Source organism: Caulobacter sp. AVps18 (assembly GCF_058681425.1).
Window position 1 is genome coordinate 283,273 of the sequence record NZ_CM178737.1, and the last position, 57,237, is coordinate 340,509.

At 66.9% G+C, this 57,237-nt stretch carries 50 protein-coding genes and 2 pseudogenes (2 of these 52 cut by a window edge); 29 read left to right on the plus strand and 23 right to left on the minus strand.

Annotated features, from left to right (window positions below; translation table 11 throughout):
* On the minus strand, positions 1-1,829 hold the 5' portion of the coding sequence (locus ACW179_RS01270) for a long-chain-fatty-acid--CoA ligase (protein WP_492062165.1). Its footprint begins 1,165 nt before the window's first position; only the first 1,829 of its 2,994 coding nucleotides appear in the window; its start codon is at positions 1,827-1,829; the stop codon falls past the left edge of the window.
* Between the two features lie 291 nt (positions 1,830-2,120).
* On the opposite strand from ACW179_RS01270, the gene ACW179_RS01275 reads away from it, so the two are divergent.
* Entirely contained in the window at positions 2,121-3,839 is a 1,719-nt protein-coding gene (locus ACW179_RS01275; RefSeq protein WP_492062166.1) for an ATP-binding protein, read from the plus strand.
* On the opposite strand, the gene ACW179_RS01280 is transcribed toward ACW179_RS01275, so the two are convergent.
* Positions 3,772-4,173 (minus strand): AAA family ATPase, encoded by a 402-nt coding sequence (locus ACW179_RS01280; RefSeq protein ID WP_492062168.1) that lies wholly within the window; start codon positions 4,171-4,173, stop codon positions 3,772-3,774. The two genes, ACW179_RS01275 and ACW179_RS01280, sit on opposite strands and share 68 nt — an antisense overlap.
* A 200-nt stretch (positions 4,174-4,373) precedes the next feature.
* On the opposite strand from ACW179_RS01280, the gene ACW179_RS01285 reads away from it, so the two are divergent.
* The 4 genes from ACW179_RS01285 to ACW179_RS01300 all read left to right on the plus strand — a co-directional run bounded on the left by ACW179_RS01285 (position 4,374) and on the right by ACW179_RS01300 (position 9,298).
* The gene (locus tag ACW179_RS01285; RefSeq protein ID WP_492062170.1) at positions 4,374-4,979 is read left to right on the plus strand and encodes a PadR family transcriptional regulator; all 606 of its coding nucleotides are present in this window, start codon (positions 4,374-4,376) and stop codon (positions 4,977-4,979) included.
* Between the two features lie 60 nt (positions 4,980-5,039).
* Positions 5,040-5,735, plus strand: a complete 696-nt coding sequence (locus tag ACW179_RS01290; protein ID WP_492062172.1) for a siderophore-interacting protein — start codon at positions 5,040-5,042, stop codon at positions 5,733-5,735.
* 228 nt (positions 5,736-5,963) lie between these two features.
* On the plus strand, positions 5,964-8,009 hold the full coding sequence (locus tag ACW179_RS01295) for a phytase (protein WP_492062174.1): 2,046 nt from the start codon (positions 5,964-5,966) through the stop codon (positions 8,007-8,009).
* A 299-nt stretch (positions 8,010-8,308) separates the two neighbouring features.
* A complete protein-coding gene (locus ACW179_RS01300) occupies positions 8,309-9,298 on the plus strand; it encodes an acyltransferase family protein (RefSeq protein ID WP_492062176.1) in 990 nt (329 codons plus the stop codon).
* Here ACW179_RS01300 and ACW179_RS01305 read toward each other — a convergent pair.
* Together ACW179_RS01305 and ACW179_RS01310 are read right to left on the minus strand one after the other, a co-directional pair.
* Positions 9,295-10,854, minus strand: a complete 1,560-nt coding sequence (locus ACW179_RS01305; protein WP_492062178.1) for an alpha-N-arabinofuranosidase — start codon at positions 10,852-10,854, stop codon at positions 9,295-9,297. The two genes, ACW179_RS01300 and ACW179_RS01305, sit on opposite strands and share 4 nt — an antisense overlap.
* A 59-nt stretch (positions 10,855-10,913) precedes the next feature.
* Positions 10,914-12,716, minus strand: a complete 1,803-nt coding sequence (locus tag ACW179_RS01310; protein WP_492062181.1) for an IlvD/Edd family dehydratase — start codon at positions 12,714-12,716, stop codon at positions 10,914-10,916.
* A gap of 266 nt (positions 12,717-12,982) precedes the next feature.
* Between ACW179_RS01310 and ACW179_RS01315 the strand changes: the two genes are divergently transcribed.
* Positions 12,983-14,353, plus strand: a complete 1,371-nt coding sequence (locus tag ACW179_RS01315; protein ID WP_492062183.1) for a glycoside hydrolase family 27 protein — start codon at positions 12,983-12,985, stop codon at positions 14,351-14,353.
* 25 nt (positions 14,354-14,378) lie between these two features.
* On the opposite strand, the gene ACW179_RS01320 is transcribed toward ACW179_RS01315, so the two are convergent.
* Positions 14,379-15,143 (minus strand): FadR/GntR family transcriptional regulator, encoded by a 765-nt coding sequence (locus ACW179_RS01320; RefSeq protein WP_492062185.1) that lies wholly within the window; start codon positions 15,141-15,143, stop codon positions 14,379-14,381.
* Positions 15,144-15,306: 163 nt separating this feature from the next.
* On the opposite strand from ACW179_RS01320, the gene araD1 reads away from it, so the two are divergent.
* Both araD1 and ACW179_RS01330 read left to right on the plus strand, forming a co-directional pair.
* Positions 15,307-16,317 (plus strand): AraD1 family protein, encoded by a 1,011-nt coding sequence (gene araD1 / locus ACW179_RS01325; protein ID WP_492062187.1) that lies wholly within the window; start codon positions 15,307-15,309, stop codon positions 16,315-16,317.
* Between the two features lie 107 nt (positions 16,318-16,424).
* The gene (locus tag ACW179_RS01330) at positions 16,425-17,951 is read left to right on the plus strand and encodes an aldehyde dehydrogenase (NADP(+)) (RefSeq protein ID WP_492062188.1); all 1,527 of its coding nucleotides are present in this window, start codon (positions 16,425-16,427) and stop codon (positions 17,949-17,951) included.
* Between the two features lie 165 nt (positions 17,952-18,116).
* Here the strand turns inward: ACW179_RS01330 and ACW179_RS01335 are convergent, their stop codons facing one another.
* Positions 18,117-19,391 carry a DUF3422 domain-containing protein gene (locus ACW179_RS01335; RefSeq protein ID WP_492062190.1) on the minus strand — a complete coding sequence of 425 codons (1,275 nt, stop codon included), beginning with the start codon at positions 19,389-19,391 and terminating at the stop codon, positions 18,117-18,119.
* Positions 19,392-19,609: 218 nt separating this feature from the next.
* On the opposite strand from ACW179_RS01335, the gene ACW179_RS01340 reads away from it, so the two are divergent.
* The gene (locus tag ACW179_RS01340; protein ID WP_492062192.1) at positions 19,610-20,761 is read left to right on the plus strand and encodes an aldose epimerase family protein; all 1,152 of its coding nucleotides are present in this window, start codon (positions 19,610-19,612) and stop codon (positions 20,759-20,761) included.
* Between the two features lie 180 nt (positions 20,762-20,941).
* Here the strand turns inward: ACW179_RS01340 and ACW179_RS01345 are convergent.
* Positions 20,942-21,019 (minus strand): annotated as a pseudogene (locus tag ACW179_RS01345) (hypothetical protein); the annotation flags it as partial.
* Positions 21,020-21,029: 10 nt separating this feature from the next.
* Between ACW179_RS01345 and ACW179_RS01350 the strand changes: the two are divergent.
* From ACW179_RS01350 to ACW179_RS01370, 5 genes and pseudogenes are all read left to right on the plus strand, one after another.
* On the plus strand, positions 21,030-21,224 hold the full coding sequence (locus tag ACW179_RS01350; protein WP_492062194.1) for a pesticin C-terminus-like muramidase: 195 nt from the start codon (positions 21,030-21,032) through the stop codon (positions 21,222-21,224).
* Positions 21,225-21,298: 74 nt separating this feature from the next.
* Positions 21,299-21,700, plus strand: coding sequence for a lysozyme inhibitor LprI family protein (locus ACW179_RS01355; RefSeq protein ID WP_492062195.1), 402 nt, complete (start codon positions 21,299-21,301; stop codon positions 21,698-21,700).
* A gap of 433 nt (positions 21,701-22,133) precedes the next feature.
* A complete protein-coding gene (locus ACW179_RS01360) occupies positions 22,134-22,700 on the plus strand; it encodes a hypothetical protein (RefSeq protein ID WP_492062197.1) in 567 nt (188 codons plus the stop codon).
* Positions 22,701-23,018: 318 nt separating this feature from the next.
* Positions 23,019-23,082, plus strand: a pseudogene (locus tag ACW179_RS01365) (hypothetical protein); the annotation flags it as partial.
* Positions 23,083-23,150: 68 nt separating this feature from the next.
* Entirely contained in the window at positions 23,151-23,492 is a 342-nt protein-coding gene (locus tag ACW179_RS01370; protein WP_492062199.1) for an endonuclease domain-containing protein, read from the plus strand.
* Positions 23,493-24,125: 633 nt separating this feature from the next.
* Here the strand turns inward: ACW179_RS01370 and ACW179_RS01375 are convergent.
* The 4 genes from ACW179_RS01375 to ACW179_RS01390 are packed head-to-tail and all read right to left on the minus strand — an operon-like array spanning position 24,126 to position 28,664.
* A complete protein-coding gene (locus ACW179_RS01375; RefSeq protein WP_492062201.1) occupies positions 24,126-25,502 on the minus strand; it encodes a DUF6880 family protein in 1,377 nt (458 codons plus the stop codon).
* 35 nt (positions 25,503-25,537) lie between these two features.
* Positions 25,538-26,938, minus strand: coding sequence for a zinc-binding metallopeptidase family protein (locus ACW179_RS01380; protein ID WP_492062203.1), 1,401 nt, complete (start codon positions 26,936-26,938; stop codon positions 25,538-25,540).
* 2 nt (positions 26,939-26,940) lie between these two features.
* On the minus strand, positions 26,941-27,603 hold the full coding sequence (locus ACW179_RS01385; RefSeq protein WP_492062205.1) for a cysteine hydrolase family protein: 663 nt from the start codon (positions 27,601-27,603) through the stop codon (positions 26,941-26,943).
* Positions 27,600-28,664 (minus strand): LLM class flavin-dependent oxidoreductase, encoded by a 1,065-nt coding sequence (locus tag ACW179_RS01390; protein ID WP_492062206.1) that lies wholly within the window; start codon positions 28,662-28,664, stop codon positions 27,600-27,602. The genes ACW179_RS01385 and ACW179_RS01390 overlap by 4 nt, the downstream gene beginning before the upstream one ends.
* A gap of 518 nt (positions 28,665-29,182) precedes the next feature.
* Here ACW179_RS01390 and ACW179_RS01395 point away from each other — a divergent pair.
* The 5 genes from ACW179_RS01395 (at position 29,183) to ACW179_RS01415 (ending at position 34,142) form a co-directional block, all read left to right on the plus strand.
* Positions 29,183-29,362, plus strand: a complete 180-nt coding sequence (locus ACW179_RS01395; RefSeq protein WP_492062208.1) for a hypothetical protein — start codon at positions 29,183-29,185, stop codon at positions 29,360-29,362.
* 73 nt (positions 29,363-29,435) lie between these two features.
* Positions 29,436-29,645: a hypothetical protein gene (locus ACW179_RS01400; RefSeq protein ID WP_492062210.1), complete on the plus strand. Its 210-nt coding sequence runs from the start codon at positions 29,436-29,438 to the stop codon at positions 29,643-29,645.
* Between the two features lie 132 nt (positions 29,646-29,777).
* Positions 29,778-31,472 (plus strand): hypothetical protein, encoded by a 1,695-nt coding sequence (locus ACW179_RS01405; RefSeq protein ID WP_492062212.1) that lies wholly within the window; start codon positions 29,778-29,780, stop codon positions 31,470-31,472.
* Positions 31,473-31,757: 285 nt separating this feature from the next.
* A complete protein-coding gene (locus ACW179_RS01410) occupies positions 31,758-32,963 on the plus strand; it encodes a saccharopine dehydrogenase family protein (RefSeq protein WP_492062214.1) in 1,206 nt (401 codons plus the stop codon).
* Positions 32,964-32,969: 6 nt separating this feature from the next.
* Complete coding sequence (locus tag ACW179_RS01415) at positions 32,970-34,142, plus strand: carboxynorspermidine decarboxylase (protein ID WP_492062216.1); 1,173 nt, start codon at positions 32,970-32,972, stop codon at positions 34,140-34,142.
* A 31-nt stretch (positions 34,143-34,173) separates the two neighbouring features.
* Here the strand turns inward: ACW179_RS01415 and ACW179_RS01420 are convergent, their stop codons facing one another.
* From ACW179_RS01420 to ACW179_RS01455, 8 genes are all read right to left on the minus strand, one after another.
* A complete protein-coding gene (locus tag ACW179_RS01420; RefSeq protein WP_492062218.1) occupies positions 34,174-34,743 on the minus strand; it encodes a phosphatase PAP2 family protein in 570 nt (189 codons plus the stop codon).
* Entirely contained in the window at positions 34,740-35,741 is a 1,002-nt protein-coding gene (locus ACW179_RS01425; RefSeq protein ID WP_492062220.1) for a GHMP family kinase ATP-binding protein, read from the minus strand. The genes ACW179_RS01420 and ACW179_RS01425 overlap by 4 nt, the downstream gene beginning before the upstream one ends.
* A gap of 7 nt (positions 35,742-35,748) precedes the next feature.
* On the minus strand, positions 35,749-36,369 hold the full coding sequence (locus tag ACW179_RS01430) for an SIS domain-containing protein (protein WP_492062222.1): 621 nt from the start codon (positions 36,367-36,369) through the stop codon (positions 35,749-35,751).
* A gap of 10 nt (positions 36,370-36,379) precedes the next feature.
* Entirely contained in the window at positions 36,380-36,934 is a 555-nt protein-coding gene (locus ACW179_RS01435) for a D-glycero-alpha-D-manno-heptose-1,7-bisphosphate 7-phosphatase (protein ID WP_492062224.1), read from the minus strand.
* Between the two features lie 9 nt (positions 36,935-36,943).
* Positions 36,944-37,690 (minus strand): transaldolase, encoded by a 747-nt coding sequence (locus ACW179_RS01440; protein ID WP_492062226.1) that lies wholly within the window; start codon positions 37,688-37,690, stop codon positions 36,944-36,946.
* A 96-nt stretch (positions 37,691-37,786) separates the two neighbouring features.
* Positions 37,787-38,749, minus strand: a complete 963-nt coding sequence (locus ACW179_RS01445; protein ID WP_492062228.1) for a glycosyltransferase family 2 protein — start codon at positions 38,747-38,749, stop codon at positions 37,787-37,789.
* Complete coding sequence (locus tag ACW179_RS01450; protein WP_492062230.1) at positions 38,746-39,720, minus strand: glycosyltransferase family 2 protein; 975 nt, start codon at positions 39,718-39,720, stop codon at positions 38,746-38,748. Before ACW179_RS01450 ends, ACW179_RS01445 begins: the two co-directional genes overlap by 4 nt.
* Complete coding sequence (locus ACW179_RS01455) at positions 39,717-40,322, minus strand: sugar transferase (RefSeq protein ID WP_492062232.1); 606 nt, start codon at positions 40,320-40,322, stop codon at positions 39,717-39,719. The genes ACW179_RS01450 and ACW179_RS01455 overlap by 4 nt, the downstream gene beginning before the upstream one ends.
* A 106-nt stretch (positions 40,323-40,428) precedes the next feature.
* Between ACW179_RS01455 and ACW179_RS01460 the strand changes: the two genes are divergently transcribed.
* Positions 40,429-41,226 (plus strand): WecB/TagA/CpsF family glycosyltransferase, encoded by a 798-nt coding sequence (locus tag ACW179_RS01460; RefSeq protein WP_492062234.1) that lies wholly within the window; start codon positions 40,429-40,431, stop codon positions 41,224-41,226.
* Positions 41,219-42,664: an O-antigen ligase family protein gene (locus ACW179_RS01465; protein WP_492062236.1), complete on the plus strand. Its 1,446-nt coding sequence runs from the start codon at positions 41,219-41,221 to the stop codon at positions 42,662-42,664. Before ACW179_RS01460 ends, ACW179_RS01465 begins: the two co-directional genes overlap by 8 nt.
* Here the strand turns inward: ACW179_RS01465 and ACW179_RS01470 are convergent.
* Positions 42,600-43,850 carry a lipopolysaccharide biosynthesis protein gene (locus ACW179_RS01470; RefSeq protein WP_492062238.1) on the minus strand — a complete coding sequence of 417 codons (1,251 nt, stop codon included), beginning with the start codon at positions 43,848-43,850 and terminating at the stop codon, positions 42,600-42,602. The two genes, ACW179_RS01465 and ACW179_RS01470, sit on opposite strands and share 65 nt — an antisense overlap.
* A 141-nt stretch (positions 43,851-43,991) precedes the next feature.
* On the minus strand, positions 43,992-44,738 hold the full coding sequence (locus ACW179_RS01475) for a polysaccharide biosynthesis/export family protein (protein ID WP_492062240.1): 747 nt from the start codon (positions 44,736-44,738) through the stop codon (positions 43,992-43,994).
* Positions 44,739-45,015: 277 nt separating this feature from the next.
* On the opposite strand from ACW179_RS01475, the gene ACW179_RS01480 reads away from it, so the two are divergent.
* Both ACW179_RS01480 and ACW179_RS01485 read left to right on the plus strand, forming a co-directional pair.
* A complete protein-coding gene (locus ACW179_RS01480; protein ID WP_492062242.1) occupies positions 45,016-47,124 on the plus strand; it encodes a GumC family protein in 2,109 nt (702 codons plus the stop codon).
* 7 nt (positions 47,125-47,131) lie between these two features.
* Entirely contained in the window at positions 47,132-48,253 is a 1,122-nt protein-coding gene (locus ACW179_RS01485; protein ID WP_492062243.1) for an endo-1,4-beta-xylanase, read from the plus strand.
* Between the two features lie 3 nt (positions 48,254-48,256).
* Here ACW179_RS01485 and ACW179_RS01490 read toward each other — a convergent pair whose 3' ends face one another.
* Complete coding sequence (locus tag ACW179_RS01490; protein ID WP_492062245.1) at positions 48,257-49,996, minus strand: alpha/beta hydrolase; 1,740 nt, start codon at positions 49,994-49,996, stop codon at positions 48,257-48,259.
* Positions 49,977-51,167 (minus strand): acyl-CoA dehydrogenase family protein, encoded by a 1,191-nt coding sequence (locus tag ACW179_RS01495; RefSeq protein WP_492062247.1) that lies wholly within the window; start codon positions 51,165-51,167, stop codon positions 49,977-49,979. Before ACW179_RS01495 ends, ACW179_RS01490 begins: the two co-directional genes overlap by 20 nt.
* A gap of 289 nt (positions 51,168-51,456) precedes the next feature.
* Here ACW179_RS01495 and ACW179_RS01500 point away from each other — a divergent pair, with 289 nt between their 5' ends.
* The 6 genes in view from ACW179_RS01500 to ACW179_RS01525 are tightly spaced (at most 57 nt apart) and all read left to right on the plus strand, a layout consistent with a single transcriptional unit that may run on beyond the window.
* Positions 51,457-51,702: an acyl carrier protein gene (locus tag ACW179_RS01500; protein ID WP_492062249.1), complete on the plus strand. Its 246-nt coding sequence runs from the start codon at positions 51,457-51,459 to the stop codon at positions 51,700-51,702.
* A 21-nt stretch (positions 51,703-51,723) separates the two neighbouring features.
* Positions 51,724-52,653, plus strand: coding sequence for an amino acid--[acyl-carrier-protein] ligase (locus ACW179_RS01505; RefSeq protein WP_492062251.1), 930 nt, complete (start codon positions 51,724-51,726; stop codon positions 52,651-52,653).
* Positions 52,650-53,603: a DUF1839 family protein gene (locus tag ACW179_RS01510; RefSeq protein ID WP_492062253.1), complete on the plus strand. Its 954-nt coding sequence runs from the start codon at positions 52,650-52,652 to the stop codon at positions 53,601-53,603. The genes ACW179_RS01505 and ACW179_RS01510 overlap by 4 nt, the downstream gene beginning before the upstream one ends.
* 2 nt (positions 53,604-53,605) lie before the next feature.
* A complete protein-coding gene (locus ACW179_RS01515; protein WP_492062254.1) occupies positions 53,606-56,068 on the plus strand; it encodes a glycoside hydrolase family 2 protein in 2,463 nt (820 codons plus the stop codon).
* A gap of 57 nt (positions 56,069-56,125) precedes the next feature.
* Positions 56,126-57,055: an alpha/beta hydrolase fold domain-containing protein gene (locus tag ACW179_RS01520; protein WP_492062256.1), complete on the plus strand. Its 930-nt coding sequence runs from the start codon at positions 56,126-56,128 to the stop codon at positions 57,053-57,055.
* A 49-nt stretch (positions 57,056-57,104) separates the two neighbouring features.
* Positions 57,105-57,237: the 5' end (the start) of a Rieske 2Fe-2S domain-containing protein gene (locus tag ACW179_RS01525; RefSeq protein ID WP_492062258.1), read on the plus strand. Its footprint extends 986 nt past the window's final position; only the first 133 of its 1,119 coding nucleotides appear in the window; its start codon is at positions 57,105-57,107; its stop codon lies off the right edge, out of view.

The following is a 57,237-nucleotide window of genomic DNA, read 5'->3' on the forward strand; positions in this document are numbered from 1 at the left end:
ACCAGGGCCGGGACGGTGGCCGTTTCGACCGTCCCGGCCTCAGGCTCCCCCGAGGCAGAGGTCTCCACAAGATCGATGTCCTGCAGATCTGCCGGCGTCGGCTCTGGTTCAGGCGCATACAGGCGGACGACCTGCGAACCATCGGCGGCCGCCAGGGTTGCGGCGGCGGTCGTAACGGCGACTGCGGTCGGCAGCACATAGTCCTTCAGCCGCGCCCGGATCAGCTTCTTGTCGATCTTGCCGGTCGCGCCCAGCGGGATGTCGTCCACAAAGACCACGTCGTCAGGCATCCACCACTTGGCAATCTTGCCTTGCAGGAAGTCGAGGAACTCTTCCTTGGTCGCCGTCTCGCCGTCCTTGAGCTTGACCAGCAGGATCGGGCGCTCGTCCCACTTGGGATGCGGCACGCCGATCACGGCGGCCAGGGCGGCCTTGGGATGGCCGGCGGCAATATTCTCGATCTCGATCGTGCTGATCCACTCGCCGCCGGACTTCACCACGTCCTTGGCGCGATCGGTGATCTGCATGAAGCCGTGGTCGTCGATGGTGGCCACGTCGCCGGTGTCGAAGAAGCCCTCGTCATCCAGGATCTTGCCGCCCGCGCCCCGGAAGTACTCCCCGGCAATGGTCGGGCCGCGGACCTTCAGATTGCCAAAGCTCTTGCCGTCGTGAGGCAGGCGCGCGCCGGCGTCGTCGGTGATCTTGAGTTCCACACCCAACGGGGGGCGGCCCTGCTTGAGGCGGTAGGCCATCTGCTGATCATAGGGCAGCTTCGCCAGATCATCGGTCATCACCGACAGCGTGCCCACTGGCGAGGTCTCGGTCATGCCCCAGGCGTGGACCACCTCGACGTCATAGTCTTCCTGGAAGGCGCGGATGATGTGTTCGGGACAGGCGGCACCGCCGATCACCACCTTGCGCAGCACAGGCAGCTTCAGGTCGTTGTCGCGCAGGTGCTGCAACAGCATCTGCCAGACCGTGGGCACAGCGGCCGAGAAGGTGACGCCTTCGCTGTCTAGCAGTTCATAGATCGAGGCACCGTCCATCTTCGCGCCCGGCATGACGATCTTGGCCCCGGTGGCCGGTGCCGAAAAGGCGATGCCCCAGGCGTTGGCGTGGAACATCGGCACCACCGGCAGGATCACGTCGCGCTGCGACATGCCCATCACATCGGGCTGCAGGGTGATCAGGGTGTGCAGCACGTTGGAGCGATGCGAATACATCACCCCCTTGGGGTCGCCCGTCGTGCCCGAGGTATAGCAAAGCCCGGCCGCCGTGCCCTCGTCGAACCCGCCCCAGGCACAGTCGCTCGACTGGGCCTCGACCAGGGTCTCGTAGCAATGCACGCCCTTGAAGTGCGGAGCGTCGCCGGCCGGAGCGAAGCCAGGCATGTTCGCGCCGTCGGTGAAGACGACCACGTGCTCGATGCTGGAAACGCGAGGCAGGATCGCCGCGACGATGGGCAGAAAGGTCAGGTCGGTGAACAGCACGCGGTCGCCCGCATGGTCGGCGATCCAGGCGATCTGCTCGGGAAACAGACGCGGGTTCAGGGTGTGGCAGACCGCGCCAATGCCCATGACGCCGTACCAGGCCTCCATGTGGCGACCGGTGTTCCAGGCCAGGGTCGCGACGCGGTCGCCCGGCTTGACGCCCAGCGACAACAGGGCGTTGGACACCTGCTTGGCCCGCCGGTGGATGGCGCCATAGGTGGTTCGCACGATCGGGCCCTCGACCGAGCGGCTGACGATTTCGCGGCTACTATGCCACTGGGCGGCGTGGTCGAGGATCTTGTCGACCGTCAACGCCCCGTGCTGCATCAGACCTTGCATCGAACCGGCTCTCCCGAAGGCTTATCTTTGTTAAGGTGAGGCTAACGGGCGGCGCCTTCGCGCGCAACACGGCGCGCGCAAGGGGCGAACCGGCGCGCGCTGGAACGCCAGCGTGGGGTTGTGTCTTCGGGCACTACTCGCGCCTGTGCCGTTCCGCCGCAGCCTGGCATTGGACAGTTTGTTTCCGATTCACGCTATGCTGAGCCGTCAGACGACTTCCCGTCTGGCCGGGAAATCGCCTTGAGCTGGTTGAAATCTCCCTGGGCCGACGCGCGGCTTGATGAAGTAGCGATGGACACCCATCGCCTGCTGCCCTCGCGCATTGCCTCGGCGGTGCTGGTCGCTCTGGTGATCGGCAGCGCCCTGGGCATGCCCCTGGCCCTGACCTGGCTGGCCTCGCTGATGGCCGCAGAGGGTCTGGCGAGAATCGTGACCCGCCAGTTCTCATCCGAACGCGCCGGCGCACACGGCCACCGCGCGGCCTTTGTCCTGGCCGCCCTGCCCATCAACATCATCTGGGCCTGGCTGGCAGCGATGCTGTGGCTGGACACCGCCGCCGACCTGAAACTGGCCGCCATTGCGATCTGGGCAGGCCAGATCGTCTATACGCAAAACTTCAGGCATCAGCCCTGGACCCTGGTCGCGGTCAACGCCGCAGCGCCCCTGGCCAGCCTGATCGTGTTTCCGTTCTTCTTCTATGACGAGATTGGTATCGGCCCCAACACCACGCGCCTGGGTCTGGTGATCCTGGTCCTGACCACCGTCAACGCCATGATCCTGAACCGCGCGGCCGCACGGCGCATGGACCAACTGACCAGCGGCCTGCGCGAAGAGCGCGAGCGGGCCTTGGAAGCCGCCCGCGCCAAGTCGACCTTCATCGCTGTGACAAGCCACGAGCTTCGCACCCCGATGAACGGCCTGCTGGGCATGGCCTATGCCCTGTCGCGCTCCAATCTCGACGAGGCCCAGCGCGAGCAGGTGCGGCTGATGATCAAGTCGGGCGACACCCTGATGCAGCTTCTCAATGACGTTCTGGACCTGTCTCGCATCGAGGCCGGCAAGGTCGAGCTGACCCCGGCACCCTTCGATCTCCACGAGTCCCTGCACGAGGTGATCGACGCCTGGCGCGACGTCGCCGTGGTCAAGAACCTGAACCTGAGCCTTGAGATCGCCCCAGGCACGCCCGCCTGGATCGAGGGAGACGCCCTGCGCGTGCGTCAGGTGCTGAACAACCTGGTATCCAACGCGCTGAAATTCACCACCCAGGGCGGGGTGACGCTCTCCCTGAGCGCCTCGGCCCTGCGGACCGACGGCCGTCGTGAAATCTGCCTTAGCGTCACCGATACTGGCCCCGGCGTGCCCCAGGACGCCGCCGACCGGGTGTTCGAAAGCTTCACCCAGGCCGACGACACCGTTTCGCGCCGGCATGGCGGGGCGGGCCTTGGCCTGACCATCTCGAGGGCCCTGGCCCGCCAGATGGGCGGCGACCTGACCCTGGCGGCCAGCAACCATGGTGCCTGTTTCATCTTCAGCCTGTTGGCGAGGCCCACCCTGCCCCAGGCACAGTCCCAGGCCGAACCTGCGCCACAGGACGGCGGCATGGAAACCATCCGCGTACTGATGGCTGAGGACAATCCGATCAACCAGTTGGTCGTTCAGGCCATGCTGGAGGCAACCGGTCTGTCCCTGACCGTGGTCGACAACGGCAAGGCAGCACTGGCCGCCATGCAGGATGGCGGCTTTGACTGCGTGCTGATGGACATCAACATGCCGGTCATGGACGGCATTACCGCGCTGGAAGCGATCCGCTCGGGCGCCGCTGGCGACCCGGCCATTCCCATCATCGCCCTGACCGCTTCTGCCCTGTCGGGCGACCGCGAGCGGTTCCTGGAAATGGGCTTCGACGATCACCTGGGGAAACCGGTCAAGCCTGCCGCCCTGATCACCGCCATTGCCCGCGCCATAGGGCCAGACTCCCCGGGATCGGACGCCCTGCACGACGCAGCCTGAACCGTTCCAGAGCCGAACGGACAGGGCTTTCCGCCAAGACCGCAAGCCCTCGGCTCGCCGACCACCGTCCTGGAAGAGCCTGATCCAGCTGCTCGAACCGCTGGGCGGGCGTTTCCAGCCCCGAGCCCGCGAGGGCCTGGTCCAGCAGTTGGGTCACGGCGTGGAAGGTCGTATCCGCAAACAGCCGCGCGCCACTGCAGGCAATCCACAGGTGGCGCTCGCCCTTGATGTGGTCGCGAAACTCCTCCGCCAGCCGGGACTTGCCGATCCCCGGCTCGCCGCTGAACTGCCGGGCGGTCTCCAACCCGTCTTCGGGGTCCAGGGCTCGCGCCATCGCCCCGGCATCAACCAGGCTGCACGACAGGAACGTCAGAGGGCGAAGCTCGCTCTGGGGCCGGGGCTATCGCCGCCCCGCCGCCCCCATCCCGCCCATCGCCCCAACCGCACCCGCTGCAGAATTTTCGCCGGGCCCTCTTGATTCGATACGATTTCGATATATCTATCATTTCGATATAACGAAACAGGATCTAAAACATGTACGGAAGACAACATCACCGAGGCCGCGACTGCGGCGTTCACAGCCGTGAGCCCTTTGGCTTTGACGGACATCGCAATCGCTCAGAGGACGACCGGGGCGAGCGCGGCCATCACGGCCGGGGCCCGGGCGGACGCGGCGGACGGATGGGCCGGTTCTTCGACCATGGCGACCTTCGCCTGGTGGTTCTGAAGCTGATCGCCGACAAGCCCAGCCACGGCTATGAGCTGATCAAGGACATCGAAACGGCGGCCGGCGGCGCCTATGCCCCCTCGCCCGGCGTCATCTATCCGACCCTGACCCTGCTGGAAGAGCTGGGCTACGCCACCCAGGCCGAGAGCTCGGGCGCCAAGAAGCTGTTTGCCGCCACGCCCGAAGGCCTGGACTATCTGACCGCCAACGCTGCGGCCGTGACCGCGATCTTCGCCCGCATGGAAAGCTCGGCGGCCGGCAGTCAGGCGTTCTCGCCGCAACTGCTGCGGGCCCGGGAAAACCTGAAGACCGCCCTGCGGCTAAAGCTGTCGGCCGGCGCCCTGACCCCTGAGCAGGTGACCGCCATCGCCCAGGCCATGGACGCCGCCGCTCTCGCCATCGAACAGGCCTGAGGCGCGACCATGACCCTTCACCAGATCCAGCGCGTCCGTCATGAGACGCGCAGGCGGTCCTTGACCGTCACGACCCTGGAGCGCCTGACCCCGCGCTTGCTGCGGATTCAGTTGTCTTCGCCGGAATTGCACGACTTCGTCAGCCTCGGCGCCGATGATCACGTCAAGCTGTTCTTCCAGACCGAAGGCGGCGAAACCGCGATGCGCGACTTCACGCCCCGCGCCTACGACGCCGCCAAGGGCCTGCTGACCCTCGAGTTTGCCCTGCATGACGCAGGTCCGGCCACCCAGTGGGCCGCGTCAGCGGCGGTGGGCGACACACTGGAGATCGGCGGCCCGCGCAGCTCGACCATCATGCCCGACGATTTCGACTGGCTGCTGCTGGTCGGCGACGAGACGGCCCTGCCGGCCATGGCGCGCCGGGTCGAGGAACTGGTGCCTGGTTTGCCGGTGGCCACCTACGCCATCGTCGCGGCGCAGGACGAAGTCATGCGCTTCAGTTCGCCCGCCGACCTGACCCAGACCTGGATCGTGCGCGACGGCGCGGGCGACGACACCGCTCAGCTTCGCGCCGCCCTGGACGGCTTCACCCCGCCGGCCGGCGACGGCTTCGTCTGGATCGCCGCCGAAGCCATCGTGGCCCGCGAACTGCGCCGCTACATGGCCGAGGATCGCGGACATCCGCTTAAATGGATGCGCGCCGCCGGCTACTGGGCGCACGGCAAGGCCGATGGCGGCGGCAAGATCGAGGACTGAGCGCCCATGGCCTTAAACGCCCAGACAGCGGCCCGGCGCGAGGACGGCGCCGGGCGGCGGCCGGGCAAGCTTGCCCGGAACCCTCTGGGGCCAGGGCCGGGTCAGAAGTGTCACAAGACCGTCTTGAAGGTCGCGTAGTCGTCGCCGCGATATCGTTCCTCCTCGAACGGCATCCTGGACGGCCCCCGGCGACGCCAGAGAACGCAGACCCGCAGCCGCAGGCATACGATGCTCAACCGCAATCAACGACTCGCCGCCGCCAGCACTCTGGCCCTGCTGCTTTCGACGCCGGCCCTGGCCCAGGGCCCGGCAACGCTCCCCGCCGTCGCCCCGATCGGCGCTACGGTGCCCACCGCGCAAGGCGGAGCCAATGCGGCGGCCCTGCTCTACAATCGCCAGGACCCTGCCCGCAGCATCATCGCCGCGACCGGCGAACTGGGCGGGCTTGAGTTTCATGACCTGACCGGCGCGCGCAAAGGGGCGCTGCCCGGCGGCGAAACCTATGGCGTCGATGTCCGCGAGGAGGACGGTCGCACGGTGCTGGCGGTGCTGGATCGCCGCGACGGCCGTATCCGCCTTTCGTCCTACGACTTCGCCGCCGGCCAGGCCAACGCCATCGACGCGCGGCCGCTGATGCTGGGCTATGCCGGCGAAGGCCTGTGCCTGCACAAGAGCCCGCGCGACGGCTCGCTCTATGCTTTCGCCCTGGGCGGCGAGGGCCAACTGGACCAGTGGCTGCTGTATCCCACCGCTGACGGCAAGCTGGACGGCCGCCTGGTGCGCCGCCTGCATCTGTCTTCGGAAGCCAAGTACTGCGTCGCCGACGACGCATCCGGCGCGCTCTATGTGGCCCAGGAAGCGGTCGGCGTCTGGCGCTATGACGCCGACCCGGAAGCCGAAGCGGTTCCCACCCTGATCGACGCCGCACGTCTTGGCCGCATCGCCGGCGAGACCGGAGGCCTGGCTGTGCTGAACGGCGGCGCGCAGGGCAACTACCTGATCGCCTCCAACACCGGGGCCGGCGACTACAACGTTTATGACCGCAACGCAGACGACAGGTTCCTGGGCGCCTTCCGCATCCAGGCCGGCGGCGCGGATGCGATCGAGAGCCCTTCGGGTCTGTACGGCATCCGCGCGCCGGTCGGGACGGGCCTGCCCGCCGGGGCCCTTCTGGTCACCGACGACCGCAAGGTCGGCGCCAACACCCGGCTGCTGTCGTGGAAAGACGTCGCTCAGGCCCTGAAGGTCTCGCCCGGCCAGGAGGCCCCGACCGTCACGCCGAGCAAGCTGGCCCTTGTCCAACCGACCATGGAGACCCCGCCCGTCGGCAACGGCGGCGACGCGGCCGATGATCCGGCCTTCTTCATCCACCCGACCGACCCGACGAAGAACGCCATCATTGCCACCGACAAGAAGGGCGGCCTGCTGGTCTATGACCTGACGGGCAAGCTGCTGCAGTCCCTGCCCGACGGCAAGATGAACAATGTCGATCTGCGCGGCGGCTTCAAGCTGGGCGGCAAGACCGTCACCCTCGTCGCGGCCAGCGACCGCACCCGCAAGGCCATCGCCCTCTACACCATCGATCCCGACACCCGCCTTCTGACCAGCGTCGCCGATGGCGTGCAGGCTACCGGCCTCTCCGACCCTTACGGCCTATGCATGTACCGCAACAGGAAGGGCGCGACCTTCGTGTTCATCAGCGACCCCGACGGCGGCGTGCGCCAGTGGAAGCTGGTCGCCACCCCGGCCAGCAAGGTGCGGGCCGAACAGGTTCGCGACCTGAAGTTCGACACCCAGACCGAAGGCTGCGTCGCCGACGACGAGACCGGCGCGCTCTATATCGCCGAGGAAGACACCACCCTCTGGAAGCTGGGCGCCGAACCCTCGACCGGAACCGCCCGAAAGGTCGTCACCCGGGTGATCGACAACCCCGCCCTGAAGGACGATCTGGAAGGCGTGGGCCTCTACGCCCAGCCGGGTGGCAAGGGCTATCTGGTGGTCTCCAGCCAGGGCAACAACAGCTATGCCCTGTTCCGCCGCGAGGGCGACAACGCCTATGTCGGCAGTTTCGCGGTGATCGCCGACGGCGCGACCGGCATCGACGGCGTGTCTGAGACCGACGGCCTTGAGGTGACCAGCGCCTCACTCGGCGCGGGCCTGGAGGCCGGCGCCTTCATCGCCCAGGACGGCCGCAATGTTTCGCCGCCCGAAAACCAGAACTTCAAGCTCGTGCCCTGGTCGGTCATCGCGGCGAAGCTGGGCCTGGGAAACTAGCCACTCGCCTCCTACCGACGGCCGTTGATCCTGACCTCAGAGGGTCCAAATCTGAAAATACCCCATCACCCCGGGACTTGTTCCCGGGGCCCATGGGTCAGCTTCATCGTGAGAGCTCTATTCGGTGCCGCGCCTACGGTGGAACAATGGGCCCCGGGAACAAGTCCCGGGGTGACGGGGGTATAGAGCGCAAGGAGTCGGGCTCAGCGGCACTCGCCTCCAAAGACATGAACGCTTGATCGCAGTCGCCAAATCCTGAAACCCTGCCCCGCCGCTCGAGAGCGGTGTACGGGGGTTTCTTGGCCAAGGCGCGGTTCGAGGCGATGGACGCGGTAAGGGGCGGCGCGGCTATGGCCGTGGTCGTTTACCACCTTGCCGCCTATGCCTATCCGGCCGCACCCCTGTCGGGCGGCTATCTCGCGGTGGACCTGTTCTTCGTGCTGAGCGGCTTTGTGCTCTCGCACGCCTACGGGCAGCGGCTGGAAAACGGCCTGTCGACGCTGCAATTCATGAGGCTGCGCCTCGTGCGCCTGTGGCCGGCCTATCTGATCGGCGTCCTGGCCGGGATCGCCTTCGCCCTGGCCCACGCCCCGATGGCGGAGGTGGGCCTGGCCGCACTCTGCGCCGTGCTGTTCATTCCCCTGCCGCTCGATCTGAGCGAAGGCCGGTCGCTGTTCCCGCTGAACCTGCCCGCCTGGTCGCTGTTCTTCGAGCTGGGCGCCAACCTGGCGTTCGTTCTGTTCTATCGGTTCCTGACCTGGCGCACCCTGCTGGCCCTGCTGCTGGTGTCTGCGGTCGGGCTGGTGGTCGTGGCCATCCGTGCCGAGGGACTTCACGCCGGCTGGGCGCCCGACAATTTCGTGGGCGGCGGTCCGCGCGCCATCTATGGATTCTTCTCCGGTGTGCTGATCCAGCGCCGATGGCCCGAGGGGCTGAAACTGGGTCCTGCTCCTGTCCTTCTGGCCCTGGCCTGCCTGCTGGTGCCGGTCGCCATTCCCTTGCGCGCAGCCTTCGACGTGGCCGTGGTGACGGTCGTCTTTCCGCTCTGCGCCGCTGCGTTGGCCGGTGCCACCCTGTCGTCCCGCGCCGGCAAGGTGGCGACGGCATTGGGCGTGATCAGCTATCCACTCTACGCCGTCCACATGCCTTTCGTGCCGTGGGTGCGCTATCAGCCGCTGGTCGGGCTGATCCTGCTGCTGGTCGCCAGCTATCTGATCGGGCGCTTCTACGAGCCGCCGGTCCGGGCGTTTCTGGCCCGGCGGCTCGTCGGCAAGGTCGCTACAACCTAACGCAGGTCCAGCACCGCCACGGCCTTGGCCGGCAGGACAGCGGTCAGGACGCCGTCCTTGATCGTCGCGCCCTTGAAGGCGACGGGCTTGACCACGTTGGGCGCGGCAAAGGTGTTGTGCGAGGCCATGGTCGGGGCGGTCAGCACCCGTCCTTCCACGCTCTTGCCCGCTACGCCCGACAGCTTGATCCGCACCGTCGCGGACTTGTTGGGATCCAGATTGACCAGGGCCACATGCACCATGCCTGCCGCATCGCGCCCGGCCGAGGCGGTGACGGCCGGCACGCTGGCGGTTCCCAGGGCATAGGCCGGGCTCTCCACCTCGACCGGCAGGGACGTGGCCCCCTGGAAGGGCTTGTAAAGATCATAGACCCAGTAGGTCGGCGTCAGGATCATCTTGTCGCCGTCGGTCAGGATCATGGCCTGCAGCACATTGACCATCTGGGCGATGGCCGTCAGCCGCACCCGATCAGCGTGCTTGTGGAAGATGTTCAGGGTCGCGGCGGCCACAACCGCGTCGCGCATCGTGTTCTGCTGATAGAGGAAGCCGCCGTTGGTGCCGGGCTCGACATCGTGCCAGATGCCCCACTCATCGACATAGAGACCGACGCGCTTTTGCGGATCGTATTTGTCCATGATGGCGCTGTGCTTGGTGACCAGCTCGTCCATGCGCAGGGCCTGCACCATGGTGTTTGCCCAGGCCTGCTCGTCAAACTGCGTAGCCGATCCCTTCTTGCCCCAGTCGCCGGTCGGGATGACGTAGTAGTGCAGGCTGAGCGCATCCATGTGTTTGGCGGCCCCCGCCATCAGGGTCTCGGTCCACTTGTAGTCATCTGCGCCCGGGCCACCGGCGATCTTCACCGTCTTTGTCCCGGCGGGCACCCGCACGAAGGCGGCGAAGTTGCGATAGAGGTTGGTGTAATGCTCGGCGGTCATTTCGCCGCCGCAGCCCCAGTTCTCGTTGCCGACGCCGAAATAGGGCAGCGTCCACGGGTCCTTGCGGCCGTTGCTGCGGCGCAGGTTGGCGATGGTCGAGTTGGTGGGCGAGGTCAGATACTCGACCCACTCGGCCATTTCCTGCGGGGTGCCATTGCCGACATTGCCGGCCACATAGGCCTTGGCGCCGATCAGCTCGGCAAAGTCCATGAATTCGTGGGTGCCGAAGGCGTTGGTCTCCTCGACCCCGCCCCAGGTCACATTGACCTTCACGGGCCGCTTGTCGCGCGGGCCGATCCCCTCGCGCCAGTGATAGTCGTCGGCGAAGCAGCCGCCCGGCCAGCGGACCAACGGAACCTTGAGAGCCTTCAGCGCCGCGACCACGTCGTTGCGATAGCCCTTGGTGTTGGGAATCTTGCTGTCTTCCCCGACCCAAACGCCCTCATAGACGCCTCGACCCAGATGCTCGGCGAACTGGCCATAGACCTCCGGCGCGATCACGGGACCCGGCTGGTCGGCGCGCAGGGTAGCCGTGACGCTGGTCTGGGCCAGGGCGGGGGCGACGGTCAGAACGGTCGCGGCCAGGCCGGACAGCAGGGCAAGCTTAAGCGGCTTCAACATCACGAAGGTCCCTCCCAGAACCGCGCCATTCCTCGGCATTTTGTGTCGTAAAACAGGCCTTAGTGGTTGTCGCGCGGCAGGCCCTTGGTCTGGGCGATACGCTGATACTTCACGGCCGGCTCCAGCACCGCCCCGGTCTCCAGCTGGCCGACGAAGGCCCGCTGGATCTCCTGCCAGGGCGTCTGGCTTTCGGGATAGGCATAGCCGCCGGCGGCTTCGAGCGCAGCGCGGCGGGCCACGATCTCTTCGGGCGTCACCAGCACATCCACCCGCGACTTGCGCAGGTCGACACGCACCCGGTCGCCCGACTTCAGCAGGGCCAGCCCGCCGCCTGCTGCGGCTTCGGGCGAGGCGTTGAGGATCGAGGGCGAACCCGAGGTGCCCGACTGGCGGCCATCGCCGATGCAGGGCAAGGCGGTGATGCCCCGCTTCAGCAGATAGTCCGGCGCCCGCATGTTCACGACCTCGGCCGCGCCGGGATAGCCGATCGGCCCGGCACCGCGCATGAACAGAACGCTGCGCTCGGTGATGCCGACCGCCGGATCGTCGATGCGGGCGTGATAGTCTTCCGGTCCGTCGAACACCACGGCCGCGCCCTCGAAGGCGTCGGGATCTTCCGGGTCTGACAGATAGCGGTCGCGGAACTCGGGCGTGATCACGCTGGTCTTCATGATCGCCGAGGTGAACAGGTTGCCGCGCATCACCACAAAGCCGGCGCGCGAGACCAGCGGCTTGTCGAACGGGCGGATCACCGCTTCGTCCTCGATGGCGACGCCGCCGCAGGCCTGGCCGATCGTCTGACCTGAAACCGTCAGGGCGTCCTCGCGGATCAGGCCCTGGGTCATCAGCTGGTTGACCACCGCCGGCACGCCGCCGGCATGGTAATAGTCCTCGCCCAGATATTCACCGGCCGGCTGCAGGTTGACCAGCAGGGGCACCTCTTCGCCATAGGTCTGCCAGTCATCGACGCTCAGCTCGACGCCGACATGGCGCGCCAGGGCGTTGAGATGGATGGGCGCATTGGTCGAGCCGCCGATGGCCGAGTTGACGACGATGGCGTTGAGGAAGGAGTCGCGGGTGAGAATGTCCGAAGGCTTGATGTCCTGATCGACCAGCTCGACAATCCGCAGGCCGGTCTCATAGGCGTTCTGCTGGCGATCGCGATACGGCGCGGGAATGGCGGCCGAGCCGGTCAGCGACATGCCCAGCGCCTCGGTCAGCGAGTTCATGGTCGTGGCCGTGCCCATCGTGTTGCAATAGCCGGTCGAGGGTGCCGAGCTGGCCACCAGCTTGATGAAGCCTGCGCGGTCGATCTCGCCGGCCGCCAGCATCTCGCGGGCTTTCCAGACGATGGTGCCCGAGCCGGTACGCTCGCCCTTGTGCCAGCCGTTCAGCATCGGCCCCACGGACAGGGCGATGGCCGGGATGTTGACGGTCGCGGCCGCCATCAGGCAGGCGGGCGTGGTCTTGTCGCAGCCGATGGTCAGCACCACGCCGTCGATGGGATAGCCGTAGAGGATCTCGACCAGACCCAGATAGGAAAGGTTGCGGTCCAGGCCCGCCGTGGGCCGCTTGCCGGTTTCCTGGATCGGGTGGACCGGAAACTCCAGCGCGATGCCGCCGGCCGTGCGGATGCCCTCGCGGATGCGCTCGGCCAGCACCAGGTGGTGGCGATTGCAGGGCGACAGGTCGCTGCCGGTCTGGGCGATGCCGATGATCGGTTTGCCCGATTGCAGCTCTTCAAGCGACAGGCCGAAGTTCAGATAGCGCTCCAGATAGAGCGCGGTCATGTCGGCATTGTCCGGATTGTCGAACCAGGCGCGCGAGCGAAGGGCACGGGACGGAGCGGCTGGGGAACTCATGGCAGTCCTTAGGTCGGCGATGGGGCTTGGGGTCGGCGACAGCGAGAAAACGCAGCAACGATAATGACGACTGATCCGCCCTTCGGGCGGAACGATCACATCCTGCTTGCTTCACTCCGGTTTATTTGTCTGACTATACTGACAAATTAGGGGCGTCAACGTGGAGCGACGCGCCGCCACCTGTTCGGCGAGCCGTGCTTTCGAATTGAACCTACACAAGAAACACCTTTCGGCAGTTGTCCGAGGAAAGGTCGCGAGAGATGTCCATGAGTTCACAGAACCGGCACACAATGACGGACTTTGGCGTGCTTCGTCGAGCTTTTCTGGCCTTTTCGGTCGCCGCATCCGCCTTGCCGGGCCTGGCACGGGCGGCCGATCCCCTCGCCTTCCGCCGCCTGGCCCCCACGCCGCCGATGGGCTGGAACAGCTGGGACAGCTTCGGCACGACCCTGACCGAGGACCAGGCGATCGACAACGCCGAGGTGATGGCCAAGGTACTGCTGCCGCACGGCTACGACGTCCTGACGGTGGACATACAATGGTATGAGCCCGGAGCGGTCGGCTTCAACTATCGAAACGACGCCCAGCTCACGCTCGACCCGTGGGGGCGACTTCTGCCGGCCGTCAACCGCTTCCCGTCCTCGGCGAACGGGGCGGGATTCAAGCCGCTGGGCGACCGTTTGCACGCCCTGGGCCTGAAGTTCGGCATCCACCTGATGCGCGGCGTGCCCCGTCAGGCGGCTGACCAGAACCTGCCGGTCCTGGGAACTGACGTCAGCTGCGGCGACATCGCCGACCGGACCAGCCTCTGCCCCTGGAACCCGGACATGTACGGCGTGGACATGAACAAGCCCGGCGCCCAAGCCTATTACGACAGTGTCTTCAAGCTGTTGGCCACCTGGGGCGTCGACTACGTCAAGGTCGACGACATCAGCCGCCCCTATCACGACCATTCGCCGGAGATCGAAGCGGTCCGCAAGGCCATCGACGCCTGCGGCCGACCGATCGTGCTGAGCCTGTCTCCGGGCGAGACGCCGCTGGATGCCGCCGCCCACGTCCAGCGCCACGCCAATCTCTGGCGGATCAGCGACGACTTCTGGGACGAATGGCCGCTGCTGCAGGAGCAGTTCGGCCGTCTGGAGCGCTGGAAACCCTACCGTATTCCCGGCTGCTGGCCCGACGCCGACATGTTGCCCCTGGGCGTGCTGGCGCTGGGCCGACGCACGACGCGGTTTACCCCCGACGAGCAGCGCACCATGATGACCCTGTGGTCGATCGCCCGCTCCCCCCTGATCATGGGCGGCGACTTGCGCAAACTCGATCCGGCGACGCAGGCCCTGCTGACCAATGACGAGGTCCTGGCTGTGAACCAGCGCAGCACGGGCAACAAACCGCTGTTCAACACAGGCGGCCTGGTAGCGTGGGGCGCGGAGGTCGCAGGGTCACGGGCGCGCTACCTGGCCCTTTTCAACACCACCGACGCACCGGCGACGGTGGGCGCGGACCTGGCGGCGCTGGGCCTGAATGGCGGCGTTGCGGTACGGGACCTGTGGGCCCGCAAGGCCGACGGCGTCGCGAACGGTCGGCTGGAACGGACCCTGCCGGCGCACGGCGCGGGGCTGTACCGGCTGGGGTAAGCACGTTCGCTCGGGCAGCGCGCGGTCAGGCCTCCGGGTTGATTGCCGCGCGCGTGTCCTCCAGCGCCAGCCCCACCAACCGCTCCATCGCCAGCCGCGCCTGATCCGACCGGCCGGCGGCGATAGCGTCAAACACCTTCCAGTGGTCGGGCATGGGATCGCGCGGTAGCTCGCGCTTGCGCTGTTTGAAGATCGTGGTCCAGCGCACCGCCGCCCCGATACTGCTGCTCAGCGAGAACAGCGCCGCATTGTCGGTCGCCTCCAGCACAGTGTCGTGGAAATCGCGGTCAGCGGCCTGGCCCTGCTCTGTAGCCAGGGTGTGCTGCTGCATCCGGATCAGGGCCTGGCGCATATGTTCCAGTTGCGCCTCGTCGCGCCGTTCGGCGGCCAGGGCGGCCGCAGCGGGCTCGACGATCATCCGCAGTTCGAAAAGGCCTTTCAGGAAGGCCTCGCTGGGTTCGGCGTCGAAGAACCAGGCCAGCACCTCGGGATCCAGCAGGTTCCAGCGGGCGCGGGGACTGACGCGGGTGCCGGTCTTGGGCCGACTTTCGACCAGCCCCTTGGCGGCGAGAATGCGGATGGCTTCGCGATAGGCGCTGCGCGAGACGTTCAGGTCTTCGCTGGCGTCGATCTCGTTGTTGAGGATATCGCCCGACGCATGGCGACCCGAGACGATGGCCACGCCCAGGGTGCGGGCGATTGAGCCGTGCAGCCGGCTGGGATTGGCCCCGCCCGGGGCCTTGCCGCGCGCGGCCCCGGCGCGCGAATCCTTTTCGCTCTTCGTCCGCACGCCCGTTCCTCACCCGACCCGAAATCGCCTTGGTTACGACACTAGCGAGACGGCTCGCCTGGCGACAAGCGATTCCGCTGCGGCCCGATGCGGGTTTGACAGCTGACAGGCTTTCGCTATTTGTCCGACTTAATAGACGACGCGACGAAAAAGGGCGACGACCATGGTGTTGAGGTTTGTTCAACTGACAACGGTAAAGGGCGAGCGGGCCCTGGCTGCCGTCAATGATACGGGGCTGGCGCGCAGGGTCGTGGTGGCCGATACCCTCCATGGTCTTGGCCAGGTCGCCCTGGCGGCCGGCGGCACCTTGGCCGAGGCCGCCCAGGCCCAGCCGTTTGGCGAAGACCTGGACATCGCCGCCGCCCTGGCCGAGGGCCGGGTGCTGGCTCCCATCGACCACCCCGACCCCGCCCACCTCATCCTGACCGGCACGGGCCTGACCCACCTCGGCTCGGCCGAGGGACGCGACAAGATGCACAAGGCCGCCCTGGCCCAAAAGGAAGGGACGCAGGAAACCCTGACCGACTCCATGCGGATGTTCCTGATGGGCGTCGAAGGCGGCAAGCCCGCACCGGGCGAAACCGGCGTTCAGCCCGAATGGTTCTACAAGGGCGACGGCTCGCACGTGGTCTCCCCCGGCGCGCCCCTGGTTTCGCCCGCCTTCGCCCAGGACGGCGGCGAGGAGCCTGAGATCGCGGGCGTTTATCTGATCGGCCCAGACGGCGCGCCCTATCGCCTCGGCTTCTGTCTGGCCAACGAGTTCTCCGATCACGTCGTCGAGCGTGGCAACTATCTCTGGCTGGCCCACTCCAAGCTGCGCCAGGCGGCCCTGGGTCCAGAACTGCTGACCGGCGACCTGCCCGCCGACGTACGCGGCGCCAGCCGCATCCGGCGCGACGGCACTGTCGTCTGGGAAAAGCCGTTCCTGTCGGGCGAGGCCAACATGTCCCACGCCATCGCCAATCTGGAGCACCACCACTTCAAGTACGACCTGTTCCGGCGGCCGGGCGACATTCACGTGCACTTCTTCGGCACGGCCACCCTGTCGTTTTCGGACGGATTCCAGACGCAGGTGGGCGACGAGTTTGAAATCACCGCCGCGCCGTTCCACTATCCCCTTCGCAATCGCCTGGCCCAGGCGCAGCAGCAGGCGGTAACCGTACGCGTCCTCTAAGCCGGGCGAGCCGGCTCCGATCAAGACAGTATTGTTACCGGTAGCATTGCTACCCTTGTTCCGTATATCTGTTGCCCAACTCCTTGCCTGAATCCTGAGAGATCCCGATGTCTGAAGCCGCGCTGCGGGCCCTCAACCCCGCCACCAACGAGGCCTTCGGCCCGACCTTCGTCGAGCCGGACGCGGCCGCCATCGAGGCAGCCTGCGCTGCGGCTGCGGCCGCCTTCGACGCCTTTCGCGAGACTGATCCCGCGACCCGCGCAGCCTTCCTTGAGGCCATCGCCACCGAGATCGAGGCCATCGGCGACACCCTGATCGAGACCGCCATGGCCGAAACCGGCCTGCCGCGTCCCCGTCTGGAAGGCGAGCGCGGTCGCACCACCGGCCAGCTTCGCCTGTTCGCCCAGGTCGTGCGCCGCGGCGACTGGATCGGTGCCCGCATCGACCCGGCCCTGCCCGAGCGCAAGCCCATGCCGCGCGCTGACCTGCGCCAGCGCTTCATCCCGCTGGGTCCGGTGGTGGTGTTCGGGGCCAGCAACTTCCCGCTCGCCTTCTCGACGGCCGGTGGCGACACCGCCTCGGCGCTCGCAGCCGGTTGCCCGGTCATCGTCAAGGGCCACCCGGCCCACCCCAACACCGGCGAACTGGTCGGTGCGGCGGTCAAGCGCGCCGTGGCGTCCTGCGGCTTGCCGCAAGGCGTCTTTGCCCTGCTGACCGGCCAGTCGCACGCCCTGGGCGGCACGCTGGTCCGTGATGCGCGCATCAAGGCGGTCGGCTTTACCGGTTCACGGGCCGGCGGCGTCGCGCTGATGCGGATCGCGGCCGAGCGCCCCGAACCGATCCCGGTCTTTGCCGAAATGAGCAGCGTCAATCCGGTTCTGCTGCTGCCGGCCGCGCTTTCGGCCCGCGCCGAAGCCCTGGGCGCTGCGTTCATCGGGTCGCTGACGATGGGTGCCGGCCAGTTCTGCACCAATCCGGGCCTGATCTTCGCCGTCGAGGGACCCGATCTGGCCCGCTTCACGGCCGCCGCCACGGCCGCCCTGAGCGCCGCCCAGCCCCACGTCATGCTGACGCCCGGCATCTTCGGGGCCTTTGAGCAGGGCGTAGGCCAGCTGACGGGTCGTGACGGCGTCACCCTGCTGGCGCGCGGCTGCGTCGGCGAAGGCGTCAACCAGGCGGTCGGCGCGCTGTTCGAGGTCGATGCGGCAACCTTCCTGACCGACGACGTGCTGGGTCACGAGGTATTCGGCTCGTCGTCCGTGATCGTGCGAGTGCCTGATCTGGCCACCCTGACCAGCCTGCTGGAGCGTCTGGAAGGCCAGTTGACGGCCACCCTGCAAATGGATGCCGACGACGCCGACCTGGCGCGCAGCCTGCTGCCGATCCTGGAACGCAAGGCCGGCCGCATCCTGGCCAACGGCTGGCCCACGGGCGTCGAGGTCTCGCATGCCATGGTCCATGGCGGCCCCTTCCCGGCCACCTCCGATCCGCGCGGCACCTCGGTGGGCACGCGGGCCATCGAGCGCTTCCTGCGGCCGGTCTGCTATCAGGACATTCCCGACACCCTGCTGCCCCCTGCCCTGCAGGCTGACAACCCCCTGGGCGTCGCCCGCGCGCTGGACGGTGTGCTCTAAGCCTCTGAGTAAAAACCCTTTCCGACCAGGGCTGCGAAGCCTTCAGGTCGGAAAGGGCTCATGAGCGCGTTCCGAAAAGTGGGAACCGGTTTTCGGAATGAAACGCGCGTCAAAACAAAAGACTAGAGCCGGTTGCGATCTGATTTCATCAGATCGCAACCGGCTCTAGTGCCCCACCAGGGTCTTCTTGCGACGGTGCAGGCCGACGGCGACGGCGGCCAGCACCAGCGGCACCAGCAGCGACAGGGCTAGCTCGGCCATGCCGGGCAGACCGTGCAGCCAGGGCTTGAGCAGATAGCCCGCCAACCCGACCACATAATAGCTGACGGCGAACACCGAGAGCCCCTCGACCAGCCCCTGCAGTTTGGTCTGCAGGGCCAGTCGCTCGTTCATGCCCTGCAACAGCGCCTGGTTCTGATGATCCAGCGCCATGCCCAGCTTTGCCCGCAGCAGGTCGCTGGACCGGCCAATGCGGATCGACAGATCATCCAGTCGCCGATCGGCGGCCTCACAGGTTCGCATGGCGGGCAAGAGGCGCCGGGCGATGAACTCGCTCATGGTCGAGTGCCCGCTGACCCGCGTCTCGCGCAGGGCATCCAGCCTGTCGAGCGTCAACCGGTGATAGGACTCCGTCGCGCCCTGCCGAAACCGCGCCTTGGCGGCGCGCAGCTCGACCTCGGCTGACAGGGCCAGAAGCTGGTCCAGAACCGACTGGCTATCGCCGCCGGATACGGCCAGCTCGCCGGTGATCGCCGCCAGCCGGGCCTCGGCGCCGTCCAGCCAGCCCAGCAACTCACGGGCCGGCGGGAAGCCCAACAAAGCGAGCTTTCGATAGTTGCCGATCTCGAGAAGGGTCTGGACCAGACGCGAAACCTCGTCATGGGCCAGGCTGTGGTTATGCACATGGATACGGCCCGCCCCGCCGTCGCCGAGCCGGAAATCGGTCCAGATCCGCGCCGCACCGTCGAAAACCTCGCAGCTGACGCAGCGCGACAGGTCGATTCGCCGGCCGATGGCTTCCAGATCCGGCGCGTCGCTCGTGCGGGCCGACACCGAGATTTCCACGCCGCGAAACAGGGCGCCCGGTGCCCGGTCCCGCCAGGCCGCCTGATCCCAGGCGGTCGCGTCAAAACCCAGTCCCTCGCCCAGTGGCCCATAGGCAAAGGCTGTCCAGGTGGAGAACTCCTGATGCCGCTCCCACAGCCAGCCCCCCTCATCGCCCGCCGCCAGCAACCGGCCCGAGGGAGCAACAGCCGCGCCGTCAGGATGAAGTTGCGCCAAAAGCGCCAGCTCTGCGGCGCGCTCGTCGGGGCCCACCAGCATCAGCCACTGCCGCAGCCGTACCGGGGCGCGATCCAGCGGCAGCGACCGCAGGTGCATCAGGTCGCTCAACGCCACCCGCAGCGGGTGGTTGATGGCCGATCCGGTCTCGTCTCGCATCTGGTGCTTCCTGCGCGCGGTCGCTGGGGCGTTGCTTCAGGCTTGCCCGCCACAAAGGGTATCGCACGCACCTGCGAAGACCAGATGATTGCAGTCACATTCTGCTTCGGAAGATTGCGCCGGACTGATTGCATCACGCCAATTTGTCTGAGTATAGTCCGGCGACAGCGCCGCCCCCCTTTTGAGGGCGAAACAGGCGCGAGGGATGAGGAAACAGCATGACGCGTCAGGGCCTAATTTCGACCGCCGCCCTTCTGGCCGCAACCCTGATCGCGCCGGGCGCTGCGCTCGCGGCCGACTATAGCCGCGCCTCGTTTGGTCAAACCCCGGCGGGCGAGGCGGTCGAGGCCATCACCCTGACCAACGGCAAGGGCGTCAGCGCCACGATCATCACCTATGGCGCCACCCTGCAGTCGCTCATCGCCCCGGACCGCAAGGGTGCCAAGGCCGACATCGCCCTCGGCTTCGGCGACGCCCAGACCTATGTGAAGACCGCCAGCTATTTCGGGGCCTCGGTCGGCCGGTTCGCCAACCGCATCGGCAAGGGCCGCTTCACCCTGGACGGCAAGACCTACCAGCTGGCCCTGAACAATAACGGCGTCGCGGCCCTGCACGGCGGGACCAAGGGCTTTGACAAGGTGGTCTGGAAGGTTCTGGACGTGAAAAAGGGGCCGGTGGCCTCCGTGACCATGAGCCATGTCAGCCCCGACGGCGAAGAAGGCTATCCGGGAACCCTGACCGCCACCGCCACCTACGCCCTGGACGAACAGAACCAGCTGACGATCACCTATGGCGCCACCACCGACAAGCCGACCATCGTCAACATCACCAACCACGCCCTGTTCAACATGGCCGGCGAAGGCGCGCCCGAGGGGGCGATGGGCAATGTGCTGACCCTCCCCGCCGATGGCTATACCCCCGTCGACGCCGAGCTGATCCCGACCGGCGCCACAACGCCCGTGGCCGGCACGGTCTTCGATTTCCGCAAGCCGACCGCCGTGGGCGACCGTATCCGCGACGCGTCAGATCCGCAGATCGTCGTCGGGCGCGGCTATGACCACAACTACGTCCTGAACGGTGCCTCGGGCGGCGCGCTGCGCCTCGCGGCCCGACTGACCGATCCCAAGAGCGGCCGGACGCTGGAAATCCTCAGCGACCAGCCGGGCATCCAGTTCTATGCCGGCAACTTCATGGACGGCACCACGGTGGGCAAGAGCGGCAAGATCTATCGCCAGGGCGACGGCATCGCGCTCGAGCCCCAGCACTTCCCCGACGCCCCCAACCAGCCCAGCTTCGCCCCTGTGCGGCTGGACCCGGGCCAGACCTATCGCAACACGATGGTGTTCCGCCTGACGACGGTGGGGAAGTAGCGGCCCACGCGCCAAATCCCTCTTCCAAAGTGGAAGAGGGATGCGTGTGCGGGCTACTATCGAATTAGGACTTACCGTTTAACGATAAATGGCGTGAGTCCCTGTTTCCCTGCGCCGCCGCGCCAGCGTCAAGCGACAGACCCTCGAACATCGGCGCTTGCAGCACCGCAAAATCGCTGCCTAGATATCAATCCCAGACGAGGCCAACCCTTCGCTAAATCCGCAGCCCAACTGTCTCAAAACTTCTGACGACGTACACGTCGCCAGATTGGCGGACCGTTATAATGACGCCAGAGATCATAACTTCTACGCGCTGCCGCCAGAAGCGCAGACCGTGATTGCATCCGTGGCTTTCCAGTACGGAACCAATCTAGCCTCGGCGACGCCAGACTTCTGGAGCCAGGTTACGACGGGCGACTGGAATGGCGCGTACAATAACCTCCCGAACTTTGGAGACGACTAACCCACACGGCGCGACGAGGCGGCCTTGCTGAAAAACGCAGTCGATGCCGGGACGCTTTTATAGGAGATTTCAGCTTGGCTAGGCTCTGGCTATATTTAGGCTTGGCGACCGGTATCTTGTTGTTGGTGCCGCAGGCATTCGCCGAAGATCGAATGTGTCTGAACGCCAAAAATGCCCGCGAAGAACTAGAGTGTCTTTCCGCTGCCCTAGCGCCCAAGCTAACGGATCTTGTAAGTACCGAAACCGCCATTGTTGCCAAGTTGAAGTGGCCGAGCGGCGACGCTAAGTCCGAGCGCTTCAAGCAGGCAAATCTCGACTGGCGACAGGCAGTGGCGTCGACCTGTGACGTCTTGCCTTCCGACCTTCATGAAGGGGGCAGCCTGGCCAAATCGAATTCGGTCCGCTGCAGACTACAAATGTACGATCAGAGGAATCGGTTGCTGCAATATCTGTACAGATCGACGTTGAATAACTGAGGCTGCGGCCGGGCCGTAGGCGCCGTAGCGAGGGCCACAATTATGACGATCCAGTCCACGTTTACGTATTGCGCGGCGGGTTGATTTGGCGCACTGATGCAACCTAAAGAAAACCGGCGGGGTGTGATATGCGAGCACTGACGAAGGAAGAGCTGGAGTTGACCGCCGGCGGCGACGGGGACGCCGTTTCGCCGATCACGGTCATTGGTACACCGCCTACGGAAACAACGTGGGGTGGCTACACCTCCACTACCGGTCGGGGGCCCTCTCACGCCGCCCAACGACTGGGGCACGAAAACGGCGACAGCATCGGTACGTCCCAGACTCTCCTGAACAAGTACCCCGGGATCACCGACCGCGTGCACGTCGAGCTCAGGCAGAACGGTGCCTTGGTCGACCCATCGACGAAAATCCCAATGACGGCCTGCTGACCATGCGTATGCGATCCCTGTTTGCCACCATATGCCTAGCCTCGGCGATGGGCGGCCTTGTGGAGGCAAAGGCGCCTCCACAAGGCGCTACGCTTGCTGAGACGATATTCGCGCAGCAGGAGCAGGTTCCAGCGCCGCAAGCAAAGGAGCCGGCCGCCCGGTCGTATGCGGATCTTGGCAAAGGGGACTACCAGGCGGCTTTGACCGCCTTACGCGCGGCGGACGCGCCTGAGGTGTTCGAAGGCGCACGTTTTATCTACCTGCCGCAGCTTGCCTATCTTGAATGGAAAGCGGGCGATGAAGCGGCTGCCCGGGTTCACGCCCGTCAAGCACTCGCGGCTTATGAGCTCGTCAACGGCACCGCCGCGTGCCCGGACGACGCCGACTACGCCAAGCCTTCAGTCCGTCTGTCCGGGGTGGGCGTAAAGCTTACGCCGGCCGAGGAGCGCGAAGTTATGGGGCGCGTGTGCAACGTTTTTCTCGAGACGATAGTCAAACGTGACCGCACTTGGGCCAGCGACGGCCTCTATCTGACCAAGCTGAACACGATTCTCGGTCTGCTCGACTAAGCCATGGCTGAACCACGCACGTCGGTGAGGGGTGCCTTCGAAAAACAGGGACACGCGCTCTTTATCGTTAAACGGAAAGTCGTTCATCGATAAAGACCAAGCGCGCCCATTCCCCCCGACTCCGCCAAGATAAGCGTCCTACCGGGATGCTTCCCCGCCCTGAAACCCTTGGTGGAATTAGAGCTCTGGGGTCAGACCGTGTCAATGACGCCGCGCCGCGCCGCCGCGCGCGGCCGGCCTCTGGCCGGTCATTGACACGGCCTGACCCTAGAGCAAGCTCGCCTCCAAGGCTTTAAGGCGCTGTGTGGGCGGCGCGGCCAAAACCCCTCTTCCAAAGGGAGAGGGAGGGGCCCGCCGCGAAGCGGTGGGAGGGTGAGGGGTTTCACCCTGTCCGGAAAATCCCAAGTCCTGAGGTTGAACGGCCCATCGGCGTCAGGTCACCCTGCGCCCATGGACAGGACCACCAACGCCCGCCGTCTCCGCCAGGACCAGACCTTGCCGGAAAAGGTCTTGTGGAACCTCGCCCGCAATCGCCGCCTCGGGGGCTACAAGTTCCGGCGACAGGTCGCGATAGATCGCTACTTCGCCGATTTCGTCTGTGAGGCGGGCGAGCTGATCGTGGAACTGGACGGCCCCGTGCATGAGGGTCGGGAGGACTATGATGATCGACGCTCTGAGGTTTTGGCGCTTTATGGCTATGTCGTCCTGAGATTTCCAAACGAGCGTGTGCTGACTGATCCGGGCGGGGTTGCGGACGATATTCTGGCAGGGCTTCGTTCGGACACGGTGTAACCCCTCACCCTCCCACCGCTGCGCGGCGGGCCCCTCCCTCTCCCTTTGGAAGAGGGAAAAATTTTCGCTATCCCCGTTCTCGCACGGGGATAGAACCACCCGGGTCCCAGCAAATTCAACGCCCTGACCCGCACCACCACCGTCACGATCGAAAATCGACGCACACCCCCGCAAACTGGCCGCATAGTTCTCCTCGCCCCGCCACGGGGGAGGACGTCCAGCTGGCGACCTGACGGGTGGTGGGGAGGGTCGAGCGGGAAGCGTCCGTCGGCCGTCGTTTGAAGGCCCGGCAGGGTCTGGCGGAGCAGGACAGCCCACAGGGGCGCTGTGTTGAGGCCAGGCCGGGACCGCCGGGAACACCCTTTGGCGACGCCCGCGAGGCGCGACAGGTCCGGGCTGAAATCGCCTGGACGGTCCGGGGAGCGCCATCTCCCCGCCCGCCGGAGGCCTCTTTGGAAGCGGGTTAAAACCCCGCGCCCCGAAGGCTTTCGTCCACCGATCCTGCGGAGCGCTCCGGCCCAGGCCGAAACGGTACTCCACTACAAACACACATCCGGGTTTGGCCCGGACGCTCCGCCGCCTCCCCACACTCGCCGGTGAAATTCCGGCGAGGGCGCGAACCTGTGTCTGACCCTACAGCCGCCGATAGGCCGCGATGCGCTTGCGATAGATCTCGTGGTCCTCGAACGGCGCATCGGCAGGAAGTGAGGGAACCAGCGATTCCGCCTCCAGCAGATGGGTCCGCGCGGCGGCATAGCGCTCGGTGCGGCCGTGGCGGACCACATCGTCGATCATGGCCCGCAGCAGGATGGTGGCCGCCACCGGATGCCGGTGCTCCAGCAACCGGGCGGCGGGCTCCAGCACCTCGGGCCGGTCGCCATGCAGAGCCGGGCCGCGCCGGGCCACCAGCTTGGCGGCATTCTCGGCCGACGGCCAGGCGGTCAGGAAGGCCAGGGCCCGGTGCGGGTCGGGGAAGGCCACGGCATAGGCCAGGGCCTGGTCCTCGGCCTCGACGTCTTCGAAGTCGGGCAGGCGCTTGATGAACCCCCGCAGCATGTCGGGCGACAGGGTGGTCTTGAAGCTGGCCCAACGGGCGAACTGGGCGCCGGTCTGGTCGCCGGCCGCCTCCAGCACGACGATGCGAGCCTCGTCCCACTCGATGGTCAGGGAGCCGGCGCGCTCGTTGTCGGCAGGAGCCGAGGCTTCAAGCGCGGCTATAGCCTCGGGAATGCGGCCCGCCGCCAGCAGGCGCAGGGCGATCTGGGCCCCGATCGGCGGCAGCACCTGTTGCGAGGCCGGCACCAGGGCCAGATAGCCGTCGACATCGCCCTGCAGGTCGGCCAGCACCTGGGCAGCGGCCCGCAGGCGCGGATCAGGACGCTTCTGGTCCGCCAGACGCTTGCCCAGCCGCGTCCGCAGGTCGCCGACCGTAGCCGCATCCAGCGCCGGGGCGGCGGCGCGCAGCAGTTCGACCGACAGGCGCGAGGAGGCGTTGAGCAGGAACGACAGCAGGGTCTCGCCCAGCCCCTTGCTGTCGATCTTCCTCGCCAGCGGCGCCAGCCGCGCGATGTCGGCGATGGCCGCCTCGAACACCTGGGCCATCTCGCCCTTGGTATCGTTGATCCGGCCTTCCAGAGCCTCGGACAGCATGACGATCCGCGCCAGCGAGCCCATGGCCAAAACCGGGTCCAGCTCGCCCAGCTGGCCGCCGGCCGCCGCGCGATGGGCGTCCAGGTCGCGGACGAACTCCTTGTATTTTCGCCAGTTGATCCGGGCCCGACTGTCGCCGATGGCCTCGACCCGCTTGTCGATCTCAACCGCCAGGTCGGCGGCGCCGACCTCGCCGGCCAGGGCCAGCTTGAGGCGTCGCTTGATCCCCGCCTGACCGTCGGCGACCTCGATCAGCAGGGCGGCCAGGCGCTCGGCCCCGAGATGGGCGAGGTTTGTGGCATTGACGGTCTTGCGCGGCGCAGCCCGCTTGACGACCTTCACCTTGCCCGCTTCGGCCAATGCAGCTCTCCCGATCGCCACGTCTGTTCAGCGTCCTAAAGCACAGACCCCGGACCGCCCAGAGATTCGATCAGATCAGGTCCCGGCGCTGGCGGACCGGCGCAACTGGCCCGGCCGCACACCGCCAGGGCGGTCAGGGCATAAACGAGGGCGCTGTCGACCAGGTCCTGCGGGGTCGGACGCCAGCGCTTGAACCCCGTGGTGATGGCCGGGATGCGGTGCATGTTGAACACGTTGTGGTCGCGCCACATGCTGGAATAGACCGGATTGGCCAGGGCCACCGGATGGCCCAGGGTCAGCTGGGTGGCGACATCCACCGCCCCGACCAGCGGTGCCACTTCACGGGCGTCGGCCTCAAAACCATGGCGCACGACCACCGGCTCGATGTCGATGCGGCCCAGCCCCGCCTCGCGCACCATGGCCTCCAGCGCATGCTGGACGTCGGCGACGCGCTGTTTGGGATTGAGGCCCACCTCCAGATAGAGGTTCACCAGCTCGGTCCCCGCCCCGAAGGCGAAGGGAATGCCGCCCCGGATCGAGGCGATCTGCGACCTGGGCTGGGCCACGCCGCCGGGGCTGTCATAGCGGCTGGCCTTCTCCCACTCACCGCTCCAGGCGTGGATGGCGTCGGTCAGCTTGCCGATCCTGTAGATCGGATTGGGGTGCTGGGCAGCGGTCTCCGGGTGGTCCAGCAGGGGCGTGAACACCCCCTCGCCCCAGACCTGGAACCGGAACACGGCATAGCCGCAACCTACCCAGGTCAGGCCAAAATCACAGCCCTCGGCGGCTATGGCATAGTCCGGCGCCACGCCACCGTGGTGGAACAGGTAATGGGCTCCGATGTCCTTGCCCATATAGGCTATGCCCCGGTGCTCCTCGATCGGCTCGGGGCCGATCTCGCCGGGACAGGCGGTCAGATACATCTTGCCGGCCAGCGCGTAGCCGGCCGTCTTCAGGGCCTTGGCCGCGATCAGAAAGCAGCTCATCGGGCCACGATCATTGGCGATCGGATAGCCATACAGCTTGCCGTCCTCCAGCCAGCACTTTTCCCATTCGGGGTTGGCCAGGGTTTCAGGGCTGTACTTGTAGGCGTCCAGATCGGGGTTCCAGGTCGGGGCCTCGGTGTCGAGGTGGGCGGTGAACAGCAGGTTCTTGCCCCCCACCGTATTTGGACCCTTGCCGCCGTAGGTGCCGATGATGTTGGGCCGCTCGGGCGTCGCCCCCACCTTGCGCGGCGAGAAGCCCTCGCGCGCCATCCAGTCATGGACGTAGTTGGCGACCTCCAGCTCCTGGCCCGACGGGGCGGGGATGTTGCCCAGGGTCAGGGCCAGTTCGACGAGCTCGTCCTGGCTGATGGCGGCGGCGATGGCGTCGCGGTCGGCCTGGGTGACCGTATAGGGCGCAGCGGCGCCCATCGGGGGAAATCCGTCGGCCATACTCAGGCAGCCCCTTTCCAGGCGGTCGCGACCGCTGAGGTCTCCGTCAGGATCGCGCTGTTCAGTTCCATCACCTTCAGCGAGGCCGCATGGATATCGGCCTCATAGGCGGCGCAGGCGTCGGCCACGACGAAGACGTGATAGTCGAGGCTGAAGGCGTCGCGCACGGTGCTGTCGACACAGCATTCGGTGGTCAGGCCGGCCACCACCAGGGTGTCGACAGCCAGGGCCTTGAGCCGGGCGTCCAGGTCGGTGCCCAGAAAGCCGCTATAGCGGGCCTTTTCGATCACCAGCTCGCCCTCCAGCGGCTGGGGGCCATAGAAGTCTGCACCCAGGGTTCCGGCCCGGCACAGGGCTGCGTCGGAGTCGGGATCGCCGCCGCGACGCCGCATCCGCTCGTTCCAGGCGGGCGAGTCGCTTTGCGGCGTCGTGAACAGGCCCACGAAGATCACCGGCACGCCGGCCGCGCGGGCCTCGCTGACCAGCTGCTCGGCAGCGGCCAGGGCCGGCTCGACCCCGCTCATGTCCACGCCATAGCCGCCCAGCACGCCATGCGGCGCGGCGAAGTCCACCTGCATGTCGATGACCAGCACGGCGGTGCGGCCCGGCGCGATCCAGGCGGCCAGGCCGTCAGTCCCTGTGGCGGCGGCGGTCTCAGCGTTCACGAGAACACCGAGCGCAGGCCCGGCAGGATCTCAGCCCCGAACATGGTCAGGCCCTCGACATAGTCCGGGAAGATCAGCATCAGGCCGTCCAGCTCGCAGGCGGTGACAAAGTCCTCGATCTGGGCGGCGCAGGAGGCGGGCGACCCGGCCACCGTCTGGGTCATGAAGGCGCCCTGCTGGGCCGCCACGCTGGACAGCTTCTCGGCCGGCACGCCCCAGCTTTGCAGCATGGCCAGGATCGCGCCCATGTCAGCGCCGTCCTTGTAGTGCTCGACCAGGGCGTGGGCCCTGGCGTCGGTCTCGGCGTGAACCACCGTGCACATGGCGTAGGTCTTGATGGTCTTGCCCATGCCCTCGGCGGCCAGCTTGGCCCGGCGCGAGGCGTCGCGGCGCTCTTCGGGCGTGCGACCGCCGATGAAACAGGCGTCGGCCTCGCGCACCGAAAACTGGAACCCGCGGTCCGACATGCCGGCGCAGATCAGCTCGGGCCGCGGCCGCGACAGCGGCTTGGGCCTGGACTGGCAGTCCTTCATCGTGAAGAACTTGCCGGCGAAATCGACGCTGTCCTCGGTCCACAGGCGCTTGACGATCGTGGTCCATTCCTCGGTCAGGGCATAGCGGTCGTCATGGCTGAGGCTGTCGTCCCAGGCCCCCATCTGGTCGAACTCGCCCTTGTAGGCACCCGCCACAATGTTGAGCCCCGCCCGGCCGCCGCTGATGTGATCCAGGGTGGCGATCATCTTGGCCGCCACGGCCGGGTTCTGCAGCAGGGGATGGATGGTGGCCCAGATGCGCACGGTCTTGGTGGCCTCGGCGATGCCCGCCATCATGGTCACCGATTCCAGGGCCGTGCCCCAGTGGTCGGTCTCGCCGCCAAAGCCCCGGAACTTGCCCATGGACATCACGAAGTCCATGCCGACCTCGTCGGCGATAACCGCAGCGGCCCTGTTCTGCTGATAGAGGCCGTCGAGCACTGGCGCCGTCTTCGAGATGATCCAGCCCCCATTCGCGACCGGCAGGAAAACCCCGAAATCCTTGTGCTTGGATGGACTGTGGAACATGGCGCTCTTCCTTACGCGGCGTCTTGTAGCATGGCGGGCACAGTCCCGGTGGCGGATCCAGGCACTTGATGCAGCGTGTCCGGCTCAGCGTCAAAAGCGTCGCTTGTGCGCAGGCGTGGCATTCTGACGGCAAGATCACCCAGCCGCGCATCCAAAGCCGTCGGCAGCCGTTGACAGCGTTAATGAGTGTCGTGAAGGCGACTTAACCTTCACGATTATTCAAGTCTTCGTCAGAAAAAACCACGCCGCCCAGAGAATTCCGCACACAATTTAGACAATCAAAATGGCTTACGGCAAAGCTCCCACAAGTCTCATGCGCCAATAACTTGTTTACGGATTGCGTCATAAAGTCACAGCGGGGGAGACACGAAAGGACGCAAAAAATGGCCTTGAGCCCCACATTCATAAGCCGTGTAAATGTAATCAACGGCCCCGACACGACTATGGTCAGTTTCGGATCGCCGTCTGGTGCCGTCGAGGACGGCGGCGTCAAGGTTGAGGAGGCATTCCGGATTGTGATGAGCTACCGCCTCCTTCGCGAGGTGGCGACGCTGTTGACCCAGAAGGTGGCCGAATACGACGCCCATGTCGCGGCTACCAACGCCCGACGCGACGCCGACGCCGTCAAGGCGGCCGTCGAGCGCCGCACGATTCTGGACCTCGACGACAGGATCACGCCGGCCTCTCGACTGCAGTAGCTTTCGGCGGCGGCCCGTCTGGCCCGTGCCTTGCGACACCCCTTCAACGCCGTATCGAAGGGGGACAGTTGCCATGACCGGTTTTGAAGCCCAGCAGCCGCCGACCGCCTATGCCGTGACGCTGACCCCGCACGATCGCTACTGGTCGTGGGCCGTCCATGACCTCGCAGGTGAACCCCGCGCCAGGGGCGAGGACACCGACCGTGAAGCAGCCTGGCGTTCGGGACTGTTCGCCGCCGGCGCCATGGAATCCCTGAGCCGGATCGGGCAACGCCGCTTCTGACTTGCCGCCAAAGGCTACAGAACGCGGCCGCAGACGATGGGCCATGCCGTCCCCTAACCAATTGTATAATCTTTACACCCCCTTCGCACATGGCGGAGCACGGTGCGCCGGTAGCAATTGACTGGCGACCTAATGGCTTTTGGCTCATCCCTCGCCGTCTCGGCATCGACACGCCCATCCTCTTCCAGGTCGGAGATCGACGGACGGCTTGAGTCGGCGCGTCAGGTCATTGAAGGCCGCTTCATTGAGGCCGGCGCCGTGCTGACCAAGGCTGTCGAGGGCGTCGGCGGGCTGATCGCGGCGCTGGACGGCATCCGTCAGACCCTGGACACCGAGACTGTCGCCTCCAAGACGGGCGAACTGGCCAAGGCCGCCCAAACCCTGAGGGCGCTGCCCGAAAGCCTGGACGAGCGCCGCGGCCGGGTGGCCGAGCTGGTGCGGGTTGGCGAAGGCCTTTCGGGCAGTATCGACGAGATGCGCCAGCACCTGGCCTATCTCCGGGTCTTTGCGATCAACATCAAGATCACCTCCGGCGGCATCGCAGCGGCGGGTCCCGAGTTCGCGATCTTCGCCCAGGAGATCTATGACTGCATCGAGATGGGCCGCGCCCAGCTGGACGCCTTCAACGCCGACCTGATGGCCCTGGACAATACCCTGCGCGGGGCCCTGTCGCGTGAACAGGACCTGGGCCGCCACTGCCTGGCCCTGCTGCCGGCGGTGCCTGACGCCCTGATGGTCAGCGCCAACGCCATCACCGAGCACCACGCCAGGATCGGCGGCATGGCGGTGCGCGTGGCTGCGATAGCGCGTGACGTTCAGAAAAAGGTCGGCGGGGGCCTGGCCGCGCTGCAGATCGGCGACATCACCCGCCAGCGCATCGCGCACGTCCAGGCCGGCCTGAGGTTCATGGCCGAAGCGCAGGACCAGGCGCGCCTGTCGACCGACCAGGACCACCGCCTGCGCTCTTACGTCCATCGCCTGCTGGCCGCCCAGCTGGGTGCCACGTCCGAGGATTTCCACCGCGACGTATCGCGTATCGCGCTGAACGTCTCGGGCATGGCCGCGGACGCTTCGGACCTGTTGCGCCTGCGCGACCTGGCCCATGGAAAGGACGACGGCGCCGAAGGCGGCTTCCTGCGCAGCCTCGACACCCATGTCACCCAGGCCCTGGGCCTGGTGGACGACATGACCGCCGGCGAGCAGGCGGCCGAGGATGTCAGCCGTTCAGCCGTCCAGGTGGCCAGCGAGCTGACCCAACGCATCGCCGGCATCCAGGACATGCGCGCCGACGTCCAGATGATGGCGCTCAACACCACGCTGAAATGCAGCCGCATCGGCGACACCGGCAAGCCGCTGGGCGTCATCGCGGTCGAGTTGCGTCAGCACGCCATCCATCTGGAAAAGTCGGCTGCAGGCACCCTGATTGCTCTGGCCGGACTGGCCTCGACCGCCCAGGCGCTGGCCCGGCAGGGCGACGATGCCGAGGATGGCCGCGCCGCTGCTGCAGCGTCGGTGCTGGGCGGGGCCGTCGCCCGCATCCGCCAGGCCGGCGACGGCGTCGACGCCGACCTGACCTCTGTCGCCCGACAAGGCGCCGAGGTGGTCGACTTGCTGCGACGCGCCGCCGACCGTTTCGATTTCCATCGCCAGATCGGCTCGGTGCTGGACGCCGCCGCCAATGATCTGCTGGCCGAGGTCGGCGACAGCGATATCGTCACCGCCGACATTGCCGATGTGCTGCGCACGATCATGGACAGGCTCGCCAGGCAGTACACCCTGGCGCAGGAACGCGACGTCCACCGCGCCTGGACCGAAGACCTCGGCTAGGAAACGCCCCGGGCGGGCCATGGCGGGATGAACACCCCCCTCTGTGCTCGTAACGGGTGCGACCCGCTCGCCCGGCCTTCACAGACCTGTCAAGCGGCCCTGCTAGATAACTTGGACGCCCTGTGGGCGCGGGTCGGCGCTGGCCTTCGCCGTTCGGCCGGCGGCGGATTTTTACAAAACTCCGCCGAGGGTGATTAGCGGACCGGCCGTCCTCGTGATAAGACCCCTGCCCCCCGAAGAGGCGGCCTTGCCGTCATAGGTTGTTAGTCGTCAGGAGAAGCCCAGATGAGCAGGGTGCTGGTTATCGGCGCGGGTGGCGTCGGTTCGGTCGCAGTCCACAAGATGGCGATGAACGCCGACGTCTTCTCGCACATCACATTGGCGAGTCGCACAAAGTCGAAATGCGACGCCATCGCAGCGTCGGTCAAGGACCGCACGGGCGTCGTCATCGACACGGCCGCACTGGATGCCGACGACGTTGCCGCGACCACCGCGCTGATCAAGGCCGTCCAGCCCGCCCTGGTGGTCAACCTGGCCCTGCCCTATCAGGACCTCAACATCATGGACGCCTGTCTGGCGGCCGGCGTGCACTATCTCGACACCGCCAATTACGAGACGCGCGAAGAAGCCAAGTTCGAATACAGCTGGCAGTGGGCCTATCAGGACCGCTTCAAGGACGCGGGCCTGATGGCGCTGCTGGGCAGCGGCTTTGACCCGGGCGTGACCTCGGTGTTCACCACCTACACCAAGAAGCACCTGCTGGACCGGATCGACACGCTGGACATCCTGGACTGCAACGGCGGTGATACGGGCCTGCCCTTCGCCACCAACTTCAACCCCGAGATCAATATCCGCGAAGTGACCGCCCCCTCGCGGCACTGGGAAAACGGCCAGTGGATCGAAGGCCCGGCCCTGTCGCACAAGCAGGTGTTCGACTTCGACCAGGTCGGCCCCAAGAACATGTACCTCATGTATCATGAGGAGCTGGAATCCTTGGCCAAGTTCTATCCGGAGATTCAGCGCATCCGCTTCTGGATGACGTTCGGCGACTCCTATCTCAAGCACCTGGATGTGCTGCAGAACGTGGGCATGACCCGGATTGACCCGGTGATGTTCCAGGGCCGCGAGATCATTCCGATCGAGTTCCTCAAGGCGCTTCTGCCCGAGCCCGCGTCGCTGGGCCCGATCACCAAGGGCAAGACCAATATCGGCACGATCGCCACCGGCCTGAAGGACGGCCAGGCCAGGACGGTCTATGTCAACAATGTCTGCGACCACGAAGAGGCCTATGCCGAGACCGGCAACCAGGCGGTCAGCTACACCACCGGCGTCCCCGCCATGATCGGCGCAGCCCTGATGCTGACCGGCCAGTGGAAGGGCGCTGGCGTGTTCAACATGGAGCAGCTGGACCCCGATCCGTTCATGGACATGCTGAACAAGCACGGCCTGCCCTGGAAGGTGCAGGACCTGGCGGCTCCGCTGGCGTTCTGATCGGGCATGGAAACCAAGGCCGCCGGCCCCGGCGCTTTCGCCCGCTTTGATCTGAGCCGCGTCCCGTCGCCATGCTTCGTGGTCGACGAGGTCGCGGTGCGTCGCAACCTGGCCATGCTCAAGGCCGTAGGTGACGGGGCCGGCGCCAGGGTTCTGCTGGCGCTGAAGGCGTTTTCGATGTGGTCGCTGGCCGATGTGGTTGGCGAGTATCTCGACGGAGTCTGCGCCTCTGGCCTGTGGGAGGCCAGGCTGGCCCGCGAGTTCTATAGTGGCCACCTGACCACCTATTGCCCGGCCTACAAGGCGCAGGACCTTCCCGAGATCCTGCGACTGTCAGACAGCGTGATCTTCAATTCCCCCGACCAGATCGCGCGGTTTGGCGACCTGATCGCTGCGGCGCGGGCGGAGGGTCAGGTGTTCGATATCGGCCTGCGCCTGAACCCCGAGCACAGCGAGGCCGAGGTCGCCAAGTACGACCCCTGCCAGCGGGGCTCGCGCCTGGGCTTTCCGGTGTCGCAACTGCGGCCAGAGCATCTGGAGGGGGTCGATGGCCTGCACATCCATGCTCTGTGCGAGCAGGATTTCGCGCCGCTGCAGCGGATCTGGCAATCGCTGGAGCCCCGCCTTGAGCCCATGCTGGGCCAGCTGAAATGGCTGAACCTGGGCGGCGGCCATCACGTCACCCGGGCCGACTACCAGACCGCCGAGCTGATCGCCTTCCTGGCCGCAATCCGCCAGCGCTACGGGCTGGAAGTCTATATCGAACCCGGCGAGGCCATCGCGCTGGACGCCGGCATCCTGGTGGGCGAGATCCTCGACACGTTCGAAAATGGTCTGGACGTCGCCATCACCGACATCTCGGCCACCTGCCACATGCCTGATGTGATCGAGGCCCCCTATCGCCCCGCCCTGCTGAACGAGGTCGAGGATGGGGTAAAGATGCGGATCGGCGGACCGTCATGCCTGGCCGGCGACATCATCGGCGACTACGGCTTCGCCGTCCGCCCGCAGCCGGGCCAGCGCATCGCCTTCCTCGACCAGGCCCACTATTCGATGGTCAAGACCAACACCTTCAACGGCGTGCCCCTTCCGGCCATCGCGCTGTGGAACAGCGACAGCGACGCGCTCAAGCTGGTGCGGGAGTTCGACTACACAGCGTTCCGCGACCGCCTGTCCTGAGGATGGCGGTCGTTCGAAGCCAGTCGATGGTTTACAGGAACCGCGTGCTGGAAAGTCGCACGCCCGAGGCCAGGGCGATGGCCAGCACCAGCACCAGGCCGATCAGCAGGGGTCCGACCGGCAGCCGGCGCTGCCCGGCCTGAACCTCCAGCCCGCGCGCAAAGACAGCCACGGCGGGCAGGCCGACCAGCAGCCCCGCGATGACGTCAGGAATCGTGTGTGCCCCCAGGGTGACGCGGGTGATCGACACTCCAGCGACAGCGCTGACGGCCAGCAGGGCGCCAAACGCGCCCACGGCGCTGCGTCCCGCCTTGAGGAGCACCACCGCCGCACAGCCATAGACGACCGTCGCCAGGGCGGCATGGCCGCTGGGTGCGCCGCTGGACAGCTCGAAAGGCGCCGCCAGCCAGGGCGGCGGGGAAAGCTGGCGCGAGATCAGTTTCAGCCCGGCGACGGCCAGCACAACGCCGCCCACGCAGACGCCGAACACGGCCCCGACCAGACGACTGATCCGCATCCAGACGAACAGGAAAACAACGCCGGCGCCGGCCGAGGCGACGAACAGGTTGCCCAGGTCAGTGACGACCTGCTCGGGGTTCATCGGTCGCCGAGCAGGACCTGGCTGCCGCCACGGTCGATGCCGTAGTGCAGGCGCGGCATGTTCTGCGAGGCCATATAGGCTTCCAGGGCCTCGCCCGGCCCCGGGGTGAACAGCATCAGGAAGCCGCCGCCGCCCGCGCCGATCACCTTGCCGCCGGTGACGCCCAGATTGGCCCGGACATGGTCATAGAGCTGGTCGATGTGCGGCCAGCTGATCTTCGAGGACAGCTGCTTCTTGCTCAGCCAGTGCTCGTGCAGCATGTGGCCCCAGGCCTCGATGTCGCCGGCGATCCAGGCGTCGCGGATGCGATAGCCCAGGTCCTTGATGGCCCCCAGGCTCTGGGCGACCTGGTCGTGACCCGACCCCTTGGCCAGCATGGCGTTGTTCTGGTCGTCCAGGATCACCGCAGCGTCACGGCGCAGGCCGGTATAGTAGATGTGGGTGTGTTCGACAAAGGCAGCCTCGACGTCGGGCGCAATGTCGACCGAGCCGACCTTGACCTGGCCGTCGGGTGCGATGTCCAGCGTGGTCAGCCCGCCGAAGGCCGCCATGTACTGGTCCTGCTTGCCGATGCCCTTGGCCAGGACGTTGATCTCGAGATTGCAGGCCTCTTCGGCCAGGGCCTGGCGGTCGGGCGTATGGCCCTTCAGCGCGTGAAGGGCCCGCAGGAAGCCGACGAGAAAGCAGCTAGACGAGCCCAGGCCGGTGCCGCCGACGATGTCGCCGATGGAGGCGGCCTCAAAGCCCGTCTCGATGCCATGGCTGATCAGAGCGGCCCGCACCAGTTCGTGCTTCAGGTCGGCCGCGCGCTCGACCGTCTCCGGATCAGGACCCATCAGGGCCACGTGCTCGTGGAAGGCCGGCCGGTGGGCGCTGACGTGGATGTACTTGTCCAGCCCCATCGCGAAGATGAAGCCGCCGCCGTTGCGGTAATAGCTTTCCAGGTCGGTGCCCCCGCCACCCAGGGTCACGCGCAGCGGGGTACGGGTCGAGATCATCGGCGGCTTACTCGGCGGCGACAGTGGCGGGCGCGGCGGCCAGCTTTTCCCAGTGGCCCTTGGTCACGGCCAGGGCCGGATGCGAGACCAGCAGGTGCCAGACCACGGCGGCCAGACCCTCAACGATGGGGGTGATCAGCTGATCGTCGACGGTGGGCACGATCACGCAGGCGTCCGCCGCCTGGGCGGTGTAGCCGCCGTTGCGACCGACGATGCCGGTGACGGTGGCGCCGCGCGCCTTGGCCAGCTGCATGGCCCGCACCAGGTTGGCGCTGACCGGGGGCTCCAGGCTACCGCCGCCGACCGAGAAGATCAGCAGGCCGTCCTCGGCCTTCAGGCGGCTGCTTTCCAGCCAGGTCGAGAAGACGCCTTCCCAGGTTTCGTCATTGATCCGGGCGGTCAGTTCCGAGACGTTATCGGTCGGGCAATAGGCCTCGAAGCCGCAGATCTTGCGGAAGTCGTTGGTGGCGTGGCTGGCGTGGCCGGCGCTGCCGCCGACACCCAGGATGAACAGGCGACCGCCGCCGTCGCGCACGGCGGCCAGCTTGAGCGCCATGGCCTCGACGGCCGAACGATCAATGGCCGCCATGGCGCGGGCCGCGACATCGAAAAACTGATCCGAGAACATGTGGGCTTCCCTAGTGAGGCGCGGCCAGGACCGGCTGCCGGACCATGAGCGAAAGAGTTTGAGATAAGGTGTCCACGACGTGGTCGGCGTTCGACGCCACGCCGGAATTGTAGGGCCGCGCCAGGAGCACGGTGCGCACCCCGGCGGCCTGGCCGCACTGGATGTCGCGGTCCTGGTCGCCAACCAGCCACGAGCGGGTCAGGTCCACGCCGTAACGCTCGGCCAGGTCAAGAACCAGGCCGGGCTTCGGCTTGCGGCAGGCGCAATTGTCAGCGTTGTCATGCCGGCACGCGGAAATGTCATCCACGGGCAAGGCTTCCGCCAAACGCTGATGGATGGCGTCCAGCGTCTCGCCGCTCATTAGACCTCGCCGGACGTCCGGCTGGTTGGTGACGACCAGCAGCAGATAGCCGGCGGCCTTGAGGGCGGCCAGCGTGGTCGCCGCCTCCGGTTCGATCGCCAGCTCGGCGACCGAACGCGGAGACGCTGCCTTGCCCTCACGCCAGACGATGCTGTTGAGCACGCCGTCGCGATCCAGGAAGATTGCGGGACGAAGCGCGCCCATCAGCCCCTCCTAGAGCGAGTAGCCGACGGCGAGCGCGTCATTATAGAACATGGCCACTGTCTCTTGCGACAGGTCGTCCAGGTTCTTGCCGGCCATCGACAGCTTTTTCAGGATGTCGGTCGGGGTGGTGATGATGTGGCAGCCGCAGTCGCGGGCCTGATAGATGTTGAGCACTTCGCGGACGCTGGCCCACAGCACTTCGGACTTGGGCTTGCGGGCGGCCAGGGCGACTGCGGCGCGCATGATCGGCATGGGATCAACACCGGTGTCGGCGATGCGGCCGGCGAAGACCGAGATCACGGCGGGCACGTCGACGTTCAGGGCTTCGACCGTCGCGGCCACCTGCTCCAGCGTCATGATGGCGGTAACGTTCAGCTTGACGCCTTCGGCGGCCAGCTCGCGCACCATCTCCAGGCTGCTCTCGCCCTTGGTGTTGGTGATCGGGATCTTCACATAGACGTTCGGACCCCAGGTCGCGATCTTGCGGGCCTGACGCTTCATGTCCTCGAACTCATCGGAGAACACTTCGAACGAGATCGGCGCCTCGGGGATGCGCTTGACCAGTTCCAGGGCGAAGGCCTCGTAGTCGGCCACGCCGGCCCGGCGCATCAGGGTGGGGTTGGTCGTGAAGCCGGCCACCTGGCCCTCGGCGTTCAGACGGGTGAAGTCGTCCAGGCTGGCGCCATCGGCGAACAGCTTGATCTGGGTCGCCAGGGTGTTGTTCATCACCTGGGTCGCATCGAGAACTTGCAGCATTGAGGTCGTCGCTTTCGGTCAGCGTCTTGGTTCAAAAGGGCACAAGGCCCTTTGGGGCTGACTAGACCTTAGCAAGTCAACGGCCAAGCTTGCCGGTCAACCCTGTGCAGCCCCCGATGCGGGTTCGGAAATGTAGCCGATTGGGCGCTTCCAGCTCAGCTTCCCCAGGCCATGCGCCAGCAGTAGTCGCCCGGCAAGGCGGCGGCGGGAGCCAAATTCCCACGTCAGGGTCGCAAGACCCGCGCCAGCGACAACCTGAAGCATGCCCTTGGCCATCAAAATGGCCCAGGCCAGGCGCGGTCGGGTGGCGGCGTCGATATAGATCGAGACGTAGTGCTGGGTCTCGCGACGGGTGCGCAGCAGGCGATAGGCCACTTCAGTGCGATGCGGGGCAACAGCCTCCGTGACGAAAGCCTGGGCGGCCCAGACGATACGGCGCCCATTTTGATGCAGCCGCACGAACAGTTCCGCGTCTTCGCCGCCTGCGTCGCCGAACGCTTCGCGCATGGCCGGTTCGCCGTTGGGGAAGCAGCGGCCGACTTGGAACAACGAGTTACCGGTGCCCAGGCCATAACGCGGCTTGCCCGAGGGGGCGGTCAGTTCGACCAGAGCTCCGTCGGGCAGATGCAGGTCGCGGGCGAACTGCGAGCCGGTGGGGTCATAGGCCGGCGGGCCGTTCTCGAACGTGGCCAGACGCGGCCCCACGGCGATGTCGGCATCGGCCTTGCGCAGGGCGCCGACAAGCTGGTCGGTCCAGTCGGGCGCGGCCACCTCGTCGTCGTCGATGAAGGCCACCAGTTCCCCGCGCGCTTCGGCAAAGCACCGGTTGCGCAGGGTCGACATGTTACGGGTCAAGTCGGTGACATAGCGCATCGGCCAAGGCGAGGCCTGGGCCAGACGCTCGACCACGGCCCGTCCGTTGCCGGAGGGATGGTTGTCGACCACGACGATCTCGATCTTCAGGCCCAGCGCGTTGCTCTGGGCCAGGCATGAAGCCAGCGTCGTTTCCAGCAGGGCGGGACGGTCGTAGGTGGCGATGGCGATGGAGAGGTCGCTCACGCGGCCTTCTCGTCGATGAAGCCGATGGGTGCGCGCCAGGTCAACTTGCCCAGACCCTTGGCCATGCCGATGCGATGCTCAAACTTCTGGCCGCCAAGCCATTCGCCCGAAATCAGATAAAGCCCGGCATGAACGGCGAACTGGGCCAGGCCCAGCAGCGACACCTTGATCCGGGTCAGACCGGGCTGGTCGCTGGTCGCGATGCGCGAGGCCGCATAGTGCTGCGAGCCGCGCTTCATGCGGGTGACCATGTAGCTGGGCTTGGTGCGGTCGGTCTCGATGAACTCGCGGACCATGGCGGTGGGGCACCAAACGAAGCGCTTGCCGGAAAGCGCCAGCCGGAACAGCAGGTGCGTGTCCTCGCCATTGCCGTCGCCGAAGGCCACGGCGAACGGCTCGGCCGTGTTGAAACAGGTCGCCACACGGAAGGCCGCGTTGCCGCTGCCCAGGCCCTTGCCCTTCTTGCGCAGCCGCCCGAACAGGTGGATCGGCGCGTCGGCCGGCTCCTGATAGTCCAGGGTATAGCGCCAGCCCTGCGGATCCCAGGTCGGGGCCGTCCCGGATTCGAACACCGGATGCTTGGGCCCGAAGGCGGCATCGGCGCCGGTCCGTTCCAGGCAGGCATAGAGCTCCGACAGCCAGTGGGGATCAGGGGCCTCGTCGTCATCGATGAAGGCCACATAGCGTCCGCGCGAGGCATGGATGCCGATATTGCGCACGATCGAGACATTGCGCCGGGGATCGGCCAGATAGGTCAGGGGCACGTCAGTTGTCGCCGCCAGCCGCGCGATCAGTCCCTCGGCAAGACGGTCAGGATGATTGTCGACCACCACGATCTCGAACGGCACGCCGTCCGAGGTGTCGGGCCGCAGGCAGGTGGTCAGGGTGCGCTCCAGCAGGTGGACGCGATCATAGCTCAGCACCACGACGCTGATGGCCGGCGTTGCCGAACCCGTAGCTGGCTTGCTCATACGCCCGTCCCCCGGAAAACCACGACAGCCGTGCGGGCCAGGATCTGGATGTCCAGCCACAGCGACCAGCGCCGGATATAGTCCAGGTCGCGCGCGACCCAGTCATCATAGTCATTGATCTTGTGCCGCCCCTCGACCTGCCACAGGCAGGTGATGCCCGGCTTCACGGCCAGCTTCTGCTTCTGGAAGGCGGTGAACTGGGCGTATTCATGCTCGCGTGGCGGGCGCGGCCCAACCAGGCTGAGATCGCCGATCAGCACGCTCCAAAGCTGGGGCAGCTCGTCCAGGCTGTACTTGCGCAGGACCTTGCCCACCGGCGTGACGCGCGGGTCGTTGGTCAGCTTGAAGGCCGGCCCTTTCATCTCGTTGCGATCCTGCAGCTCAGCCTCCATGGCCGCCGCCCCCAGGATCATGGTGCGAAACTTGAAGCCGGTGAACGGCCGGGCGTCCTTGCCCACCCAGTGGCAGGCATAGAGGGCCGGGCCGCGCGAGGTGGCCTTCACCGCCAGGGCGATCAGAGCCAGCAGCGGGGCCAGAACCACCAGCAGCACGGCCGACAGGACCAGGTCCATCAGCCGCTTCAGGGCATGTGCTATTCTCAACTTGGCCTCTCGACGGGAACCGGACGTAAACGGATGCTAAGCCATAGCTGTGCAAGACGCGTTCCAGCGTCACCATAAACCGCCTCTCTCGCGCCAGGTATGCCGAATGCCGCCTTCGTCGACACCCGCGCCACGATCCAGCTTCGCCCAGGTGCTGTTCGCCGGCCTGAGATTCACGCCCTTGTCGGTGGATCAGACTGTCGCCGCCCTGGCTGACCGCCCGGCCGACGCGCCCTTCGTGACCTTCGTGACCCCCAATGCCGAACATGCCTGGCTGCGTCGCCACGACGAGACCTTCCGCGCCTGCAGCGACGCCTGCTGGATCAGCACCAATGACAGCCGGGTCATCGGCCGCGCCGCTGCCCTGGCGGGGCTGGATCTGGAGTTCGCGCCAGGCGCCTATGTCGTCCGCGACCTGTTCGACCAGGTGATCAGGCCCGACACCGCCATCAGCGTGATCGGCGGCATGCCCGAGCTGATCGCCCGGCTGAAGGCCCAGTACGGCCTGACCAATGTCGCCCACCACAACCCGCCGATGGGCTTCATTCGCGACCCGGCCGCCGTGGCCGAAGCGGTCGAGTTCGTGGCGACCCACCCCGCCCGCTTTGTGTTCGTGGCCATGGGGCCGCCGCAGTCGGAGCTGTTCTGCCACCAGGTGATCGCCGACGGCCGCGCCAGCGGCGTGGGCCTTTGTATCGGCAGTTCGCTGTCGGTGCTGACCGGCGATTCCGATCCGGCACCCGACATCCTGGAAAACACCGGCCTTGTCTGGGCCTACCGTCTGGCCAAGGAGCCAAAGCGGCTGTGGCGGCGCTATATGCGCGGCTTCTATGGCCTTGGGCTTGGCCTGCGTGATGCGGCGGCGATCCGTCTGGGCCTGAGGTCCGCAAGCGCCGATGCCTGAGTTGGCCTCGCCCCGCCGCCGGGTCCTGGATGACTGGCGCGCCAATCAGGACGCCGACCGGCGCGTGGCGGCCAGGCAGTCCGATGATCTGGTGGCCCTGTGGTCAGCCTTCGTGCTGATCCTGATGCTGCTGTACCTGATGATCGGCCAGTCGCCCTACAAGCACGAGGTCGAGCTGGATCCCCTGACCGGGGCGGCCGTGGCCTCACCCCTGAACCGGATGATCTGGCTGGCCCTGCTGGGCCTGTCGGCGCCGATCCTGTGGTTTCGCCGCGCCGAGGTGCTGAACGCCCTCAAGCGCCTCTGGCCGCTGTTGCTGATGTTCCTGTGGTTCGCCGCCACGACCCGCTGGGCCATTGACCAGCCGACATCAAGCCGCCGCCTCTTTCTCTATGTGGTTAACCTGATCATCTGCGTGGCGCTGGTGGTCGGGCTGCGCGACGCGCGACGCATGCACGCGGCCCTGGCGACCGCCTGTGCCATCGTCATCATCATCGACGTGGTCTCGTGGATCGTCGCCCCGGCCACATCCATGACCGTCCTGGGCCTGGCCGCGATCCACAATCACAAGAACACCCTGGGCTCGGTGATGCTGTTGTCGGGCCTGGTGATCAGCCCCTACATCCTGTTCGAGAAGCGCCTGCCCTGGCGCCTGTTCTGGGGTGCGATGTTCCTGGGCTGCGTGGCCCTGCTGATCGGCAGCAAGTCCAAGACCAGCATGGCCATCCTGGCGGCGGCCGTCCTGGTCACGCCCTTCCTGCTGGCCGTGCTGCGCCTGCGCCTCGGCGCCCTGCACGCGGTGATCGCCACAGGTGCCCTTCTATTGCTGGGTGCGCTGTTCGCCTGGCTGACCTGGAGCTACGGCAATGGCATGGACCCCTTAAGTCCGATCCGGAAGCTCACCTTCACCCAGCGCACCGAGGTCTGGGCCTTCGCCCTGGAGGAGTTCTCCAAGCGCCCTCTGACGGGCCTGGGCTTCGCGTCGTTCTGGGACGTCGACCCCAAGATCCAACCCAGCCTGCAGACCGGCGAGTGGTTCGCCCAGCCCGACTCCTACACCAACGAGTCCCACAACGGTTATATCGACCTGCTGGTCACCACCGGGATCTTCGGCCTGCTGGGCGCCCTTTACCTGCTGGGCCGCTGGACCCTGCGAGCCCTGACCCTGATGCGGCAGGGCCTGATGGCGCGCACGGCGCAGGGCCGCGCCACCCTGCCCTACAGCGTCTATCTGGGCGTTTTTCCTTTGGTGTTCTTCGTCCACAACTGGATGGAAAGCAGCTTCTTCACCGCCAACGCCATGTTCGGCGTGGTGATCCTGCTGCTGGGCATTGATGTTGACCTGCGCGTCGCGCCGGCACAGGCGGAACCGCTCAGGGCGCGGCGGGCGCTGCCCGTTTCCGAGCCGCGATTGCTGCCGCCAGGATGGCGCCCATGACCACCAGCTCCAGGGCCTGACCGGCCGCCGTCCCGGTGATCGCTCCGCCATAGCCGTACTGACGCATCATCAGCAGGATCCCGCCCGCCGCCACCAGCGAGGCGGCGGTATTGGCCAGGGCCAGGGCCTTGAAGGCCTTCAGAACCTGCAAGGCCGCACTGACCACGACCTGACCGAACCCGATGGCGGCGCTGACGCCCCACAGCAGCACCATCCACGCGTCATTGGCGTATTTGCCGCCGAACAGATGCTCGGTGATCAAGGGCCAGGCCTCGTAGATCATCGCCGTCCACAACACCGAAACGATGGCACCGCCGGCCAGGGCGATCAGGGTGGTGCGCGTAAAGGCGCTCCAGCGGCCCGCGTCGCGCCGTCGGGCCAGATCGGCCCGCGCCACCATGCCCCAGGATGAGGCCAGGAGCGGGATGGGCCGCATCAGCTGCTGGGTCGCCGCCAGCGAGGCCAGGACCGCAGGTCCGTACCAGCCGGCCACGACGAAGATGTAGAAGCGCGTCAAAAGCTCGGTGCTGGACACGCCCAGGAAGATCCAGCCCGACTGCTTGGCGTAGCCGCCATAGGTCGCAAGCTCGCGCCGACCCGGCAGTCGGCCCTGGCCGCGCATGGCCAAGACCAGTCCGCCGCCGCCGACCACCGCATAGGCCACGCCCAGGCACAGCAGTATCGTGTTGGCCGGAGGATGGTCCTGCAAGGCCAGGACTCCGCCCAGTAGACTCGCAACCAGGGCGAAGACGAGGCTGGTCTGGATCGCCGCCACGCCCGGCCGTCCCCGCGAAAAGGCCAGGGCCCGCACATATTGCTGCAGCAGATAGGCCGGCACGAACAGAGCAGCGGCGACCGCGCCATAGGCACTGCCCGAGCGCTGGTAAGCCAGGGCTCCGACCAGACTGATCAGGCCAACCCCGACCAGGAAGATCAGGTTGATCCCGTGCATCAACCGCTCGACCGGCATACGTTCGGGATCGGTGCCGTTACCCGGCCCGAGCACCTGCAGATGGCAGACGGTCAGGGCATTCTGCAGGCTCGACAGCACAAACCCGACCGAGGCCCAGAACACGAAGCCGCCGTACTGGTCGGGTGCCACGAAGCGGATCAGCAGCAGGTTGACGCCGAAATTCAGGATCGACCAGATCGCCTGCTCCAGGGCCGAGATCAGATAGCGCGACATCCGTCCCCTTGGGCCATGGCTGCGGACGGCGTCCGCGCTAGAGCGTTATTCGGCGAAGTGGATACCGGTTCGCCGCCGAAATAACGCGTCAAAACAAGAATCTAGAGCAAACGACATGATTCAATCATGACGACCTTTGCTCTAGTAGGTTCGACCCCGGTTGATGCTGTAATTGAAGCTGAACGGCAAGGCACCGGTGACATATTGCCGGATGAACAGATTGACCTCGGCGATGGCACTTCGCGGCACAAAGATCAGATCGCCGGGCAGGATCGGGAAATCTCCGCTGTCGCCACCCCTCATCGCAGCGCGCACATCCACCGTGCGCATCAGCAGACGTGGATCGCCGGGACGCTGGCGCAGCACCACCACCTTGCCGGTGCGAGCGGTCTCCTGGAAGCCACCGGCCGCCACGACGGCCTGGGCGACGCTGATCTGACCCTTCAGCGGCTTGACGCCCGGTTCGCGCACCTCGCCGCTGACATAGATCTCCGACGCACCATAGGTGCTGATCAGGGTCTCGACCTGGGGATTGCGCAGCACCGAGCCATAGGCCCGGGTCAGGGCGTTTCCGGCCTGTTCGGGGGTCATGCCCGCCACGCCCTGGCCGCTGACCAGCGGGAACACGCCACGCCCGTCGGGACCGACCCGCACCGAGGTGTTCAGGTCAGGATTGAGCAGAAACCGCACCGCCAGCTCGTCGCCGGGGCCGATGCGATAGCGATAGTCTTCCGCCGTCCAGGTGGCGAAGGTGACGCCCGGATAGTCGCCCCTCGCACTGGTGGGCGGCCGGTCATAGCCGCGCGCCGAACGCGCCGGCGGCGCCGAGGCGCAGGCCGTGACCAGCATCATTGCGGCGAGCATCGCCGGCCGAGCCCATGACAACACGACAACCTCCTTGGCGCCCCGAGCGCCGTCGCGATCAGATTGCGCCGCGCGGGTTAGAAATTCGTTCTTAACCCTAACCGTCACCGCGTCAAAAGGCAGCACGACAGGGACCGCAAACGCCTTCAGGCGAAGGATTCCGGGGTCTAAAGCCAAGTTACCGGCTCGAGCCCCGCAAGATCGCATTCCAGCGTTAGCCTTTATTAAGGTTGGGACCGTATCGAATGGTTAACCGCCAACGATTTGGCGGGGTCGACGATCGATCGAGTGTCCCCACCTGATGAATGCTGCCGTGATCGAGCAGGGTGCCTATACCCAAAGCAGCCCTGGCGGCCGCATTCGATCACCCTTGACCATTCGCGAAGTGCTGACCCCGGCCTTCTACTATCGTCGCGAAGCCATCCTCGCCTTCCTGATCCCCGTGATCCTGGCCATGGTCGCCATCTTCCTGGCCCAGCCGATCTATGTGGCGCAGTCGCGGCTGCTGATCCTGCTGGGCGACGACTATATCTTCCGCACCGACGTCAGCGGCGCGGCCGGGCTGAGCTTCGACCGGGCCCAGATCGTCCACGCGGAAATGGAGATCCTGACCGCCAAGGACCTGCGCACCAAGGCGATCAAGGAGGTCGGCCTCTCCCGGGTCTATCCGGCCCTGGCCGCCGAGCCGCAAGGCCTGGAAAAGGCCGCCGAGCAACTGACCAAGGACCTGACGATCGACAACGTTCCCCAGTCGAACGTGATCGAGTTGAGCCTGCGCAACAAGGATCCCCAGGTCGCGGCCGACGTGCTCAACAAGCTGGTCGCCCTCTATATCGAGCGTCGGCGCTCGATCTTCGAGCAATCGGACCTGCAGTCGGTCAACGGCCAGCGCGACCAGTTGAACAGCCGCCTGGCCGGCATCGAGGACCAGCTGTCGCAGTTCTCGCTACAACACGGCTTTGGTGACTATCCCTCCGAATTCGCCGCCGTGCAGAGCCAGCAGGCGTCGCTGACCAGCCAGCTCCAGTCGCTGGACCAGCAACTGGCCACGCGCAGCGGCCGCGCCGCCGTTCTGTCGCGCCGGCTGAAATCGGCACCCGCCGAGATGGACATCTCCACCGACCGCGGCCGCTCGCAACAGCTGGACGACCTGACCCGCAGCCTGCTGGACCTGCAAAACCAGCGCCGCGCCGCCGCTTCCCGCTTCGTTGATGGCTATCCTGTGGTCGCCGACCTGGATCGCCGCATCGCCGATGTTCAGGATCAGATCCGCAATGCGCCGGCCCAGCAGGTCACCGCTGTGCGCCGCGCCGTCAATCCGGTCCACCAGCAACTCGATACCGATCTGGCCAGTTCGGAAGGCGACGTCGCCGGCCTGCGTATGGCCCGCGCCACCGCCGCCCGCGACCTCAAAGCTGCGACGACGCGCCTGGCCGAACTGGTCCGCATCGGCCCCGAATATCGCGAGCTGATCCGCAAGCGCACCATGCTGGAGACCTCGTTCTCCGACATCGCCAAGCGCTCGGAAGACACCCAGCTGGCCGACGTGCTGTCGAAATCCAAGGCCAATGTTCGTGTGGTCCAGGCCGCCGACGCGCCCGTCAAGGGCAAGAGCGGCCGGATGATCCTGCTGATCGCCGGACTGGCCCTGGGTGTGATCGCCGCCCTGGCCGTGATCCTGGTCTCGGCCGCCTTCTCGGACGTAATGATCACCCCGCGCGACGTCGAACAGAAGCTGGACGTGCCGATCATCCTGGCCATCCCGATCGGCGAGCGCGCCGGCCGTCGCGGGGCCAAGGGTCGGCCGCGCACCTCGCACCTGACCTATGAAGACAGCAAACTCCTGCTTCGCCTGCTCACCAGCGTCGCGCCCGGTCCTGGCCGGGTGATGCAACTGGTCGCCGCCAATGGCGAAGAGGGCGTCTCCAGCCTGATGCTCGACCTGGCCCTGCTGGCCTCCGGCGACGGCTCGCGCCGCGTGCTGCTGGTCGATATCGAGCCGCCGGAAAACCGATCGGCCGCCCAGGTGCTGGCCGAGAGCGGCGCGACCCTGCATCGCCTCGCCGACAACAGGCTCAGCGTCAATGGCGGCTCCCTGCATGTCACCCTGCCGATCGGCGCACGCGACATGGGCGCGGCCGAGACCCAGCTGGAAAAGATGATCGCCCAGGCCAGGCGCGACTACGATATCGTGCTGGTCGATACGCCGGCCATGGCCCGTTCGGCCGCTGGACTGATCGTGGCCCCGATGGTCGACATGACCCTGATCGTGGTCGAGGCCGAAGCCACCCGCGCTGCCGTCGCCCGCAACCTGATCGAGCGCATCGATTCAGCCGGCGGCGAAGTGATCGGGGCTATCCTCAACAAGCGGGGCTTCTATATTCCCCGCCTGATCTATTCCAGACTCTGAGGCGCCCATGACGCGGCCCGGACTATCCCGCCGCGCCGCCCTGGCCGCCGGCCTGTCTCTGGCCTCGGCCCCGGCCTTTGCAGCGACGCCCGCCGTGCGCGCCCCTTCTCTACGGGTCTTGGCCGCTGAAAAGGGCGTGATCTTCGGTGCCGCCGTCGAGCCCGAAGCGGTGGACAGCGACTTTGGCTTCGAGACCCTGCTTCGCCGCCAGGTCGCGTCACTCACACCCGAAAACGTCATGAAGTGGAACGCCCTGCGTCCGACGCGCGAGGGCTTCGACTTCACCCGCGCCGACCGCTTCATGGCCATCGCCCACGACCAGGGGGCCCAGGTTCACGGCCACTGCCTGGTCTGGCACGAAGCCCTGCCCAGCTGGGTCGAAGCCGAGCTGACGCCGCGCAGCGCCCGGGCCCTGCTGACCGATCACATCGCCCGCGTCGTCGGCCGCTATGCCGGCCATATCCAGGCCTGGGACGTGGTCAATGAAGCAGTCGAGCGCAACGACAAGCGTCCCGACGGCCTGCGGATCTCGCCGTGGTTCAAGGCCCTGGGTCCTGACTATATCCCGCTGGCCTTCCATGCCGCCCACGCCGCCGATCCGGCCGCCACCCTGGTGCTGTCGGACTATGGCCTGGAATATGACGACGAAAGCTGGATGGTCGAAAAGCGCGGCACGATGCTGGCGCTACTGCGCAGCCTGAAGGCCGCCCGCGTGCCGATTCACGCCCTGGCCCTGCAAGGCCACCTGATCGGCGGTCGCCCCCGCGCCTTTGGAGCCGGCCTGCGCCGCTTCCTGGCCGAGGTCGCGGCTCTGGGGCTGGAGATCCACATCACCGAACTGGATGTCGACGACCGCAAGATCACCGGCTCCATCGAACGGCGCGACGGTGTGGTCGCCGAGATCTATCGCACCTTCCTGGACACCGTGCTGGACGAGCCGGCCGTGACCCGGGTGACGACCTGGGGCCTCAGCGACCGCTATACCTCCAAGGCCGGCATGTTCCCTCGCCCCGACGGCCAGGGCGTGCGCCCCTTGCCTTTCGACGCCGACCTGCGGCCCAAGATCGTGGCCCAGGCGATCACCGACGCCTTTGCGGGCGCGCCGCTGCGGCGGCGGACGCGGCGGTAGGGATCAAAGCCCCTTCAGGAACGCCACGACCTCGCGGCCGGCCTTCTCGCGGCTCGCCTTCAGCGCCAGTCCGTGGTCCAGCCCCGGTACGATCTGCAGCGACAGGCCCGGCAGACGGGTAAAGCGCTGTCCCGCGACGCCGAAGTGCGAGACCACCATGTCCAGCGAGGGATCTTCCGCGCCGACGATCAGGCGCACCACGCCGCCGCGCGCCGAAAGCTGTTCGATCCGCGCCTTGACCGCTGCCTCGGGCGTCGCCGCCGAGCGCGCCGCGAGACGGGCCCTCAGTCGGATATTTAGAGTACGGATGATGGCAGGCACATCCACGCCGCCCTTCAGCAGGCGGGTCCAGGTCGAGATCTGGCCCAGGCGCTGCATATAGGCCTGGGTCGAGCGGCCTTCGTCACGATCGCCGACGGCGAGTGACGTCCCCGCCCGCCAGGCCAGGATCACGGTGTTGATCGCAAAGACGCCGGCAATGCGCGGATCGTCCAGCGCCGCATGCAGGGCGTGATACCCGCCCGCGCAGACGCCGCCGACGATCACCTTCTGCGCGCCCAGTCCCTGCAGCAGCGCCACGGCGGCGTCGAAATCGGCAGCGCGCGGGGTTTCATAGACATGGCTGCGCACCGCCCCCTCGGCGGCCGGACTGTCGCCCAGTCCCGCAAAGTCGAAGCGCAGCGACATCACACCCTCACGCGCCAGGGCCCGCGCCGTGGCGGTGGAAAAGCCGCCGATGCCGGCGCGAGGATCGCCGCCGGTATTGCAAAGCACCACAGCCTTGCCGTCCCCCGCGCCGCCCTGCGGCAGGCACAGCACGCCGCGCAGACCCGCCCCGAAGGTCACCGCCCGCTCCACCGCGCCGGGTGGATGCAGCAGGGCCTCGCTCGCCACCCGAGACGGGCGCAGCAAGGCCGGCTCAGGAAACTGCTCGACCGCCCAGGCAATGACCTGATCGAACAGGTCGCGGGGGGCCAGATTACTGTGGGAGTCGTCGAACAGCGCCGCAAAGCCGCAGAACGGCGCGACGGTCACCGGCCCACCGCTATCCGCAAGCGCCTCGCCCAGCTTGATGGTCGCCGGGTTCTGCGCCGCGACAAAGACCGGCCGCTGGCCCGCATCAAGGCTGCGCAGATCGATAGCGCCGACGGCCGAGGCGGTGGCCGCCGACAGCACCAGACCGTCGGCGTCGAGGCCGCAGGCACCCGCGCCCACCGTGGTGGGGGCGAGCACCGCTGTGGCCAGTTTCAGCTCGCGCAGCCAAGGACCGCCGCGCGCCACCGGCGCCAGCAGGATCAGGCCGTCGGCGATCTCGACAGACAGTGCGGCCAGGGTGGCGCCAAAGCGCACACCGCCCAGCACCACGCGCTGCACGCCGGTCTGGTCGCGCAGGGTGGCCACGGCGGCACGCACCCCGGCCAGCCAGACCGGGAGGGCGTCGGCGGTCTCGTCGTCAAGGTCCAGCGCGTCGCCGGTTCCCAGATGGTCAAAGCGCAGGGTGGCGACCCCGGCGGCGGCCAGGTCTTGCGCCAGCAGGCGCATCGGCAGGTGGGCGCAGCGCGCGTCTCGCCCCAGGGGCGCGCACAGGACGACCCCGACATCGAGGGCGTTCAGGGGACCAGGTGTGTGCAGCCAGCCCGCGTGGCCGTCGAAAGCAATCGCTAAGGTCTCAGACGCGCTGGCCGGTACGGCGGGCGGCGCAGAGTTCGCCTCGCACCGGCGCTCAGTTCGCGAGGCGGTCATCATACAGCCCCAGACGCGGCTTCTGGGCCAGCAGCAACTGGGCCGCGCCTTCGCGCATGCGCTCATTGGCGATCATGATCGGGGCCGAGTGCAGGTCGCGCACATGGCGGGCCACGCTGAACGGGCCCTGGCGCGCATAGCCGGCGAAGCCGCAGATCGACAGGGCGATCTGGGCGACCTCCAGGCAGGCTTCGCCGACGCTGGTCTTGAGATTGTTGTCCGCCGCCACCTCGGCAAAGTCGGGAGCCCTGACCGTCTTCCAGTCAAAGGCGGCTATGGCGGCGCGAACGCGGGCCTCGGCCATCTGCAGCTTTTCCACCGCCTCGGCCAGACGCAGGGCCCCGGCCGGCAGTTCGGTCGAGCCGACCTTGCGGCGGCCGCGCACGGCGGCGCGAGCCCGGGCCACGGCGTCGGCGGCGATGCCGGTCCAGACCGCGCCCCACAGGATGTGCGAGACGGGTGCCATGGTGGTGCCGGCGATCTCGCCGAACGGAACCGGAGCAATCTGGTCAGTGTGGCCGGCGCCGGTCAGCACGAAGGCACCGCTGCCGGTGCCGCGCATGCCCATCGAGTCCCAGGCCTCGCCGGGATCCAGCGTAAAGTCTTCACCCTCCAGAACGGCCAGCACCTGATCACCGGCCGAGGCGTCGGGATGGGCGCGGGCGGTGACCAGGATCACGTCGGCATTGGCGGCGTAGGAGATGGCGCTGGCCTGCTTGACGACGCTGAAGCGATCACCATCCGAGACCACGGCGCAATGGCTGGTGCGCAGATTGCCGCCGATCCCGACCTCGGAGGTCGAGGAGGCCAGCAAAAGTTGCTGGTCGATGACACGCTGGAGAAAGGCGTCATGCCAGGGCTGGCCGGCGGCGTGACGCGCCAGGCAGGCGACCTGGATATGATGCATGGCCAGCACCATGCCGGCACTGCCGCAGGCGCCGGCCAGGGCGTAGCAATCGGCGGCGACGCGGGCCAGGGAGGTCTCGTCGGGATCGGCCAGCACCCCCAGGGCGCCGTGGGTGCGCAGGGCCGCAAAGGCCTCGACCGGGAAGCGGCCCTCGCTGTCGACGGCGGCCGAGGCCTCCCGGGCCACGGCCAGAACCTCCGGCGACAGGGGCGTCCAGTCGGCGCTGCAGCCTTGAGCGAGCGTCTTCAGGGCCGGAGCCTGCATGTCTAACTTCCCCTGTCTGTTACGAGCCAGACTAGCCAAGCTTCCCTTACCGCATCGTGCGCCTCAGTGCAGCCGCTTACGCGCCCGACTAGAGTCCCGTTACGCATCAGTTCAGGCCAGCATACCCTGACATTCGAGGGGGCCGGTGCAAGCCTTGGGCCACCCTCGGCGAAACCGGTCGCTGGCCGCGATTTCGGTTAAGACTTGGCTTACCATCAACGAACAGCACTATTTTACATCTATAAAGGACACTAAGGACCACCTTGTCGCTGACTGTCGAAGGCTGAAGATGATCGAGAAACTGCGCGCCCTGGTGGCGGACCATGGCGGCCTGGCCGTGGACGTGACCACCCTGACCGAAGACGCCGACCTGTATCGCGCCGGCATGAGCTCGTTCGCCTCGGTGCAACTGATGCTGGCCCTGGAAGAAACCTTCGACATCGAATTCCCCGAAACCATGCTCAGCCCGCGCACCTTCTCCAGCCTGGGCGCGATCCAGAGCGCGGTGGTCGAGCTGACCAGCGCCGCCGCCTGATCCGCTAACTGGGGATTTATCATGGACGCCCAATCGGACGCCTCCACCGACGCCAAGGCCGCCTATCTCGACGCCCTGCTGGGCGCGGGCCTGCTGATCGATACCGGTGTGCCCGGCGTCTATGGCCGCAGCGGCATGTTCGAGGACGTGATCACCCGCTTTGAGGCGATGGTGACGGCGGCCGGCGAAGGTCAGGCCGAGGTCATGCGCTTTCCGCCCGGCATGAACCGCGCCCACTTCGCGCGCAGCGGCTACATGAAGAGCTTCCCGCAACTGGCCGGTGCCGTGCACAGCTTCTGCGGCGACAGCCATGCCCACAACGACCTGCTGCAGGCCATCGAGGGCGGCCAGGACTGGACCGGAGGCCTGACCGGCACCGAGGTCGTGCTGACCCCGGCCACATGCTATCCGCTGTATCCGGCGGTCGCGGCACGGGGGACGCTGCCGGCCGACGGCGGCCTCTATGACCTGCAGTCCTATTGCTTCCGGCACGAGCCCTCCGGGGATCCGGCCCGGATGCAGCTGTTTCGCCAGCGCGAATATGTGCGGATCGGCAGCCCCGACCAGGTGCTGGAATTCCGCCAGCTCTGGCTGCAGCGCGGCCAGCAACTGATCAACCGCGTCGCCCTGCCCTATCAGCTGGAGATCGCCAGCGACCCGTTCTTTGGGCGCGGCGGCAAGCTGATGGCCATGGCCCAGCGCGAGCAGCAGCTGAAGTTCGAACTGCTGGTTCCGATCACCAGCCTCGAACACCCCACCGCCTGTGTCAGCTTCAACTACCACCAGGACCATTTCGGCCAGACCTGGGACATCGCCACCCATGACGGCGAAGTGGCCCACACGGCCTGCGTCGGCTTTGGCCTGGAGCGCATTGCCCTGGCCCTGTTCAAGCATCACGGCCTGGACGTGAAGACCTGGCCGGCCGGCGTGCGCGAGGCCCTGTGGGGGTGAGCGCCGCTGCCTGCTTTCCCGACCTGACGCCGGAAACCCATGTCCGCCACCGGCTGCATGGGCAGGACCGGATGTGGCCCGAGACCAACTGCTTTGTGGATCTGTGGATCGAGGTGGTGGCGGCCATGGGCGCCGCACCGGAAGCCATGTTCGGCTTTACCGTCACCCAGGATTTCGAAGGCGACCACTTCACCTTCTTCAAGACTCCGGTCGAGGATCTTGAAGCCCTGTACGGCGTCTCCGTGCAGGAACTGGCGGTCTATGACTCCATCACCGGCCATGCCGCGACCCAGTTGGCCCGGGGTCGCCTGTGCCTGATCGAGGTCGACAGCTTCTTCCTGCCCGACACCCGCGCGGTGTCCTACCAGCTGGAGCACGGCAAGACGACGATCGGCGTCAACCGCCTGGATGTGGCCGCCCGGCGGCTGGAATACTTCCATAACGGCGGTTATTTCGGCCTGGAAGGCGAGGATTTCGACGGCCTGTTCACCGGCTACGCCCACGACACCACGCCGTTCCTGCCCTATGCCGAGTTCGTCAAGTTCGGTGATCCTCCGATTACGGATGGTCGTGAGATCGCTCGCGCCATCCTGACCCGCCGCCTGGCCCAGAGGCCGGCCGCCAACCCCGTCACGGCCTTCCAGACGGTGCTGGCGGAACAGGCGCAAGGTGTGGCGGCGCGCGAGCCGGCCTTCTTCCACAAATACGCCTTCAACACCCTTCGCCAGCTGGGCGCCAATTTCGAGCTGCTGGCCGACCACCTGACCTGGCTGGACCCGGCCGATGACGCCACGCCCCATGCCCTGCGGATCGCCGAAGTGGCCAAGGCCGCCCAGTTCCAGCTGGCCAGGGCCTGCGCCCGCAAGCGTTTCGACGCCCTGCCGGCGGCCATCGCTCCAGCGGTCGAGGCCTATGACGCGCTGTTTGACCAGCTGACCCGGCGGTCCTGACCATGGCCCGCGTCCTGTCCGTCAGCGGGCAAGCGCAGGTCAGCCTGACCGACGGCTGGCACCTGGCCCTGTCGCCGGCCGGAGCCTGCGCGACGCCAGACGACGCCGCCGCCCTGACCGCCTGGATCCCCGCCGCCGTGCCAGGCACGGTTGCCGCCGCCCTGCACGAGGCCGGGCAATTTGACCTCGACACGCCCACCCCGCTGCACGATCAGGACGCCTGGTGGCGACTGGAGCTGAGCGGGACCGGTCCGCGCGTTCTGGAATTCCAGGGCCTGGCCACCCTTTGCGAAGTCTGGCTGGACGGCCGCCTGATCCTGACCTCGGACTCGATGTTTCAGGCCCATTCGGTTCCCGTCGACCTGACGGGCCGGCATGCGCTGTGGCTCTGCTTCCGGGCGCTGACCGAGCGGCTGGAGCGCAAGCTGCCCCGCGCCCGCTGGCGGCCCCGGATGATCCCGCGCCAGGGGCTGCGCGGCATCCGCACCACCCTGCTGGGCCAGATGCCGGGCTGGACGCCCGCTGTCGATGCGGTCGGGCCCTGGCGGCCGATCCTCTGCATCACGCCCGGACCATTGGCCGTCGTCGAGGCCGACCTTCGCGCGACCCTGGACGGCGATACCGGCCGGCTGTCGGCACGGCTGGTGATTGCCGGCGCTGAGGGCCCGCCGGTGCTTTTCTGCGCCGGGCAGTCGATCGCCCTGACTCCTGACGCCAACGGCGCGTTCACCGGCCTGCTCGACCTGCCCGGCATTGCGCCCTGGTGGCCGCATACCCACGGCCAGCCGGTCCTGCATGCCGTCACCGTCCACGTCGGGCAAGCGACCCTAGACCTGGGCCGCACCGGCTTTCGCCATATCGAGCGCGTCGACGGGCCGGATGGAACCGGCTTTGGCCTGAAGATCAACGGCCACAGCGTCTTCTGTCGCGGCGCGGTCTGGACCACGTCCGACATTCTGGGCCTGGCCGGCACGCGTGAGGCCTACGCCCCGTGGCTTGAGCTGGCCCGCGAGGCCGGGATGAACATGCTGCGGATGAGCGGCACCGGGGCCTATGAGAGCCCGGCCTTTTTCGAACTGTGCGACGAGTTGGGCATCCTGGTCTGGCAGGACTTCATGTTCGCCAATTTCGACTATCCCGTCGCCGATCCGGCCTTTGCCGAGCAGGTCGCGCGGGAAGCGGACGATTTTCTGAACACCATGCAGTTGGCGCCGTCGCTGGCCGTTCTGTGCGGCGGCAGCGAGGTGCACCAGCAGGCGACGATGATGGGCCTCAAACCCGTCCAGACCGCCAGCCCGCTCTATGACGAGATCCTGCCCGCCGCCGTTGCGCGGCGACGGCCCGATGCGGTCTATGTCCAGAACTCGCCCTGCGGCGGCCCCCTGCCCTTCTCACCCGGCACCGGCGTGGCCCACTATTTCGGCGTCGGAGCCTATATGCGCCCGATGGAGGACGCCCGGCGCGCCGGCGTGAAGTTCGCCAGCGAGTGCCTGGCCTTCGCCAACATCCCTGGCGCGGCGACGCTGTACGAGGCTCTTCCCGAGATCCTGCCCGGCGATCCGGACTGGAAGGCCCGTACGCCCCGCGACCTGGGTGCCGACTGGGACTTCGAGGACGTCCGCGACCACTATCTGGCCCTGCTGCACGGGGTCGAACCCCTCGCCCTGCGCGATAGCGATCCGGCCCTTTATCTAGACCTGTCGCGGGCCGTCAGCGGTCAGGTGATGGCGGCAACCTATGCCGAATGGCGCCGCGCCGGCTCGGTCTGTCGGGGCGCTCTGGTCTGGACCTTTCAGGACATCGTTGCGGGTGCCGGCTGGGGCGTGATCGACAGCCTGGGTCGCCCCAAGCCCGCCTTTTACGCCCTCAAGCGCGCCTTCCGGTCGCTGCATCTGGGCCTGACCGACGAGGGCGGCGATGGCCTGGCCATCCATCTGGTCAATGAAACCCCCGAGCCGCTGGACCTGGAGCTGGAGCTGATCTGCCTGCGCGAGGGTGCCACCCCGGTGGTTTCAGCCCGCCGTCCGGTGTCGCTGCAGGCCCGCTCAACACAGACGCTCTCCGCCTATGAGGTGATCGGGGCCTTCTTCGACATCACCTATGCCTATCAGTTCGGCCCGCTGGCGCACGACACCACCGTGGTGCGGCTGCGGCGGCCAGGCGAGGCGGCAGCGCTGATCGAGGCCGTCCACTTCCCGTCGATCACGGCGTCGGCTGAACCCGCCACCGTGGTCGCCACTCTGGCCCCTGCGCAGGACGGGGCCTGGACCCTGTCCCTGACCACCGATCGCGTGGTGCGCATCGCCTATCTGGCGGTTGCAGGCTTCATGCCGGACGATGACTGGCTGTGCCTGACGCCGGGCCTGGCCCGGACGATCACCCTGACGCCGACCAAAGGCGCGCCTGCTACGCCCAAGGGCGCGATCCTGGCACCCGGCGGCGGCGTGCTGGCCACCTTCGGCTGAGCGACGGAACCCGCGCGCCGCGACGTTAAAGTCGCGTCAGCCGCCGAGAGACCTGCCATGCAAACCCGCCTGAAGACCCCCGCCCTTACCCTCCTGCTGTGCGGGCTGATCGGCCTGACCGCAACCACCGCCCAGGCGCAGCAGGACCGCCCCCGGCTGCGGGCCATGGCCCAGCGGCTACAGGAAAAGCGCGCCGGCGAGGAACGCCCCGTTGATCTGCAGGTCATCGCGCCCGGGGCCCGCAAACTGACCCAGAGCTACGGCACCGACGACAAGCAGCAGATCGACATCTACCTGCCGCCGAACGCGAAGAACGCTCCCATCCTGGTCATGGTGCACGGCGGGGCCTGGAAGCTCGGCGACAAGGCCAATGCCGGGGTGATCGAGAACAAGCTGAAACACTGGCTGCCCAAGGGCTTCATCGTCGTCAGCGTCAATTACCGCCTGCTGCCCGAGGCGATGGCCGACGAGCAGGCCAGGGACGTGGCCGAGGCCGTGAAATGGGTGCAGGCCTATGCCGAGGACTGGGGCGGTTCGGAGCAGAAGCTCATCCTGATGGGCCATTCGGCCGGGGCCCATCTGGTCGCCCTGCTGTCGGCTCGCCCCGAACAGGTCGGCCGCCCCTGGGCCGGAACCGTGGTGCTGGACTCGGCGGTCCTCAAGGTCTCTGACGTCATGGGCAAATCCCACCCCCGCTTTTATGACGAGGCCTTCGGCAGCGATCCGGCCGCCTGGGCCGCCGTCTCGCCGATGGACCAGTGGAGCCCGGCCGCCGTGCCGATGATGCTGGTCTGCTCCAGCCAGCGTCCGGACAAGCCCTGCGCCGCCGCCGAGGCCTTCCAGGCCAAGGCCAGGGCCGCCGGCCGGCCGATGCCGGTCCTGCCCCAGGCCCTCAGCCATGGCGAGATCAACCAGACGCTTGGACTGGACGGCCCCTACACTGCCGCCGTCGATGCTTTCATCGCCGGCCGGCTGGGCCGGCGCTGACCGCGCAGCGGCGTCGTGAAAGTTCCACGAAACAGGCTATAAGGGCTCCATGCCCGCCGATGACGCCGCCGCCGCCCAGAGCACCGCCGCCCAGCCTGCCCCTGCCAGCAAGTTTGGCGAAGGCTTTGTCTGGGACGCCTGGTACGTCGCCTGCCTGTCGCCCGACCTGAAGCCCGGCAAGA

Bases quoted from the DNA above. Each gene is read 5' to 3' on its own strand.
- ACW179_RS01410 (WP_492062214.1), top strand. From the start codon at position 31,758: ATGAGCAGGGTGCTGGTTATCGGCGCGGGTGGCGTCGGTTCGGTCGCA.
- ACW179_RS01520 (WP_492062256.1), top strand. From the start codon at position 56,126: ATGCAAACCCGCCTGAAGACCCCCGCCCTTACCCTCCTGCTGTGCGGG.
- ACW179_RS01330 (WP_492062188.1), top strand. From the start codon at position 16,425: ATGTCTGAAGCCGCGCTGCGGGCCCTCAACCCCGCCACCAACGAGGCC.
- ACW179_RS01420 (WP_492062218.1), bottom strand. From the start codon at position 34,743: ATGAACCCCGAGCAGGTCGTCACTGACCTGGGCAACCTGTTCGTCGCC.
- ACW179_RS01480 (WP_492062242.1), top strand. From the start codon at position 45,016: ATGAATGCTGCCGTGATCGAGCAGGGTGCCTATACCCAAAGCAGCCCT.
- ACW179_RS01370 (WP_492062199.1), top strand. From the start codon at position 23,151: ATGGACAGGACCACCAACGCCCGCCGTCTCCGCCAGGACCAGACCTTG.
- ACW179_RS01450 (WP_492062230.1), bottom strand. From the start codon at position 39,720: ATGAGCAAGCCAGCTACGGGTTCGGCAACGCCGGCCATCAGCGTCGTG.
- ACW179_RS01400 (WP_492062210.1), top strand. From the start codon at position 29,436: ATGACCGGTTTTGAAGCCCAGCAGCCGCCGACCGCCTATGCCGTGACG.
- ACW179_RS01440 (WP_492062226.1), bottom strand. From the start codon at position 37,690: ATGCTGCAAGTTCTCGATGCGACCCAGGTGATGAACAACACCCTGGCG.
- ACW179_RS01305 (WP_492062178.1), bottom strand. From the start codon at position 10,854: ATGTTGAAGCCGCTTAAGCTTGCCCTGCTGTCCGGCCTGGCCGCGACC.
- ACW179_RS01515 (WP_492062254.1), top strand. From the start codon at position 53,606: ATGGCCCGCGTCCTGTCCGTCAGCGGGCAAGCGCAGGTCAGCCTGACC.
- ACW179_RS01495 (WP_492062247.1), bottom strand. From the start codon at position 51,167: ATGCAGGCTCCGGCCCTGAAGACGCTCGCTCAAGGCTGCAGCGCCGAC.
- ACW179_RS01390 (WP_492062206.1), bottom strand. From the start codon at position 28,664: ATGTTCCACAGTCCATCCAAGCACAAGGATTTCGGGGTTTTCCTGCCG.
- ACW179_RS01285 (WP_492062170.1), top strand. From the start codon at position 4,374: ATGTACGGAAGACAACATCACCGAGGCCGCGACTGCGGCGTTCACAGC.
- ACW179_RS01340 (WP_492062192.1), top strand. From the start codon at position 19,610: ATGACGCGTCAGGGCCTAATTTCGACCGCCGCCCTTCTGGCCGCAACC.
- ACW179_RS01395 (WP_492062208.1), top strand. From the start codon at position 29,183: ATGAGCTACCGCCTCCTTCGCGAGGTGGCGACGCTGTTGACCCAGAAG.
- ACW179_RS01335 (WP_492062190.1), bottom strand. From the start codon at position 19,391: ATGCGAGACGAGACCGGATCGGCCATCAACCACCCGCTGCGGGTGGCG.
- ACW179_RS01315 (WP_492062183.1), top strand. From the start codon at position 12,983: ATGAGTTCACAGAACCGGCACACAATGACGGACTTTGGCGTGCTTCGT.
- ACW179_RS01460 (WP_492062234.1), top strand. From the start codon at position 40,429: ATGCCGCCTTCGTCGACACCCGCGCCACGATCCAGCTTCGCCCAGGTG.
- ACW179_RS01465 (WP_492062236.1), top strand. From the start codon at position 41,219: ATGCCTGAGTTGGCCTCGCCCCGCCGCCGGGTCCTGGATGACTGGCGC.
- ACW179_RS01435 (WP_492062224.1), bottom strand. From the start codon at position 36,934: ATGGGCGCGCTTCGTCCCGCAATCTTCCTGGATCGCGACGGCGTGCTC.
- ACW179_RS01405 (WP_492062212.1), top strand. From the start codon at position 29,778: ATGGCTTTTGGCTCATCCCTCGCCGTCTCGGCATCGACACGCCCATCC.
- ACW179_RS01380 (WP_492062203.1), bottom strand. From the start codon at position 26,938: ATGGCCGACGGATTTCCCCCGATGGGCGCCGCTGCGCCCTATACGGTC.
- ACW179_RS01310 (WP_492062181.1), bottom strand. From the start codon at position 12,716: ATGAGTTCCCCAGCCGCTCCGTCCCGTGCCCTTCGCTCGCGCGCCTGG.
- ACW179_RS01360 (WP_492062197.1), top strand. From the start codon at position 22,134: ATGCGTATGCGATCCCTGTTTGCCACCATATGCCTAGCCTCGGCGATG.
- ACW179_RS01280 (WP_492062168.1), bottom strand. From the start codon at position 4,173: ATGGCGCGAGCCCTGGACCCCGAAGACGGGTTGGAGACCGCCCGGCAG.
- ACW179_RS01470 (WP_492062238.1), bottom strand. From the start codon at position 43,850: ATGTCGCGCTATCTGATCTCGGCCCTGGAGCAGGCGATCTGGTCGATC.
- ACW179_RS01415 (WP_492062216.1), top strand. From the start codon at position 32,970: ATGGAAACCAAGGCCGCCGGCCCCGGCGCTTTCGCCCGCTTTGATCTG.
- ACW179_RS01430 (WP_492062222.1), bottom strand. From the start codon at position 36,369: ATGTTCTCGGATCAGTTTTTCGATGTCGCGGCCCGCGCCATGGCGGCC.
- araD1 (WP_492062187.1), top strand. From the start codon at position 15,307: ATGGTGTTGAGGTTTGTTCAACTGACAACGGTAAAGGGCGAGCGGGCC.
- ACW179_RS01490 (WP_492062245.1), bottom strand. From the start codon at position 49,996: ATGACCGCCTCGCGAACTGAGCGCCGGTGCGAGGCGAACTCTGCGCCG.
- ACW179_RS01425 (WP_492062220.1), bottom strand. From the start codon at position 35,741: ATGATCTCGACCCGTACCCCGCTGCGCGTGACCCTGGGTGGCGGGGGC.
- ACW179_RS01295 (WP_492062174.1), top strand. From the start codon at position 5,964: ATGCTCAACCGCAATCAACGACTCGCCGCCGCCAGCACTCTGGCCCTG.
- ACW179_RS01500 (WP_492062249.1), top strand. From the start codon at position 51,457: ATGATCGAGAAACTGCGCGCCCTGGTGGCGGACCATGGCGGCCTGGCC.
- ACW179_RS01485 (WP_492062243.1), top strand. From the start codon at position 47,132: ATGACGCGGCCCGGACTATCCCGCCGCGCCGCCCTGGCCGCCGGCCTG.
- ACW179_RS01505 (WP_492062251.1), top strand. From the start codon at position 51,724: ATGGACGCCCAATCGGACGCCTCCACCGACGCCAAGGCCGCCTATCTC.
- ACW179_RS01275 (WP_492062166.1), top strand. From the start codon at position 2,121: ATGGACACCCATCGCCTGCTGCCCTCGCGCATTGCCTCGGCGGTGCTG.